Here is a 57,671-nt window from a genome sequence, read left to right on the forward strand (position 1 = left end):
GCGCCGCCCACGTCCTGACCGACGACCAGGCCACCCGACGCTTTCGCAAAGGCCACCGCACGGGCGAAGGCCCGGTGCTGGCCGTGGTGCGCCCCGGCACGCTGCTGGAGCAGTGGAAGGTGCTGCAGGCCGCCGTGGCGGCCGACCGCATCGTCATCATGCAGGCGGCCAACACCGGCCTCACCGGTGGCTCCACGCCTGACGGCAACCAGTACGACCGCGAGATCGTGCTCATCAACACGCTGCGCATTGCAGGTGTGCAGGTGGTGCGCGGCGGCGAGCAGGTGGTGTGCCTGCCCGGCGCCACACTCGACCGGCTGGAACAGACACTGATCCCCTTCAACCGCGAGCCGCACTCGGTCATTGGTTCGTCGTGCATCGGCGCCTCGGTGCTGGGCGGCATCTGCAACAACTCGGGCGGCGCGCTGGTGCGACGCGGCCCGGCCTACACAGAACTGGCGCTGTACGCCCGCGTGCGTGACGACGGCACGCTGGAGCTGGTGAACCACCTGGGCATCGAGCTGGGCCAGACGCCCGAAGACATCCTGACCCGCCTGCAAAACGGCAGCTACACCGAAGCCGACGTGCGCCACGAGCCCGAGCGCGCCGCATCCGACGCCCGCTATGCGCAGGACGTGCGCGCCGTGGACGCAGACAGCCCCGCCCGCTTCAATGCCGACCCTTCGCGCCTGTTTGAGGCCTCGGGCTCTGCGGGCAAGGTGTGCCTGTTTGCCGTGCGGCTGGACACCTTCCCCAAAGAACCCAGCACGGTGTTCTACATCGGCAGCAACGCGCCCGAAGACCTCACCGCCGTGCGCCGCCACCTGCTCACCGCCCTGCCCCGCCCGCCCATTGCGGGTGAATACATCCACCGCACGGCGTTCGACATTGGCGAGAAGTACGGTAAGGACACCTTTTTGCTCATCGACCGCTTTGGCACTGCCCGCGTGCCTGCGGCCTTTGCGCTCAAAAGCCGGTTCGACGGCTTCTTTGAACGCATCGGCCTGCGCGGTTTTGTGGACCACGCCATCCAGGCCGTGACCCGCCTGCTGCCCAGCCACCTGCCCCGGCGTGTGCGGCAGTGGCGCGATCTGTACGAGCACCATCTGCTGGTGCGCGTATCGAACGACCAGGTGGAAGCCACCCGGGCATTCCTGACAGAGCACTTTGCCCACAGCACCCAGGGCGGCTGGTTTGAGTGCGATGCCGACGAAGGGCGCAAGGCCTTCCTGCACCGCTTTGCGATTGCAGGCGCAGCCATCCGCTACCGCGAGGTGCACCGCAGCGAGGTCGAAGACATCGTGGCGCTCGATATTGCGCTGCGCCGCAACGACCGCGCATGGGTGGAACAACTGCCGCAGGACGTGGAGCGCAATGTGGTGCACAAGCTGTACTACGGCCACTTCTTCTGCCATGTGTTCCACCAGGACTACATCGTGAAGAAGGGCGTGGACCCGCTGGCCATGGAGCACCGCATGTGGGAGCTGCTGGACGAGCGCCGCGCCGAGTACCCCGCCGAACACAACGTGGGCCACCTCTACGTGGCAAAACCTGCGCTGGCGGGCTTCTACCAATCGCTGGACCCGACCAACACCTTCAACCCCGGCATCGGCCACACCCCGCGCGGGCGCGATTGGCAGGAGTGCAACCACGCCAGCAACAGCTGGCCCAAGGGGTACTCAGAGAACGCCTGAGTGCGGGCGCTGCCCGGCGGGGCTCAATCGACCGAAGCCGGGCCAGCGGGCGGTGCGGGGTGCTTGATCGCGTTCTTCACCAGCTTGCGCTCGACCGCATCGCGCAGGTCCACGCCGGTGTGGTCGGCCAGTTGCAGCAGATACAGCAGCACATCGGCCATCTCCTCACCCACGCGCTCTTTCTGCGTGGGGTCGGCGGTGAGGTGTTGCGACTGCTCGGGCGTGAGCCACTGAAACAGCTCCTGCAGCTCGGCCGCCTCCACCATCAGCGCCATGGCCAGGTTCTTGGGCGTGTGGTACGGCTGCCATTGGCGGGCGGCGGCAAAGGCGCGCAGGCGCTGCTGCAGGTCAGCAAGGTCCAGCGTCATGCCACGCCCCTGGCGCCGCCAGCGAACTGCAGAACGTAAACACTATGCATTTCATAGCTGCTTGCACTTGATTCACTAGCACTACAGGGCATTTTTATGCTCATAGCGGCGTCACGGGCGCCTCGCCCGCCAGGTGGCGGCGGGCGTTTTCCATGAAGCGGTCCACCGAGTTCTGCACCGCCTCGGGTGACCAGCCTGCCACATGGGGCGTGAGTACTACGTTGTCCAGGCCCAGCAGCTCGGCCGGGGGCAAGGGTTCGCTCTCGTACACATCCAGGCCCGCAGCGGCAAGGCGGCCTTCGCGCAGCGCGGCGGCCAAGGCGGCGGTGTCGATGACGCTGCCGCGTGCGATGTTGACCACCACGCCACGCGGGCCCAGCGCGTTGAGCACCGTAGCGTTGACCAAGTGCTTGGTGCCCGCGCCGCCGGGCGTGGCGACGACGAGAAAGTCCGCCCACTCGGCCAGCGCCGTCACATCGGCAAAGTAGCGGTATGGCACATCGGTGCGGGCGCTGCGGTTGTGATAGCCCACCTCGATCTCGAAGCCCAGCGCGCGCTGCGCAATCTTCTTGCCGATGGTGCCCAGGCCGATGATGCCCAGGCGCTTGTGCGAGACGTTGGGGGGCAGCGGCAGGGCCGTGCGCCACACACCTGCGCGCGTGGCCTTGTCCAGCGGCAGGATGCGGCGCTGCGCGGCGATCAGCAGGCCCCAGGTGTGGTCGGCCACGCAGTCGTCGTTGGTGCCAGCACCCGTAGCCACCACGATGCCACGGGCCTTGGCGTAGTCCACCGCCACGCTCTCGTAACCGGCGCCGAGCGCGCAGATGAGCGTGAGCGCAGGCAAGGTATCGATCTGCGCAGGGCTCAGGCCCACGGCACCGATGGTGAGCACCACCCGCACACGGCCGCCGTGCTGCGCAATGGCGGTTGCTGCCTGGGCGGCGTCGGGGGCGTAGATCACCTCGAAGGTCTGCGCCATTTGGGCGATGTGCTCTTCAGACAGGAACATGAGGGCGAGGAGGACAGGCTTCATGGGTCAAATATCGAGATAGAAAAAGAGAGAAATGCGGGTACGCCTCAAGCGGCCGCGTCGCTTTGCTGGAGGGACCACATGCTCGCGTAGCGCCCCCCCAGGGCCAGCAACTGTGCGTGCGTCCCGCGCTCGATGATGCGGCCGGCGTCCATGACCAGGATCTCGTGCGCGTCCACCACCGTGGACAGGCGGTGCGCGATCACCAGCGTGGTCTTGTTCTGCGCCACCCCCTGCAGCTCGGCCTGGATGGCGCGTTCGTTGGCGGAGTCCAGCGCGCTGGTAGCCTCGTCAAAGATCAGGATGGGCGGGTTCTTGAGCAACGTGCGCGCAATCGCCACGCGCTGCTTTTCGCCGCCCGAGAGCTTGAGCCCCCGCTCGCCCACCATGGTGGCGTAGCCCTTGGGGGTGCTCGCGATGAAGTCGTGGATGCGCGCGGCGCGGGCGGCAGATTCGATCTCATCCTGGCTGGCGCCGGGGCGGCCATAGGCGATGTTGTAGGCCACGGTGTCGTTGAACAGCACGGTGTCCTGCGGCACGATGCCAATGGCCTGGCGCACGCTGGCCTGCGTCACGCTGCGGATCTCCTGCCCCGCGATGGTGATGCGGCCCTGCTGGATGTCGTAGAAGCGGAACAGCAGCCGTGCCAGAGTGCTCTTGCCCGAGCCCGAGGGCCCGACCACCGCCACCGTCTTGCCTGCCGGAATCTCGAAACTGATGCCTTGCAGGATGGTGCGCCCGCCTTTGGGGTCATAGGCAAACACCACATCCTCGAAGCGCACGGTGGGCTGGTCCAGCCCGGCCAGAGGCTGCGCGCCGGGGGCGTCGGCCACCTCGCGCTCTTTGTCCATCAGCGTGAACATCTTGTCCAGGTCGGTCAGGCTCTGCTTGATCTCGCGGTAGATCACGCCAAGAAAGTTGAGCGGGATGTAGAGCTGGATCATGAACGCGTTGACCATGACCAGGTCGCCCAGCGTCATGCGCCCATCGACCACGCCCTGCGTGGCGCGCCAGAGCATGGCCACCAGGCCCACGGCGATGATGAGCTGCTGGCCGGTGTTGAGCATGGACAGCGTGGTCTGGCTCTTCAGCCGCGCGCGGCGCAGGCGCTCCAGGCTCTCGTCGTAGCGGCGCGCCTCGAAGCTTTCGTTGTTGAAGTATTTGACGGTTTCGTAGTTGAGCAGCGAATCCACGGCCTTGGAGTGCGCCGCCGAGTCGAACTCGTTGGCCTCACGGCGGAACTTGGTGCGCCACTCGGTCACCAGCACGGTGTAGGCGATATACAGCACCAGCGCGGTGAGTGTGATCCAGGCAAACCACGCGTCGAACTTCACGGCCAGCACGCTCAACACCAAAATCACTTCGATGAGCGTGGCAAACACGTTGAACAGCGAGAACGAAATCAGCGACTCGATGCCGCGCACCCCGCGCTCGATGTCGCGCGTCATGCCACCGGTCTGGCGCTCCAGGTGAAAGCGCAGGCTCAGCGCGTGCAGGTGCTCAAAGGTCTGCAGCGCAATCGAGCGCGCCGCGCCCTGCGTGGCCTTGGCGAACACCAGTTCGCGCAGCTCGGTGAACAGCGACGTGGACAGCCGCAGCGCGCCATAGGCCACCAGAAGCCCCACCGGCACCACCAGCAGCGCGGCAGGGTCGCCCGGCTTCAGGCTCATGGCATCGACCAGCGTCTTGAGCAGGATGGGCACGCCCACATTGGCAAGCTTGGCGCCCACCATGAAGACGATGGCGGCAATCACGCGCCATTTGTATTGCCACAGATAGGGCAGAAGCCGGTGCAGGGTGGCCCAGTCCGATTGGACGGGCACGGGGCTGGCGGCCGCGCCATGGGGGGTGGCACCGGGCGCAGTAGGGGCGGTTTCGCCGTGGTGGCGCATGGGGGACAATTCCGGTTGCTGTTGTTTTTACCGACCCGGCTGATGCCAAGGTGGTTTTTGCGGGCGAGCCGCTTGTGAAACCCCAGGTTCCTCCAAGAATTGGCTCAGCCCCAACCGAGATTGTGCCCATGTCTGCCGTTTTCAGCCCACCACCCGCCGCATTACCCAACGACAAGGAACTGGTGCTCAAGGTCATCCCCATGCCTGCGGATACCAATGGCAACGGCGATATTTTTGGGGGCTGGGTGATGGCGCAGGTGGACTTGGCGGGCTCCGTGCTGCCAGCGCGCTACATGCAGGGCCGCATGGCCACGGTGGCGGTCAATGAGTTCATCTTCAAGCAGCCTGTGCGCGTGGGCGACATCCTGTCGTTCTTCTCGGCCATCACGCGGGTGGGCAACACCTCGGTCACGGTGGAGGTGGAGGTGTATGCCGAGCGTTTTGCCGACCAGGGCCGCTATGTCAAGGTGACAGAGGCGCGCCTGACTTACGTGGCCATCGACGACCAGGGCAGGCCGCGCCCGGTGCCCAAGCACGACGCGCCGGCGTAATCAAATGAGCGGGCGAGCGGGAATGCCCGGCCGCGCCTGCCCGCGCGCCCTCCGGCGCGCGTTTTGTCACACCGTCTCAGGCGACCAGCGCAGCCGGCTCAGCCCTCAAGGGCGCTGCGGCCCGCTGCGTGCTGCTGGACGACGACCCGGAGAACCCGGCCTCGATCTCTCCGGCCAGCTGACCGCCCTCTTCCACCACCAGCTTGCCGTATCGGATCTTGCCGTTGACCTTGCCCGAGCTGTAGATCACGAGCTTCTGGCGCACGGTGAGAGAGCCGTTGAATTCGCCGTGGATCTCGGCAATGTCGATCTCGGCCGAGCCCTTGAAGGCACCATGCTCCGATATCTGGATCACGCGCGAATCCATGGTGGCTTCGACCGTGCCTTCCACCACGAGGGTGTCGCAATCGGTGATCTCTACGCCCTTGAGCTTGATGTTCGGCCCCACCGTGAGCTTGCTGCCCGAGCTGTCGCCGGCACTGCTCGACTTGGGGGCCGCCGCAGCAGGCACCGGCTGCACGGGGGCCACGCTGTTGGTCGCAGAGCCCCCCAATACGGAGCCTGAGCTGGTGCTGCTGCGGGGTTGGAACGACTCGGGTTCACGCTTGCCAAAGAAGGGGTTTTGCACGGCCATCAGATCTCCTTGAAAAGAGAGTCATCGTAGGTTTCGTGCCTTGTGAAAGATGCCTTCGTTACGCAAGAACGGTAACCAAACGGTTCGATGGTTGCATGCGCTTGCAGGGCTTGCGGGATCACACATCCCGCCGTTACATCCTGCGGCGCACGCCTCAAGACACGATGTACGCAGCGGCCCCCGCCGACATGATCTGGCCATCCGGCCCGAGAAATTCCATGCGCGTCGTGGCGACACGGGAGCCCAGCCGCAGCACCTGCGCGCGCAGCTCGAAGTGGCTGCCAATGCCCGGGCGCAGGTAGTCGATGCGCAGGTCGATGGTGCCCAGCTTGGCAAAGCGGTGCAGGCGCTGCTCGGGCAGCTCGTCCAGGTGCTTGGCGCCGATCGCGGCCATCACCGCCAGGCCGCCCATGGCGTCGAGCCCCGCGCTGATCACACCTCCGTGGATGCGGTTGTAGGCGTAGTGGCCCACCAGGTCGGGCTTCATGTCGATGCGGCCCGCCACGCCATCGGGCGCCAGGGACGTGATCTTCAGGCCCAGCACCTGATTGAACACAATTTTTTCTTCAAAGATGGACTTGAGCCCGGCAATGAACTCGGGCTCAAAGGCCTGCGGCTGTGAGGGGATGGTTTTGCTCATGGTGTGCGGTGTACGACCCTGCGGGGCACTGCGCCCGCCCGGCCGATGACTCCTGTTTTTATAGCTATCAGTGCTTGATACACCGGCGCCTTCAGGCATTCTGACCTAAAAATGGCCATGGCGCCCTTGCCCCGCGCTGAAACGCACGGCGCCACACAAGGCCTCTGCCAGGCATTCGCGGCCGCCCGTCCACTCCTGCAACAAAGCCTGCTGCAAGGGCAGCCCCTCTGCCGCGAGCGCACTGGCGCGGTCAGCGCGCAGGGTGGCCTGCGGAAAGGCAGCCAGCTGGCGGGCCAGCACCAGTGCTGCCTCCAGCGCCTGCCCGCAAGGCACCACGCGGTTGCACAACCCCAGGCGCAGGGCCTCGGCCGACTCCACCTTGCGCCCCGTCAGGATCAGGTCCAGCGCGTGCGACAGCCCGATGAGGCGCGGCAGGCGCACCGTGCCGCCGTCGATGAGCGGCACGCCAAACCGGCGGCAGAACACGCCCATGTAGGCGTCCTCGGCCATCACGCGCAGGTCGCACCACAACGCCAGCTCCATGCCGCCAGCCACGGCAGCGCCCTCAATGGCTGCGATCACGGGCTTGGAGAGTTGCAAGCGGCTGGGGCCCATGGGACCAAGAGGCTGGGCCTCGCCCGGCGAAAAATCCAACCCCTCGGCCAAAGCCTCGGGCGACACGCCCTGCGCCTGCAGGCGCGCGCCCGACTGCAGATCCCACCCCGCACAAAAATGCCCGCCCGCGCCGTGGAATACAGCCACGTCCGCGTTGTCATCCTGGTCGAACGCGACGAACGCAGCGTGCAAGGTCTGCGCTGTGGCGGCATCCACCGCGTTGCGCACATCGGGGCGGTGCAATGTCACCAGCGTGACACGACCCTGGGTCTCTACCTGTATGGACATGGGTTCTCCTCGTGCGCTGAATCCGGGTGGATAGGACGCAACCCTTATTGCGCCCCACCACGCACTGCGTCAATATGCGCCGCTGCCGACCGGCAGTCGCTCATCAGGGTTAGCCCCGAGTGCGGTATGCGCCGGGCACGTGCACCATTATTTATGCAAAGCAATCGCTTTGTAAAAATATTCTGCAGGTCTTGTGCCCCCAGGGTTTCACAAAGTGCGTGCTGCCAGTCACCACACGCTTTGCGCCCACCGGCTCAGGTCTCAATCTGGAGAGCCAGTGTGCAATTTGTGCAACTGTTGATCAGCGGTGTCTCCCAGGGGTGCATCTACGGCCTGATCGCTCTGGGCTTTGTGCTCATCTACAAGGCCACGGAGACCGTGAGCTTCGCCCAGGGCGAACTCATGATGCTCGGCGCCTTCTGCGGGCTGGCACTCATGACGGTGCTGGGCTTTCCCTTCTGGGTGGCGGTGCTCGCCAGCATCCTGGCCATGGGCTGCTTTGGCGTAGTGCTGGAGCGCGCCGTGATCCGCCCCATCCTCGGCCAGCCCGCGTTTTCCATCGTCATGCTCACCATCGGCATCGGCTACGTGCTGCGCGGGCTGGTGACCATGATCCCCAACATCGGCACCGAGACGCACACGCTGCCCGTGCCCTACAAGGACCTGTCGTTTCGCCTCGGTGCGCTGGTGCTCAACGCCGAGCAGCTGGTGGTGATTGGCGCCACGGGCGTGCTGTGCGTGCTGCTGTTCGCCATGTTCCGCTACAGCAAGCTGGGCATTGCCATGCAGGCGTCGTCGCAGAACCAGCTGGCCGCCTATTACATGGGCATTCCGGTGCAGCGGCTCAACGGCCTGGCCTGGGGCCTGGCCGCTGCGGTGGCGGCGGTGGCGGGCCTGCTGCTGGCGCCCATCACCTTCGTGCACGCCAACATGGGGCTGATCGGCCTCAAGGCCTTCCCGGCCGCCGTGGTGGGCGGCTTTGGCAGCCTGCCCGGCGCCATCGTCGGCGGACTGGTGATCGGCATCGTCGAATCGCTCTCGGGCTTCTACCTGCCCGATGGGTTCAAGGACACGGCCGCGTACATCGTGGTGCTGATCATGCTGATGGTCAAACCCAACGGGCTATTCGGCGAAAAGCTACGGAAGAAGGTCTGAAGGACAAACATGCGTTTCATCTTCAAGACCTCGTACGCGCAAGACATCCGCCTCGCCAAGCATGGCGGACATGTGTTCTGGTACAGCCTGCTGTGCCTGGCCCTCGTCGCCGCACCCTGGGTGGCGCCCGAATACTGGCTGGCTCAGCTCACCTTTGTGCTCATCTACGCCATCGTGGGCCTGGGACTGATGCTGCTGGCGGGCTTCACCGGCTTGTTCTCGCTGGGGCACGCTGCATTCCTCGGCGTGGGGGCGTATACACAGGCCGTGCTCACGGGCATGGGCTGGCCGTTTGCGCTGTCGCTGGCCTGCGCAGCGGGGCTGTCTGCCGCTGTGGGCGTGGTGGTGGGTCTGCCCGCGCTGCGCGTGAAGGGCATCTACCTGGGCATGGCCACGCTTTCGTTCGGCTTCATTGTGGAAGAGGTGTTTGCGCGCTGGGAGTCGGTCACGGGCGGCAACTCCGGCAAGCACCTGGTGCCGCCGCAGATTGGGGGCTATTCGTTCGAATCCACCGAGTCGTTCTACTTCTTGTGCCTGGTGATTGCAGTGGTCAGCACCCTCGCCATCCTGAACCTGCTGCGCTCGCCCACGGGCCGCGCGTTTGTCGCTATCCGTGATTCAGAGATTTCGGCACAGAGCATGGGTATCCACCTCGCGCGCTACAAAACGCTGTCGTTCTCCATATCAGCCGCGCTCGCAGGCATCGGCGGGGCGTTGTACGCGCACAAGCTGCAGTTCATCTCACCCGATCAGTTCAACATCCTGCAGTCCATCGACCTGCTGCTGATGATCGTGATCGGCGGGCTGGGCTCAGTGCACGGCGCCTTCCTGGGCGCGATCTTCCTGATCGCCATGCCGCAGCTCATCTCCCTGGGCAAGGACTGGTTGCCAGACTCCATCGGCCAGTCGCCTGGCCTGCAGGCTGTGGTGTACGGCGTCGTTCTGATTGCGTTTGTGCTGTTCGAGCCCATGGGCTTGTACGGCCGCTGGCTCAAGGTGCGCACCTGGCTGCAGATGTTCCCGTTCTACCGCAAGGGCCTGTTCAAGCGGCAGAAGTCCTTTCAAAAATCCGACAGGTTGAAATGACAGCGATGACCAACGAAGTCCTGCTTTCGGCCCAGAACCTCAGCGTGCGCTTTGGCGGCGTGCTGGCGGTCAACAACGTGAGCTTTGACGTGCGGCGCGGCGAGGTGTTCACCCTCATCGGGCCCAATGGCGCGGGCAAGACCACGGTGTTCAACCTCATCAGCCGCATCTACACGCCCACCACCGGCACCATTGCCTATGCGGGCCCCGGCGGCGCCATGCTGCCGCTCACTGACCAGCCGCCCCACAAGGTGGCGGGCCTGAGCATTGCGCGTACCTTCCAGAACATCGAGCTGTTTGAGCACGCGAGCGTCCTGCACAACCTGCTGATCGGCCGCCATACGCGGCAGCACAGCAGCCTGTGGGCCGAGATGTTCTTTACCCGTAAGGTGCGCGAAGGCGAGATCCTGGCGCGCGAAAAGGCCGAGCAAATCATCGACTTTCTCGACCTGCAGCACTACCGTGACACCATGGTGGCCGGCCTGCCCTACGGCGTGCGCAAGGTGGTGGAGCTCGCGCGCGCGCTGTGCACCGAGCCGCAGCTGCTGCTGCTCGACGAGCCCTCTTCGGGCCTGAACGTGGAAGAGACCGACGACATGGCCTTCTGGATCCAGGACATCCAGCACGAGCTGGGCATCACGGTGCTGATGGTGGAACACGACATGTCGCTGGTCTCCAAGGTATCCGACCGCGTGCTGGCCATGAACCAGGGCGAGGTGGTGGCTATGGGCACGCCGCGCGAGGTGCAAACGCACCCAGGGGTGATCGAGGCCTATCTGGGCACCATCGACGATGTGAGCAACCTGCGCCGCCCAGCGGGTTCCAGCATGGGAGTCCGCACATGAGCGCCGTGCTGTCCACCCCCGCCACCAGCCCGGCAGCCAGCGCCGCCGACCAGCCCCTGCTGCGCCTGCAGAACGTGGAGAGCGCATATGGCCCCATCAAGGCCATCCGGGGCGTGAGCCTGCAGGTGCGGCGCGGCGAGATCGCCGCCGTGCTGGGCAGCAACGGCGCGGGCAAGACCACCATCCTGAAGACCATCAGCGGCATCATCGACCCGCGCAAGGGCTCCATCGAATTCGCGGGCGCCGACATCACTGCCAACGACCCGGCAGCCATCGTGCGCCGGGGCCTGATGCACGTGCCCGAGGGGCGCGAGGTGTTCCCGCTGCTGTCGGTGCGCGACAACCTGCTAATGGGAGCCTATACGCGCGCCGACAAGGACGCGGTGGCGCGCGACATCGAAACCGTGTTCGGCTACTTCCCCATCCTGAAGGAGCGCGCCGCGCAGGACGCGGGCCTGCTCTCGGGAGGGCAGCAGCAGATGCTCGCGATCTCGCGTGCGCTCATGGCCAACCCCGAACTCATCCTGCTCGACGAGCCCAGCCTGGGCCTGTCCCCCAAGCTCACCAAGGAGATCTTCGAGATCGTGGTGCGCATCAACCGTGAGCGCGGCACCACCATCCTGCTGGTGGAGCAGAACGCCAACATGGCGCTCAACGCATCGGACTACGGCTATGTGCTGGAGAACGGCCGCATCGTGATGGAAGACAGCTGCGAGCGCCTGCGCGAGAAGGACGACATCAAGGAGTTCTACCTTGGGATGAAAGATGTCGGCGTGCGCGGAGAGCGGCGCTGGAAGAAAAAGAAGACCTGGAGATAAGCGCAAATGTCTAACCTCTGGGACCTCAATCACATCCAGCCCGCAGGCACCGACGTGCTGGCGGGCGACACCATCGCCGCCATGTTCTGGAACGCCGTGGCCGAGCGTGGCCCGCGCGTGTGGATGCGCCAGAAGGAGCTGGGCATCTGGAAGAGCTGGACCTGGGACCAGACGGCCGAAGCCGTGCGGGAGATTGCGGGCGGCCTGATGTCGCTGGGGTTTGCGCCGGGCGAATGCGCATCCATCCTGTCCAACACCAACATCGAATGGGTGCTGGCCGACCTGGCCGTGCTGAGTTGTGGCGGCGTGGCCAATGGCATCTACCCCACTGACGCGGCGGCGCAGGTGCACTACCTGAGCGAAGACTCTCGCACCACCGTGCTGTTCGTGGAAGACGATGAACAGCTCGACAAGGCCTTGGAAGTGCGCAGCAGCCTGCCCCTGCTGCGCAAGGTGGTGGTGTTCGACATGGAAGGCCTGCGCAGCCTGAACGACCCCGATGTGCTGAGCCTTGCGGGCCTGCGCGAGCTGGGCAGGGCCTGGAATACACAACACCCCGACGCGCTGATGCAGCGCGTCAAGGCCTGCCGACCCGAAGACCTGGCCATCCTGGTCTACACCTCGGGCACCACCGGCAAGCCCAAGGGTGCCATGCACACGCACGCCGCGCTTACCTACACCGTGCGCGGCTACAACACGCTGATCTCGCGCAGTGAGGCCGACGAGACCATGTGTTTTCTGCCGCTGTGTCACATCGCCGAGCGCATGGGGGGCGAATACTTCTCGCTCTACACCGGCGCGCGCCTGAACTTTGTGGAGAACCCCGACACCGTGCCCGAGAACGTGCGAGAGATCGCACCCACGGTGTTCACCGCCGTCCCCCGGGTGTGGGAGAAGTTCTATTCGGGCGTGATGATCGCGCTCAAGGAATCCACGCGCATGCAGCAGGCGGCCTATGCCTGGTCGATTGGCGTGGGCACCCGCATCGCTGACTTGGTGCTGGCCGGACAGCCGGTGGGCGGTTTGCTGAAGGCGCAGTTCATGCTGGCGCGCTTTCTGGCGCTCAACAATGTGCGCAAGCTCATCGGCATCCACCGTGCGCGCTTTCTGGTCACAGGCGCAGCGCCCATTTCGCCCGATCTGGTGAAGTGGTACCTGGCGCTGGGTGTGCCCATGCTGGAGGTGTGGGGCATGACCGAGACCTGCGGAGCCTCCACCGGTGTGCCGGCCAGCCGCATCAAACCCGGCTCCATCGGCCCCGCGGCCAGCTACAACGAGGTGCGCATCGACCCCGCCACGGGAGAAATCCTGGTGCGTGGCCCCAATGTGTTCAAGGGCTACCTCAACCAGCCCGAGAAAACCGCCGAAACCATCGACCCCGAAGGTTGGCTGCACACGGGCGATGTGGGCCTGATCGACGCTGATGGCTACCTGCGCATCACCGACCGCATGAAGGACATCATCATCACGGCGGGCGGCAAGAACATCACGCCGAGCGAGCTGGAGAACGAACTCAAGTTCAGCCCCTACATCACCGATGCGGTGGTGATTGGCGACAAGCTGCCCTACCTCACGGTGATCATCATGATCGACCAGGAGAACGTGGAGAAGTACGCACAGGACAACGACGTGCCGTTCTCCAACTACGCCAGCCTAACCCGCACGCGCGAGGTGCAGGAGCTGATCCAGGCCGAGATTGACCGCGTCAATGCCAAGTTCGCCCGCGTGGAGCAGATCAAGAAGTTCTTCCTGCTCGACACCCAGCTCACAGCCGAGGATGAAGAGCTGACACCCACCATGAAGCTCAAGCGCAAGCTGGTGCAGCAGAAGTACGCACCGCAGATTGAGGCGATGTACCGGTAGGTGCGCACGTCACGCAACCACAGGCCACGCCCATCAGGATAGGGAAAGTGCTGGTGCCCCACCCCGGGCATCGTTCTATAACGAGCGATCGTTTTTGTTTCGATCCAACCGAAGGAGACGTGCCATGAAGTTTCATCACATCGCCGCGCTGGCCCTCGTGGCCATGGCCGGTGCCTCCGCCCAGGCGCAGCCCAGCCAGGGCGTGAGCAAGGACACCATCACGCTGGGCTCCATCCAGGATCTGTCGGGCCCGCTGGCGGGGTTTGGCAAGCAGGTGCGGCTGGGCATGATGCTGCGCGTGGACGAGGCCAACGAGCAAGGCGGCGTGAATGGCCGCAAGCTGGACCTGAAGGTGGAAGACTCGGGCTACGACCCCAAGAAAGCCGTGCTGGCTGCGCAAAAGCTCGTGAACCAGGACAAGATCTTCATGATGATTGCGCACATCGGCACGGCGCAGAACCTGGCCGCCATGCCCGTGCAGTTCAGCAAGAACGTGATCAACTTCTTCCCCGTCACCGCTGCACGGGAAATGTACGAACCCTTCCACAAGCTCAAGTATTCGTTTGCCGCCACGTACTACGACCAGATCCGCCTGGCCGCGCCTAAGCTCATCAAGGAAAAAGGCGCCAAGAAGGTCTGCACCATCTACCAGGACGATGAGTTTGGTCTGGAAGTGATGCGCGGCGGCGAGGCGGCACTCAAGTCCATGGGCATGGACTTCACCGAGAAGACCTCGTACAAGCGCGGCGCCACCGACTTCTCTTCACAGGTCGCCAAGATGAAGTCGTCCGAATGCGACTTCGTGATCCTGGGCACCATCATCCGCGAGACCATCGGCACGATTGGCGAGGCGCGCAAGACGGGCTTCAACCCCACCTTCCTGGGCTCCAGCGCCGCCTACACCGACCTCATCCACAAGCTGGGCGGCAGGCCCATGGATGGGCTGTACGCCACCATGACGGTGCAACACCCCTACCTGGATGAAGCCAGCCAGCCCATCCGTTTCTGGGCCAACAAGTACAAGACCAAGTTCAACGAAGACCCCACCGTGTTCTCGGTCTACGGCTACAACGCCATCGACGCCTTCATCAAGGCCGCGCAGAAGGCGGGCCCCAACCTGAGCACCGACAGCTTCATCAAGGCCATGGACACCATGGTGATCCCGCCCGACATGTTCGGCAGCGCCGAGGGCACCTTTGGCCCGCAAAAGCGCCTGGGCAGCGACCTCTCGCGCCTGTCGCAGATCCAGGACGGCAAATGGAAGGTGGTCTCCGACTACGTCAAGCCATGAGCGCCTGAACCACCTCCATCAAGCCGCCTTCGGGCGGCTTTTGCGTTTCAGGGGGTGCATCCGGGCTCAGTCAGTGGCAGAATTTAACCAAGCAGTAACTTTGCATAAATAACCTGGTTGCCCCACCATGATCGAACGCACCCTCTTCCAGCCCGACCACCAGGCCTTTGCTGACAGCTTTCGCCGCTTTATCGAGAAGGAAGTAACGCCCCACCATGCCGACTGGGAAGACCAGGGCTACGTGGCCCGCGAGGTGTGGAGCCAGGCAGGCGCTCATGGCTTTCTGTGCATGAGCCTTCCCGAGGAATACGGCGGCGCCGGGGCCGACAAGCTGTACTCGGTGGCGCAGATGGAAGAACTGGCGCGCGCCGGCACCACGGGCATCGGCTTTGGCCTGCACAGCGAGATCGTGGCGCCGTACATCCTGCACTACGGCACCGAGACGCAAAAGCAAAAGTACCTGCCGCAGATGGCCAGCGGCGCTGTGGTGGGCGCCATCGCCATGAGCGAGCCCGCTGCAGGCAGCGATCTGCAAGGCATCAAGACCACCGCCATCAAGAGCGCCGACGGCAGCCACTATGTGCTGAACGGCAGCAAGACCTTCATCACCAACGGCTGGCATGCCGACCTGGTGATCGTCGTCGCCAAGACCGACCCGGCTGCGGGCGCCAAGGGCACCAGCCTGTTGCTGGTGGAACGCGGCATGCCGGGCTTTGAAAAAGGCCAGCGCCTCAAGAAGATGGGCATGAAAGCGCAAGACACGTCCGAACTGTTCTTCAACGACGTGAAGGTGCCCACCGAGAATCTGCTGGGCGGCCCCGCCATGGAAGGGCGCGGCTTTATCTGCCTGATGGAGCAGCTGCCCTGGGAGCGCCTGCAGATCGCCATCACCGCCGTGGCCGCAGCCCAGGCTGCCATCGACTGGACGCTGGACTACGTCAAGCAGCGCAAGGTGTTTGGCCAGAGCGTGGCGTCGTTCCAGAACACCCGCCACACCCTGGCCGAGCTGCAAACGCAGGTGCAGGTGGCCCGCGTGTTTGTGGACAAATGCTGTGAGTTGATCGCGCGCGACCAGCTCGACACCGAGACGGCCAGCATGGCCAAGTACTGGACGACCGACCTGCAGTGCAAGGTCATGGACGAATGCGTACAGCTGTTCGGCGGATACGGCTACATGTGGGAATACCCCATCACCCGCGCCTATGCCGACGCCCGCGTGCAGCGCATTTACGGCGGCACCAACGAGATCATGAAAGAGGTGATCGCGCGTGCCATGGGCTTGGGCAAATAGCCGCATGCACCGCGCCATGAGCCACGCAGTGCACAACGCCCGTCACAACGCCCCAGTGGGCGCCGAATGCCGTTACAGATACCAGGCGGCGCGCGCTTCCTCAGGACTGAGGGGTGCACCGGGGCGGCGATCAGTCACATTCAGCCAGGAGCGCACACCCTGGCTGCCGCTCAGCGCGCGCATCAGCAGCAAGCCTGCGCCAATGCCGCGAATGGCTGCCGAGCTGCGGCTGGGCGCCATGAAGGCCGCCACCGCCAGCGCGCTGGATGCGGCGAGAACCACATGGTGCTCCAGCGCAAACCCGTCGCGCGTGTCGTCGTATTCGATGGCGCTGCGCGCGATGCGCTGCAATGCAGGGGATGTATTTCGTTCCATAGCCAGAAATGTAGATAGCAACCGCCGAAAGATAGTGCAAAAACCACTGCACCCGCGTCAGAAAGCACCTTGTAGCGGCGTGGGCCAGCCCAGCTGCCTCACCACGATACCCGTTTGAAGTTTAGAGAAACCACCGGAGACCATTCATGACCGAAGCCTATGTATTCGATGCGCTGCGCACCCCGCGCGGCAAGGGCAAGAAGGACGGCACCCTGCACGAGGTCAAGCCCATCGACCTGCTGGTGGGCCTGCTGACCGAGCTGCAAGCGCGCCACCGCTTTGACACGGCGGCGGTGGACGACGTAGTCATGGGTATCGTCTCGCCCGTGGGCGAACAGGGCTCGGTGCTGCCGAAGGTGGCCGCCCTCAAGGCCGGGTGGGACTTTCGCTGTGCGGGTGTGCAGGTCAACCGTTTCTGCGCCTCGGGCCTGGAGGCGGTGAACCTGGCCGCGCAGAAGGTGCGAAGCGGCTGGGAGGACCTGGTGGTGGCCGGTGGCGTGGAGAGCATGAGCCGCGTGCCCATCGGCTCCGACGGCGGCGCCTGGGCGCAAGACCCTGCTACCAACTCCGCCACGCTGTTCGTGCCGCAGGGCATCGGTGCCGACCTCATCGCCACGCTGGACGGCTACACCCGCGCCGATGTGGACGCCTTCGCCCTCGAATCGCAGCGCCGCGCCACCGCCGCGCGCGCAGCGGGTTACTTCAAGAATTCGGTCGTGCCCGTGCGCGACTTCATCGGCCAGACCATCCTGGCCGAAGACGAATTCATCAAGCCCAAGACCACGCTCGAAGGCCTGGGTGCGCTCAAGGCATCGTTCGAGCAATTGGGCGGCATGGGCTTTGATGCCGTGGCGCTGCAGCGCTACCCGCAGGTGGAGCGCATCCACCACGTGCACCACGCGGGCAACTCATCGGGCATTGTGGACGGCGCTGCCGCTGTGCTCATAGGCAACGAGGCCGCCGCCAAGGCCCACGGCCTCACGCCCCGCGCGCGCATCGTGGCCACGGCACTGAGCGGTGCCGACCCCACCATCATGCTCACAGGCCCCGTGCCCGCCGCCAAGAAGGCACTGGCCCGTGCGGGCATGACCATCGACCAGATCGATCTGTTTGAAGTGAACGAGGCCTTTGCTGCCGTGCCCATGCGCTTCATGCGCGAGCTGGGCGTGCCCCACGACAAGGTCAACGTGAACGGCGGCGCCATTGCCATGGGCCACCCGCTGGGCGCCACGGGCGCCATGATCCTCGGCACCCTGATTGACGAACTGCACCGCCGGGGCCAGCGCTACGGCCTGGCCACGCTGTGCGTGGGCGGCGGCATGGGCATCGCCACCATCGTTGAACGCATCTGAACGGGCAGGAGACAAGAACATCATGCAAACCATCCGCTACGAACTCATCCCCGCCCAAGGCACCGACGGCGAAGTTGTCGTCATCACGTTTGACGAAACCAACTCCCCCGTCAACACCATGTGCCGCCAGTGGCAGCAAGAGCTGGGCGAGATCACCGCCCAAGTGCTGGGCGACCGCGAACGCCTGGGCACGGCCCTCAAAGGCATCGTGCTGGCATCGGCCAAGACCAGCTTCTTTGCCGGCGCCGACCTCAAGGCCACCATGCGCCTCACGCCCGCCGATGCGCCCAGCGCGTTCGGCGAAATCGAGCGCATGAAGAAGCACTTTCGCACGCTCGAAACCCTGGGCATCCCCGTGGTGGCCTGCCTGAATGGCGCGGCCCTGGGCGGCGGCTGGGAGGTGGCCCTGGTCGCCCACTACCGCATCGCCGTGGCCGACCCCAAGATCCAGTTCGGCCTGCCCGAGGTCACGCTGGGCCTGATGCCCGGCGCCACCGGCGTGACCAAGATGACGCGCCTGCTGGGCCTGATGGGTGCGCAGCCCTACATCCTGGAAGGCAAGCTCTTCAACCCCGCCGAGGCGCTGGAGCTGCAACTGGTGCACGAGCTGGTCGCTACGCGAGAGCAACTACTGCCCGCAGCCCTGGCCCACATCGCCACGCATCCGCACGCGGTGCAGCCGTGGGACGACAAGAACTACAAAATGCCCGGCGGCACACCCGCCAACCCCAAGATTGCAGGCGCCCTCACCGTCGCACCCGCCATGCTCAAGAAGACCACCCGAGGCCGCTACCCAGCGCCCGAGGCGGCGCTGGCCGCCATGGTCGAAGGCGCCATGGTGGACTACGACACCGCCCTGCGCATCGAAAGCCGCTACCTCGCCCGCCTGATGACCGGCCCCGTCGCGTGCAACATGATCAACACGTTCTTCTTCGACATGAACGCGATCAAGAGCGGCAAGTCACGCCCTGGCTCGGCCCCGCGCTACAAGCCGCAGAAGGTCGGCATCCTGGGCGCGGGCATGATGGGCGCAGGCATCGCCTGGGCCCAGGCCAGCCGGGGCATCACCACCGTGCTCAAGGACGTGAGCGCGGAGAAGGCCGAGGCCGGCAAGGCCTACAGCGCCAAGCTCACCCAAGCCCGCGTGGACAAGGGCCGCATGACGGCCGAGGCCCAGCAAGCGCTGCTGGCCCGCATCACGCCCACCGCCAGCGCGGCCGACCTGGCGGGCTGCGAACTCATCATCGAAGCCGTGTTCGAAAGCCGCGACCTCAAAGCCAAGGTCACGCAAGAGGCCGAGCCGCACTTGGCCCCCGGCGGCTTCTTTGCCAGCAACACCTCCACCCTGCCCATCAGCGGCCTGGCCACGGCCAGCCGCCGGCCCGAGAAGTTTGTCGGCATCCACTTCTTCAGCCCCGTGGACAAGATGAAGCTGGTCGAGATCATCCGAGGCAAGCAGACCGATGACGAGACCGTGGCCCGCGCGTTCGACTACGTGCAGACCCTGGGCAAGGTGCCCATCGTCGTCAACGACTCACGCGGCTTCTACACCAGCCGCACCTTCGGCACCTTCGTGATGGAAGGCGCCGCCATGCTGGGCGAAGGCATCCCCGCCGCCGCGATTGAAAACGCCGCCATGCAAGCGGGCCTGCCCGTGGGCCCGCTGGCTGTGCTGGACGAAACCGCACTGACCCTGAGCGTGCATGTGCTGGACCAGACCCGTGCCGACTTCGCCGCCGAAGGCAAGACCTACACCGCCACGCCCGGCGAGCTGCTGGTGGAGCGCATGGTCAAGGAACTGAAGCGCCCCGGCCGCGCGGGCGGCGGCGGCTTTTACGACTACCCCGCAGGCGCGAAGAAGCACCTGTGGCCGGAGTTGAAGGGCTTGTTCGAGAAACCCGGCGTGGAATGGAGCGTCCAGGAGATCCAGGACCGCCTGCTCTACCGCCAGGCCATCGAGACCGCGCGCTGCCTGGCCGAGGGCGTGCTGACCAGCGTGCATGACGCGAACATCGGGTCGATTTTTGGGATTGGGTTTCCGGCGTGGACTGGGGGGGCGATGCAGTTCATATATGGGACGGGGATCGAGACATTCCTTCAGCGTGCTGATGAGTTAGCGAGAAGGTATGGCGCTGGTTTCGTGACAGAAACGAGGGTGCGCGAGAGCATTGAAGAATTTCAACCTGCGTACTTTGAACAGAATGCACTTTGAATCCGACTACCTAGACACAATCGATCTCAACCTTGTCAAGCATCCGTTTTCTGACGGCCTCAGGGAAGTTTTAGGATTTCTTACATCCGTCTCACAACGCGTTAAAACATTGGAAAGGACACAAAAAGCATGGGTGAAGGACTGACCGAAGACCAAAACCCAAGAGACGCCCCCAACAGCCTTGATGAATTTCTCGCCGATTTGCTACCCGGGATTGACGAGTTCCTCGCAACTCAAGGTACACCACTGTCACAGCGCCCCATGCGAGCCGCGTCTTTCGTCGTAGAGCGTTGCATAGTGAGCGTAGACGGAGAGTCCACCGATGGATTTCTGGTGAAGGGATGGTTTGGAGTGCTGCTGTCGCTCGTAATCGAATGGTACGAGCGCCTCTATGGTGATGCGATAAGCGCGCAACCAAAGAAAACACATACGGCAGCTCTATTGATTCGAAACACGCCTACGGCGCTAGAAATACCGCTATCTTTTTTCTCGCCCTTGGCAGAAGACAATACCCGCTGGTTCACGTTTGCAAGTGACGTCCTTCCTCACGAGGAGCCACTCAGTTGGCTTGTCCGACCCCCAACGCTTTCGCTGTTGACAGAGGCCCAGGCAAAGGAGATTTCTGCTGAGGTTACGGAGACGGTTGCAAACATTCGGCGCTGTTCGATTGGAGTCCTCTCAATTTCAAAGGACCATCCGCTTTCGATGCGCCACGGAAGCCTGGTATTGCAGTATTTGGAACGAGCCGCCCAGAACATTTTGAGCAATGAAAGGCACAATCTCTCCACTGCTGTATGGGATACGAACTTCGCCGCAGAACAAGCCGTGAAGTGCTACCTCCATCAAGCCCAAACTGTCGATGTCCCGAACAAACATGATGTTCGAAAGTTGGCAATGCTGGCAGCAGCTGACCAAACTCCACAAGACGTCACTGTCGCTCTGGAAACAATGCCTTCAGGTGCGGATGCCATTGGCTACCGCTACGGGGAAATCTCAACTCCATCTCTATCGATGGTTATGAGCATTTATCGCGCTGCCTTGGTTATCTGCCGGTACTACCTAAATGCCTATCCGCGCAGCATCCGACTCGATAACGCAAGGTTCCAGCTGAAGTTCCCCCCCATGCCGTCAAATATCACGCGCTCCAAATCAGATTAGCGCAGCGTAGACCGCTGCTGCAGTAGCGCACTTGACATGAGTCGGCGTGCTGCGCTGTCGTACGCTAAACGGGCCGTCGCGCAAAACAAAAGGCCCAATGCGTGATCCTTGCAAACTGATCATCGTATGATCAATTTGCAAGGATCACGACTCGATTGAACGAGCAACCTGCCACGGTTACGCCGTGCACGCACCCGTTAACCCCAACACCCCCCGCGCCTCCTGCGGCGAAGCCACGTCCCGCCCCGCATTGCGCGCGTACTTTGCGAGCTGCTCAATCAACGGCCCATTCGAATCCGCCTTGGTCCCGTCCGGCAGATAGAACGTGTCCTCCAGTCCCGTGCGCAGGTGCCCGCCCAGCTCGGCCACGCGCTGGTGTACGGGCCAGATCTCGCTGCGGCCGATGACGGTGGCTTGCCAGGGGGCGTCTTTGATTTTCAGCTTGAGCAAGATGGGCAGCAGGTCCGGGTCCGCAGGCATGCCGGACTCGACGCCCATCACAAAGTTGTATTCGGGCAGGCGCTCGGTGTACATGCCGGTCTGCACATACATCTCCACGCAGCGCACGATGCCCACGTCAAAGCATTCGAACTCGGGCAGCGTGCCGGTCTCCAGCATCACGTCGATGAAGTCCTTGACCTTGGCGGGCTGGTTGTCGAACAGCATGGGCGACCAGGCCCAGGTGCCGTTGCTGCGCACCTTCAGGTAGTTGAGCGATCCGGCATTGCACGCGGCCATCTCGGGGCGGGTGGCGCGCAGGCAGTCGAGCGGGCCTTGGTAGTGGGGGCCGACCACGCCGGTGGTCTGGTTGATGATCAAACCCGGGCAGGCCTCGCGCATGGCTTGCACGCAGTCGCGCGCCACCTGCGGGTCCCAGCTGGGCAGGTGGCCTTTGCCGGGCTCCTGGTTGCGAAAGTGCACGTGGACCACGGCAGCGCCTGCGTCGTAGGCGCGGCGGGCTTCTTTTGCCAGTTGCTCGGGCGTGACGGGCACGTGGTGCTGGCCGGGGTCGGTCAGCACGCCGGTGATGGCGCAGGTGATGATGGCTTTGTTGCCGTGGTCGGTGCTGTGCATGGGGCCTGTCTCCTTCAATTCCTCAGATGCCTAGCTGACGCGCAGCCAGGTCTTTCATGATTTCTTCCGCACCGCCGCCGATCATCATGACCTTGACCTCGCGGTAGATGCGCTCGCTGACGGTGCCGCGCATGTAGCCCATGCCGCCCAATATCTGCACGGCCTGATCGGCGCAGAACTGCATGGTTTGGGTGGCGTGGTTTTTGAGCAGGCAGACCTGCGCCACCCAATCGGGTCCGGTGCGCCCAGCGTCGGCCTGCGCGGCCACGGATTCGCACCACGCGGCGGTGGACTGGATGCGCATCTGCATGTCCACCAGCTTGTGGCGGATGACCTGGTGCTCCACCAGCGCGGCGCCAAAGGTCTTGCGCTGGCGGGCCCAGGCCAGGGCCTCGTCGTAGCAGGCCTCGGCGAAGCCCAGGGCCGACGCGGCGAGGCCAAAGCGCTCGCCGTTGAAGTTGGCCATGATGATGCGAAAGCCCGCACCCTCTTCGCCCAGCAGGTAGCGGGCGGGCACGCGCACGTTGTCAAAGCGCAGATGGGCCGTGTCGGAGCAGAGCCAGCCCATCTTGTCGAGCTTGCTGCGCGACAGGCCTGCGCTGTGGCCGGGGATGAGCAGCATGGAGATGCCTGCGCTGCCCTTGCTTCCGGCCTCCCCGGTCCTCACCGCCACGGTGATCCAGTCCGCACGCATGCCGGAGGTGATGAACACCTTTTCGCCATTGACGATGTAGTCATCACCCTCGCGCCGTGCGGTGGTCTTGAGCTGGGCCACGTCGGACCCGCCTCCGGGCTCGGTGATCGCCAGCGCGGCGATCTGCTCGCCTGCCAGCACGGGCGGGATGACCTCGGCACGCACCGCGTCGCTGCCATGCGCCAGCACGGGCGGCAGGCCGATGTTGTGCGACAGCAGGCTGGCCAGCACGCCGCCGCTGGCGCCATGGCGGCTGAGCGCGCGCCACAGCGGCAGGCGCAGCTGGTAGCTGGCGGGCGTGCCGCCGTAGGCCTCGGGGTAGCCCAGGCCCAGCAGGCCCAAGTCGGCCGCACGGCAGTACAGGCTGCGGGGGAATTCGCCCGCAGCGTCCCACGCGTCCACATGCGGGGCGATCTCGGTGCGGGCAAAGCGGGTGACGGTGTCGGCGAGGGCGGTGCGGTCTTCGTCGCTCACAGAGGTCGCTGCGGATGGGGTGCTCATGCGGGCGCTCCTTGCGTGGCGGGTGCAAAGCGGGCCAGCACCTGGCCGGGCGAGACCTGCTGGCCGGGCGCTACCAACAGCTCGGCCACGGTGGCGGCTGCGGGGCTGGCCAGGCTGTGTTCGAGCTTCATGGATTCGATGACCACCACGGTGTCGCCCGCTACCAGCGCCTGGCCTGCAGCCACGGGCAGCGCCACCACCTTGCCGTTGAAGGGGGCGCGCAGCTCGGTGGCGCCGCCGGCGGCATCGGCACGTGCGGCAGGCTCCCAGGAGGCGTCTTCCACCCAGCCGTCCACGCCGCCGGCTTGCCAGTGCCAGCGCCGGGGGGCCACCGCCACGCAGTGCACGCCGCGCTGGGGCAGTTGCAAAGTCACGGGCTCTACCCCGGCCTGCTCCACCTGCAGGCGCCCGCCGCCCAGCTCGCGCACGGCGATGGAGTGCACCTCGCCCTGGTGGCGCAGCCGCAGGGGCCTGGCCATGGCACAAGGCAGGTCCGAGATCGGATTTGAAGCAAAAATGGCCGATAGCGCCGAAGGAATATGCGCTGACAGCTCATTATTTGATAGCAATTGCTGCAATTCCTGGGCGTGCTCCGCCAGGAACGGCACCAGCGCCCGGCCGCTGGCAAACACGGGGTGCTGCAAGCAGGCCGCCAGAAACGCGCGGTTGGTGGGGAGGCCCAGCACACGGGTGCTGTGCAGCGCACGCACCAGGGCGTCGATGGCCTCGGCCCGCGTGGGTGCATGCACGATGAGCTTGCCCAGCATGGCGTCGTAGTGGGGGGTGACCTCTGCCCCCTCCTCCAGCGCATGGTCAAAACGCAGCGCGCCCGGTGCGGCCCGCTTGAACGCAGTGGCTGGTGGCGCGCTGAACTGCAGCACACGACCGGTGTGGGGGCGGAGGTGCGCGTCTTCGGCACACAGGCGTACTTCGATGGCGTGGCCTTGCAGGTGCACCTGGTCTTGCACGAGCGGCAGCGGCTCGCCCCGCGCCACGCGGATTTGCCACTCCACCAGGTCCAGCCCCGTGAGCGCTTCGGTCACCGGGTGTTCCACTTGCAGACGGGTGTTCATCTCCATGAGGTGGAAGTCACTGCCGTCGAGCAAGAACTCCACCGTGCCCGCCCCCACATAGCCAGCAGCCTGGGCCAGCGCCACGGCGCAGGCGCCCATGCGTTCGCGCAATGCGGCATCCACCGCTGGGCTGGGTGCCTCTTCAACGATCTTCTGGTGACGGCGCTGCACCGAACAATCGCGCTCGCCCAGGTGGATGCACGCACCGTGGGCGTCAGCGAAGACTTGCACCTCCACATGGCGCGGCTGCAGCAGCGCACGCTCGATGAGCAGGTCGCCACAGCCAAAACCCGCCAGCGCTTCGGACCGGGCACTCGCCAGCGCAGCGGGCAACTGCGCGAGGTCGATGACCAGGCGCATGCCCCGCCCTCCCCCACCCGCCACGGCCTTGACCATGAGGGGCGTGCCGATGCGTGCAGCCTCGGCGGCAAAGCGCTCGTCGCTCTGGTCGTCGCCCGCATAGCCGGGCAGGCAGGGCACGCCGTGTGCCTGGGCCAGCGCCTTGGCACCTGCCTTGCTGCCCAGCGAGCGGATGGCGGCGGGCGGCGGGCCGATCCAGGTCAGGCCCGCATCCAACACAGCCTGAGCAAAGTCGGCGTTCTCGCTGAGGAAGCCATAGCCGGGGTGCACGGCATCGGCCCCGGTGGCGCGGGCGGCGGCGAGCAGCTTGTCGGTGCGCAGGTAGGTGTCGGCGCTGGCGGCGCCGCCCAAGGCCACGGCCTGGGTGGCTTCGCGCACATGCAAGGCGTTGGCGTCGGGGTCGGAGTAGACGGCTACCGTTTCAATGCCCATGCGGTGGGCGGTGTGAATCACCCGGCGGGCGATTTCGCCGCGATTGGCGATGAGGATCTTTTTCATAGGCTGTGCCCTCGCGGCTCCATCGCCCGCCTGCACGCTGCGCGTGCGCGGGCAATTTGCTTCGCCATGCCTTCGGCATGCACAGCCCGATTGGCGATCAGTATCTTTTTCATGGCTTCGCACTCCACGGCGGTGCCTTGCGCGCAGCAAACGCCGCCAGCCCTTGCGGAGCCTCGGACCCGCGCAGCGCTTGCGCAAAAGCCATCGCCGCCTCATCCAGCAGCGCGGACAACGACGTATCAGTCTGGGCCAGCAACAAACGTTTGGTGGCGGCCACGGCCCGCGGCGCTGCGGCGGCATGGCGCGCGATGGCGGCTTGCACAGCAGCCTCCATGTCGCCAGCCACCACCTCATCCACCAGCCCCGCACGTTGAGCAATCGCAGCATCCCAACGCTCGCCCGTCAGCAAACACCGCCGCGCCGCCGCAGGGCCGAGGCGCCTCACGACAAATGGTGCAATCTGCGCGGGCACGATGCCCAGCGTGACCTCGGGCGTGGCGAACTGCGCGTTGGCGTGGGCCAGCACCTGATCGGCGCAGCACACCAGGCCGAAGCCGCCGCCCATCGCGGCGCCCTCCACCGCCACGATGAGCCACTGCGGCAGCGCGCACAGGGCCTGCAGCAGCGCGCCAAAGCGGCGGTTCAGCGGTACTAGCGGGTCAGCCTCGCCCGCAGCCAGGGGCTGGCCGATGGTCTTGGCAAAACCGCCCAGGCTGCCACCCGCGCAGAAGTGCCCACCGGCACCGCGCAACACCACACCGCGCAGCTCGGTATCGGCCGCAGCTCGCTCACACGTGGCCATCAAACCGTCAACCATCGCCTCGGACAGCGCATTGCGGCTGGCCGGGTCGTTGAGCGTCCAGGTTTCCACACAGCCGCTGGCCAGCGGCGCGCGGTCGATCAGCAGCGAATCAGCCATGTCAGTGGACGGGTCGCTTGGCAATGCCCATGAGCTTGGCGAGGATGCCCAGCATCACTTCGTCGGCCCCGCCACCAATCGACGCCAGCCGCCCGTCGCGGTACATGCGGGAGACCTTGTTCTCCAGCGTGAAACCCATGCCGCCCCAGAACTGCAGACAGGTGTCGGGCACCTCGCGGTTCAGGCGGCCGGCCTTGAGCTTGGCCATGCTGGCCAGCTCCAGCACGTCCTGCCCGTTCACGTACAGGTCACAGGCGCGGTAGGTGAGTGCGCGCAGGGCCTCGACCTCGGTCTTGAGCTCGGCCAGCTTGAACTGCACCCACTGCTGGTCGGCCAGCGTGCTGCCAAACAGCTTGCGTTCCTGCGCATAGTCGATGGTCCACTGGATGCAGTGATTCAGCGATTCGAGCGTGCTGGCGGCGCACCACAGGCGCTCTTCCTGGAACTGCTGCATCTGGTAGATGAAGCCCTGGCCTTCGGCACCGATGCGGTAGCTTTGTGGCACCCGCACTTCGTCGAAGTAAATCAACCCGGTGTCGCTGCTGTGCATGCCGATCTTGCGAATCTTCTGCGCCACCTCGATGCCCTTGGTGAGCTTGCCGCCCGGGCCATCGCGCATGGGCACCATCACCAGGCTTTTGTTCTTGTGCACGGGGCCTTCACCCGTGTTCACCAGCATGCACATCCAGTCGGCCTGCAGGCTGTTGGTGATCCACATCTTCTGGCCGGTGATCACGTAGTCGTCGCCGTCCTTGCGCGCCACGCTTTTGATGCCTGACACGTCGCTGCCCGCCGCCGGTTCGCTCACGCCGATGCAGCCCACCATGTCGCCCGTAATCGCAGGGGCGAGAAAGTTGCGTTTGAGTTCTTCGCTGCCGTAGCGCGCCAGCGCAGGCGTGCACATGTCGGTCTGCACGCCAATCGCCATAGGCACGCCGCCACAGTGGATGTGGCCCAGCGTCTCAGCCATGGCCAGGCTGTACGAGTAGTCCAGCCCCTGCCCGCCATACTCTTCGGGCTTGCACAGGCCCAGAAGGCCCAGGTTGCCCATCTTCTTGAAGACCTCGTGCGCGGGGAAGATCTCGGCCGCCTCCCACTCATCCACGTGGGGGTTGATCTCTTCGTCGATAAAACGCTTGAGGGTCTTCTGGATCTCGCGGTGCTCGTGCGTGAACTGCATGGTGCTTGTCTCCGTGATGGTTTTTGTGAGCGAGAGGGCCGGGGTAATGCGCTAGCTACATGCGCGCCACCCCGAATTGCATGGGCCGGAGCGTGCGCGCTGCGCCTTCGGCCACGGTGTCAAGGCAAAACGCCAACACGGCGCGCGTGTCGCGCGGGTCGATCACGCCGTCGTCCAGCAGCAGACCGCTGGTTACGAGCGCATCGGCCTGGGTCTCGAACATGGCGACGATCTTGTCAAACTGGGCTTGCGACTCGGCCGGGTCGGGGGTGATGCCTTTGCGCGCCAGCGCTGCCTCGGTCACGATCTGCATGGTGCGCGCTGCCTGCTCGCCGCCCATTACGGCCGTCTTGGCGCCCGGCCAGCTGAACAGAAAGCGCGGCGCATAGCCCCGCCCGCACATGCCATAGTTGCCCGCGCCAAAACTGGCGCCGCACTGGATGGTGATCTGCGGCACGGTGGCGTTGGTCACCGCCTGGATCATCTTGCTGCCGTGCTTGATCATGCCGCCCTGCTCGCTGTCCTTGCCCACCATGTAGCCCGTGGTGTTCTGCAGATAGATGATGGGGTGGCCCAGCTGGCACATCCACTGGATGAAGTGCGTGGCCTTGTTCGCGCCCGCCACGTCGATGGGGCCGTTGTTGCTGATGAAGCCGACGGCATGGCCCTGGATGCGCCCTTGCGCGCAGAGGGTGGCGGCACCGTAGCGGGCCTTGAACTCCAGCAGATCCGATCCATCCACCAGCCGCGCGATGACCTCGCGCATGTCCACGGGTTGGCGCAGGTCGGCGGACATCAGGGACAGCAGGTCGTCTGCGGGCAAGGTGGGGCTGGGTGCGCTGGGTCGCGGCGCTACGCCCCACCCCAGATGCGCCACCACATCGCGCGCCAGACCAATCGCCTCGCGGTCGTCCTGCGCCAGGTATTCGCCCAGGCCGGAGATGGCGGTGTGCATCTCGGCGCCACCCAGTTCTTCTTCCGTCGCAATCTCACCCGTGGCGGCCTTGAGCAGCGGCGGCCCGGCCAGAAAGGCGCGCGAGCGGCCCTGCACCATGATCACCACATCCGACAAACCAGGCATGTAAGCGCCGCCTGCAGTGCCAGAGCCGTGCTGCACGGTGATGACCGGGATGCCCGCCGCCGACAGCCGCGCGAGGTTGCGGAACAGTGTGCCGCCGTGCACGAAGCCCTCCACCCGGTAGCGCATGAGGTTAGCGCCCGCACTCTCCACCAGATGGATGAACGGCAAGCGGTTTTGCAGCGCGATCTCCTGCACCCGCAGGATCTTCTCCAGGCCCATGGGCTGGATGGCACCGGCCTCGATGCCCGAGTCGCTGGCCACCACCATGCAACGCACACCGCTGACAAAACCAATGCCCGCAACCATCCCGCCACCGGGCACGGACTTCTCGGGGTCTTTCACGTCCTGCAGGTATCCCGCCAGCGTGCACAGCGGCAACCAGGGCGCACCGGCATCCAGCAGCAGCGCCACGCGCTGGCGCGGCAGCAGCTGGCCGCGCTTTTCAAACTGGGGGAGCGACCGGGCCGAGGCGGCGGCGGCACGCTCTTCCAGCGCGCGCAGAGCATGAAGGCGGGCCTGCAGCGCTGCGCGGCGCTGCGTGGCCTCGGCGCTGCCTGGGTTGAATCGGGAGGTGAAGACGGCAGTCATGCGGCCTCGGGCTTGGGGGGATGGGAAGGTGCAAACACCCGCGGCACCTGCGCACGGTGAAAGCCGTCAAACGGCCGCACGGCCGGGTGTGCTGCGGCGGTGGCACGGGGCGGGCGCTGCGGCCAGCCCATGCGCACCTGGGGTCGGGCGCCGTCCACCCGCAGCGTGGTGCCGCTGATGAAGCTGGCTGCGGGGCTGAGCATAAAGGCAATGGACGCCGACACCTCGGCTTCGTTGCCAAAGCGGCCGAGCGGCACCGTGCGCGGCATGGCGCGCAACATGTCGCCCGCCTCGGGCGGGTAATTGTCCATACCGCTGGACGCGATGTAGCCCGGCGCAACCGCATTCACGCGCACGCCGCTGTGGGCCCATTCGAGCGCGGCGGTTTCGGTGAAGCTGACCATGCCAGCGCGCGCCGCGCCGCTGTGCCCCATGCCCGGCATGGAGCCCCACATATCGGCCACGATGTTGACGATGGAGCCGCCCTGCTGCGCCATCCACTGCCGGTAGCACTCACGCGCCATCAGAAAGCCGCCCGTGAGGTTGGTGTGCAACACGGCCTCCCAGCCCTTGGCGCTGATGGATTCGAGCGGTGCCATGAACTGCCCTCCTGCGTTGTTGACCAGCGCATCGATGCGGCCCTGCGTAGCAAGGATCTGCTGCACCAGCGCGACCACGCCTTCTTCAGATCGGATGTCGCACACCTGGCACGACACGCGGCCACCATCGGCGGTGATCTCTTCGGCCACGGCCAGCAGTTTTTCAGGCTTGCGCCCCACCAGCACCACATGCGCGCCCAGGTGCGCCAACTCGTGCGCCGTGCACCGGCCAATGCCGGAGCCGCCACCGGTGACCACCACCACCTGCCCCTGGAACAGGCCCGGAGCAAACACAGACTGGTAGGCGTTACGCGCTGTGGGGGCCATGGTGACTCTGCCTTGATGGGGTGGTTATGAACGGATGAATAAGGCGAGTGCCTCGTCGGTGAGCGCGTCGAGCGACTTGCCCTTTTTGGGAGAGAACCACTGCACCGCCCAGTTGAGCGCCCCGAAGATGAACAGCCGCGCCACACCCGGCTCTGCCTGCAGCGCGCCCTGCTGTGCCAGCGCTTCCAACACGGGCATCCAGGTGGCCTCGTAGCTGTCCTTGATGCGGGCAATGCCCTTGCGCTGCGCAGGTGTGAGTGAGCGCCATTCGTACAGCATCACCGGGATGAAGCTGCTGCGCGGGCCCAGCAGGACTTCGAAGTGGTGGCGAATGAGTGTGTGCAACTGCTCGCGCGGCGCGGCCTTGGCGGACAACGCATCCAGCGCCTGTTGCTGGCTTTGCGTGGCCATGGTCATGCCCTCACTCATCACTGCGTAGAGCAGCGCATTTTTGCTTTCGAAGTGATAGAAGGGCGAGCCGCTGTGCATGCCTGCGGCCGCTGCAATGTCGCGCGTGCTGGTGGCTGCAAAGCCCTGGGTGCGGAACAGCTTAGCCGCGCCGTCCATGAGCTTGCGGCGGCGGTTGCCGTCGTCGAGTTCTTCGGCAGTTTTTCGGGGGCGACCGCGGGGGCGACGTGTGGCGGCTGCTTCCGATGGGGTTTCTGCGGGGACTGGGTTGGCGCTGGCGGGCACTGCGGCCTTGCTACGGGGGCGGGCCGGAAGTTTCTTGGGAGCGGGGGCAATGGCGCTGGGGCGCGGCACGGGTGAATCCATGCAGGCACGATAGCAAAACTGTTTATTTTTAGCAAGCAAGTGCTTTGTATAAATAAATGACTTGCCTGATCGTGACTACCAAAGGGTGCTGTTTGCTGCCAGGTGCTTGCATGTCTTGCTTGGCTCGCTACTCTTTTGGAAGCTGATGGCGTGCCTGAGCGAAGGGCAGAGGCCGGGAGTCGCCCGGCGAGCGAGTAACTTTCTCTCGCTTGCTCGACAAGAAAGTCACCAAAGAAAGGGCGACCCTACTGCGCGCGTCCCTTCGCTTCGCTACGGGCAACCTGCGATGCTCGGACAGGGGGTGCGCCGCAGAACTCACTGCGCGCTACGCGCTCCGTTCAAACAACTGCGGAAAGTCAGTGCACGAAGTGCGTGTGTCCTTTGGCACACGCACGCCCCCCCCTGTCCTGCGCTTCTCGGCACGCGCAGAAGGGGACCCAAAAACGGACACCCACACGGGCCATTGCTTCGCTGCGCTGCGCTCGGCCCCGTCTCGCGGGCGCAAGCGCCACGCGCTGCGCAAACTGGGCCGAGCGCAGCGATGACCCGTGTGGCTGTTCGGCTGTTGGATGTTTGGCTCCCCACCCCTGCTGGCTGCGCCTGCGGCGGGGCGGTTGTGGGGTGGCACGCGCGTCGCAGCGCGCCTGCTTCGCCAACTGACTCGCCGCAGTTGTTTGAACGGAGCGCTGCAGGCGCGCAGTGAGTTCTGCGGCGCACCCCTCAACCGCCCCGCCGCAGGTTTGCCCCTTCGCACCGCGAAGGGGTCGCAGACTGGTGGTCGCCTTTACTTTGGTGACTTTCTTTTGGCGAAGCAAAAGAAAGTTACTCGCTCGCCGGGCGACTCCCGGCTCCCGCACTCCACACAGGCATGCAGTAACCACCGCCAAAACGTCGACAGGCTCAACCCGAACATATCGGGCAAGAACCAACTATAAAAACAATAGCTGCCAGCGCTTTATTTACAAGCACCAGCAGCCAATAAACCTCAAAACCAACAACTCAAACCGCGCTGAAATCCGGTTTGCGTTTTGCCATAAACGCCGAGAACGCCTCCCGCGCCGCGGGCTCGCGCAACATGCGCCCAAAGCTCTCGCCCTCTTCCGCCATCACCTCCAACACCTTCGCCGTCTGCCCACCCTTCATCAACCGCTTGGTTTCGATGAGCGACGACAACGGTTTGGCCGCCAGTTTCTTCGCCTGCGCCTGCGCCACCCCATTGCACTCAGTCGGCGGCACCACACGGTTCACCAGCCCCACCTCCAACGCCGCCTCGGCCATGAAGGGCTCGCCCAGCAGCAGCGCCTCGGCAGCGCGGTGATAGCCCAGCATCTGCGGCACGAGCAGACTCGATGCCGCTTCGGGGCACAGGCCCAGATTGACGAACGGCATGGAGAACGCTGCGTTGTCGCCCGCATAGACCAGATCGCAATGGAACAGCATCGTGGTGCCGATGCCCACGGCCGGGCCGCACACCGACGCGATCACGGGCTTGGGGAAGGTGGCGATGCCGCGCAGAAAACGGAACACGGGCGAGTCCTGCGTGGCAGGCGGCTGCTGCAAGAAGTCGCCAATGTCATTGCCCGCACTGAAGATCGCCACATCGCCCTGGAACACCACCACGCGCACGCTGGCGTCGGCCTTGGCGGCGTCGAGCGCGTCGGCCATGGCAGCGTACATGTCGCGCGTGATCGAGTTCTTCTTGTCCACGCGGTTGAACGTGATGGTGGTCACACCGGCTTCGGTGTGGGCGAGGATGTCTTGGGTCGTCGTGCTCATGGTGCTGTTATTCCTTGTAGTAAACGATCTGGTGGCTGGTGGCCAGCATGGTGCCTGCTTCATTCCAAAGCTGCACGGTCTGGTCGAAGAAACCGTTGCGGAACTCCTGCCCGCGTGCCTGGCCGAGCAGGAAGCCCGTGCCCGTGGCCTGCAGCTGCTCGACCGTGGCGTGGAAGTACACGGTGATGGACACCGTACCCGCAGGCACCTGGCGCGCACGGCGCAGCCACACGCGGGGGAAGAACACATCGGCCAATGCAGACAGCGCGACAAAGTCGAGCGGCCGGGGTGGTGTGTCGCGCATCCACAGCTGCGTCAGGCTGTGGTCGCCACTGCCGTCCCACGTGCGCGGGATGAATCCGGCAATGGGGCGCATCTCATAGCGGTTGAGCCACTCCACAGCACCCAGCGGCGCGATGATGGCCTTTTGTTCTGCGGGGGGCGGCACTTGCGGCATGGGCACATCGCCCACGCTCCAGGTCTCGCGGCGCACAGCGGTGACGGCGGTGGCCGTGGTGGTGACCACCTGCGCACCATCGGCGCCGGCCTGCAGGATCGACAGCGTCCAGTGCTGGGTGGATCGGTTGGTGCGCACGGGCGTGGCCTGCACGGTGAAGGCTCCGGCTGTCAGTGCGCCAGCGTAGTTGACCGTGAGCGACAGAGGATCGCCCAGACGGTCGGGGTGCTGCAAGATAGCCTGCAGCAGCGTGGCGGCGGTGATGCCACCAAACGGGCCCACCATGTTCCAGTAGCCGGGGTGGGTCTGCCCTTCGTACTGACCCGTCGCAGTGGACGAGGCCGTCAGTTGCAGCGCTTCATCCAGCGGGTGCCGGGCCGAGGACGAAGACGAAGAAGTGGATGAAGAGGAAGTCATGCTGCGAGTGTGCCGCGAAACGACTGCTCAGGCCGTCGTACCGGAGACTTCGCCGTGGGGAACGCTACCACCCAGGGCAACCAGCGCAGCCGCTGCGCGCGGCCACAGGCTTTGGCGGAACTGGTCGTGAAAGAAACCAAAGTGCCCGATGCGCCGCACCTGCAGGTCGGCCGGGGTGATGCTCTCCACGCGGCGTTCGGTGTTGGCGTACAGGTTGACGAGGTTGTGCGTGCCGCGCAAGGTCATCAGCTCGTCGTCGGACATGGACAGCGCCAGCACCGGGAACCGCACAGCACCATAGCTCTGCGCCACCGCAGGCCCCTCGGCGCCCACGCTGTATGCAGGGTCGAGGCACCAGCGCCGCCACTGCAGGATCACGCCTGCCGGCAGGTCACCCACCTTCTTGAGCGTGCGCCCCGGAAAGTACCCGCACAGCCGCGTGGCCAATGGCACCAGCACCCACCAGAAATACGGAACGATGCGCTTGAGCTGCGGCGCGTTGTCACGCCAGTAGCCGCTGCCTGCGGCCACGCTAAGCAAACCTGCCACCTGCTCGGGCTTTTTCAGTAACCCCGGCAGCTGCGCACCCAGGCTGTGCCCCAGCAGGTACAGCGGCTGCGACGGCAGCACAGCCTTGGCGGCGGAGATGACGGCCTCGTAGTCCTCCGCCCAGTCGAACAGATCCGCCTTCACATCGCGCATGGCGCCCTGCAGCGAATCGCCATGGCCCCGGTAGTCAAACGTGATGACCCGGAACCCCTGCTGCGCCATCCACAGAGCAAAGGCCTCGTAGTACGACTGCCGCACCCCCATCGCGCCGCCGATCACGACGCTGGCGCGCGGAGCGCCCTCGGGTTCGTAGACACGCAGTGCCAAAGACACCGCCCCGTTGACCTGCAAGGTTTGCTTGTTCATGTCTGTCTCCTTGGTTCGAAACCGATCTGCGCCGGCTTGAATGGAAAACAAAAACAGGCAGTGCATTGCCCCCTGCCTTCACACCCCACCCTCCAGGGCGTAGCGAGCGGGATCAGCTGCTAGGCGGCCGGAGCGCAGGAACCGGAACGTACTTGCGGTACGTGAGGATTCCGAGCACCGCCCAACGACGCAGATGGCCCGCGCAGTAGCCAGCTAACTCACAGCGCTTCGATGATGCCGGCGGCGCCTTGGCCTGTTCCTACGCACATCGTGACCATGCCGTACTTCAGCTTGTGGCGACGCAGCGCATGCACCACCGTCGCCGCACGGATCGCACCGGTCGCCCCCAGCGGATGCCCCAATGCAATCGCGCCGCCCATGGGGTTCACGTTCGCAGGGTTCAGCCCCAGCGTATTGATCACGGCGAGAGACTGCGCTGCAAACGCTTCGTTCAGCTCGTACCAGCCAATGTCGTCGCTCTTGAGACCGGCATAACGCAGCGCCGCAGGAATCGCCTCGATGGGGCCGATGCCCATGATTTCGGGCGGCACGCCACGCGCTGCGTAGCTCACAAAACGCGCCAGGGGCGTCAGGCCAAACTGCTTCACGGCCTTTTCGCTGGCGACGATGAGCGCACCCGCGCCGTCGCTGGTCTGCGAGCTGTTGCCCGCTGTGACGCTGCCGCGCGCGGCAAACACGGGCTTGAGCTTGGCCAGGCCTTCCAGGGACGTGTCGGGGCGTGGGCCTTCGTCCAGGCTCACGGTGCGACGCTTTTCCACCACCTCGCCGGTGGCCAGATTGGGCGAGCGCTCCACGATCTCGAAGGGCGTGATTTCGTCGGTGAACTCACCCGCCTTTTGGGCCTTGATGGCACGCAGGTGCGATTCGAGAGCGAACGCATCCTGCATTTCGCGGCTCACCTTCCACTGCTGGGCGACCTTTTCTGCGGTGAGGCCCATGCCGTAGGCGATGCCCACGTTCTCGTCCTTCGCAAAGATCTCGGCGTTGAACGAGGGCTTGTTGCCGCCCATGGGCACCAGGCTCATGGATTCTGCGCCACCGGCGATCAGCACGTCGGCCTCGCCCACGCGGATGCGGTCGGCGGCCATCTGCAGCGCGGTGATGCCCGATGCGCAGAAGCGGTTGACCGTCACGCCGCCCACGGGGTGGTCGAACGCCAGGCCCACAGCGATGCGGGCCATGTTCATGCCCTGCTCGCCTTCGGGGAACGAGCAGCCGATGATGGCGTCTTCAATCGCCTTGGGGTCCAGCGTGGGCACCTGCAGCATGGCGCTCTTGATGGCGGCGACCAGCAGGTCGTCGGGGCGGGTGTTCTTGAAATAGCCGCGGCCCGAGCGCCCGATGGGCGTGCGCGTGGCGGCGACGATGTAGGCGTCCTGGACTTGTTTTTGAGCCATGGTGATGAAACTCCTTCAATTCTTGGGGGGGCGGCTGGAAGGAACCCAGGCCCACGTAAATACACATTCGACCGGCTCTACACCGGCTTCGTCGGTCACAGTGACTTGCACCTGCACCTCGCCCCTGTCGCTGGCCAACATGGCGGCGCGCTGCTCAGCGGTGAGCGTGGCCACGGCCTTGAGGCCACCCGTGGCGCGCTTCTTGAACGCCATGCTCAGCTCCTTGGCCAGCGGCAGGCAGTCATCGCGCACGTTCATGCCCACCACCATGCCGGTGGCCGTTTCGGCCAGCAGGTTCATGGCCGAGGCGTGCACGCCACCGATGTGGTTTTGCACGCGGTGGTTGTTGGCCAGGTGCACCTCGACACGCTCGGGCGTGAGCGATACGAACTTCACCCCGGCCGTGCCGGTGAAAGGCACGGCCCGGCGCAGGATGATGTTCTGCACGAAGCCGCGCATGAAGGCGGGTGCCTCGTCCAGGCGCATCAGCGAGCGCTGGAGTTTGTTGGGGGCGTGCAATTCGGTCATGCCCAAACTCCAGCACGCAGCCCGCTACCCAGTGCGAATAACACAGGCACAGCACAGGCCAGTGCACCCGTGGAACTGGCTTTGCCAGGCCACCGGGTGCGTCCCCCTCCCGCAGGAGAGGGGGAAGGCGCGAAGCGACTCAGGGGGTGCATCATCAATTCCGGACCGGCTTGCCGGTGGACAGCATGCCCAGGATGCGCTCGTGCGTCTTGGGCTGTGCAATCAGGTGGCAGAACACCTTGCGCTCCAGCGTGAGCAGGTATTCCTCGCTCACCAGGGCACCGGCATCCACGTTACCGCCGCAGACCACCTCGGCGATCATGGTGCTGACCTTGAAGTCATAGGCGCTGATGAAGCCGCCGTCGCGCATGTTCACCAGCTGCGCCTTGATGGTGGCCAGGCCACTGCGGCCCGCCACGGGGAACAGGCGCTTGTGCGGTGCACGCCAGCCACTGGCAGCCATGGACTTGGCTTCGTTGATGGCCACGAACAGCAACTCGTCCTTGTGCGGAACGATGACGTCGGACTCCAGCAGGTAGCCCAGCTTGCGCGATTCGAGCGCGCTGGTGCCCACCTTGGCCATGGCAGCAGCGGTGAAGCCTTCGGTCAGGAAGGGCAGGATGTCCTTGCCGGTAGATGCCGCCATGTTCTCGGCCGCGCGGCGGGCGATGTAGGTCAGGCCGCCAGCGCCGGGCACCAGGCCCACACCCACCTCCACCAGGCCGATGTAGCTTTCTATGTGCGCCACGCGCTTGGCCGAATACACGGCCAGCTCGCAGCCACCGCCCAGCGCCATGCCGTGAATGGCAGCGACGACGGGCACCTGCGCGTAGCGGATGCGCAGCATCAGGTTCTGCAGCTCTTGCTCGATGCTTTCCACCGCATCGGCGCCGCCGACCATGAAGGCGGGCATCGTGGCTTCCAGGTCAGCGCCCACGCTGAAAGGCGCGTCACCGGACCAGATGACCATGCCCTGGTATTCAGACTCGGCCAGCTCCAAGGCTTCCATCAGGCCCTCCATCACTTCGGGGCTGATGGCGTGCATCTTGTTCTTGATGCTGGCGATGATCACTTGGCCATCCAGCGTCCAGGTGCGCAGGGCTTTCGATTCAGCAATGGTCGTACCAGCGGTGCGCCAGTCGGGCAGGTTGGATTCGCCCAACAGAGCCTCGGGGAAGATCTGGCGCTGGTACACGGGCAGCTGGCGACGGGGCACAAACTTGTTCTGCGAAGCGCTCCACGAGCCTTGCGCGGTGTGCACGCCACCGGCTTCGGCAACGGGCCCCTTGAACACCCACTCGGGCAGCGGTGCCTTGCACAGGGCTTTGCCGGCGTCGATGTCTTCCTGAATCATCTTGGCGACTTCGAGCCAGCCTGCTTCTTGCCACAGCTCGAAGGGGCCTTGCTTCATGCCGAAGCCCCAGCGCATGGCCTGGTCCACGTCGCGCGCGTTATCGGCGATGGTGCCCAGGTGCACGGCGGCGTAGTGGAAGCTGTTGCGCAGAATGGCCCACAGGAACTGGCCGGGCGCGCCTTCGGCGTTGCGCAGCAGGCGCAGGCGTTCGGCGGCGGGCTTCTTGAGCATGCGCGCGTACACCTCGTCGGCCTTCTGGCCGGCGGGCACGTACTCTTCGCTCTCCAGCTCGAAGCGCATCACATCACGGCCAACCTTCTTGAAGAAACCTGCCTTGGCCTTCTGGCCCAGGTTGCCCAGTTCCAGCAGCTTTTTCAGCACGGCGGGCGTGCCAAAGCTTTCGTAAAAGGGGTCAGTCTCGATGCTCAGGTTGTCCTGCAGCGTCTTGATCACGTGGGCCATGGTGTCCAGGCCCACCACGTCGGCGGTGCGGAAGGTGCCGCTGGATGCACGACCGAGCTTCTTGCCGGTGAGGTCGTCCACCACGTCGTAGGTCAGGCCGAAGTTCTCGACCTCTTTCATGGTGGCCAGCATGCCGGCGATGCCGACGCGGTTGGCCACGAAGTTGGGCGTGTCGTGCGCGCGCACCACGCCCTTGCCCAGGCCGCTGGTGACGAAGGCTTCGAGCTGGTCGAGCACTTCAGGCTGGGTGGTGGGGGTGTTGATCAGCTCCACCAGCGTCATGTAGCGCGGTGGGTTGAAGAAGTGGATCCCGCAAAAGCGCGGCTTGATGCTCTCGGGCAGCACTTCGGAGAGCTTGGTGATCGACAGGCCCGAGGTGTTGGACGCCAGGATGGCGTGCTTGGCCACGTGGGGCGCGATCTTCGTGTACAGATCGAGCTTCCAGTCCATGCGCTCGGCAATGGCCTCGATCACGAGGTCGCATTCCTTGAGCAGGTGCATGTGCTCTTCGTAGTTGGCCTGCTGGATCAGCGCTGCGTCGTCGGCCACGCCCAGGGGCGAGGGCTTGAGCTTCTTCAGGCCTTCGACGGCCTTGGTGACGATGCCGTTCTTCGGGCCTTCTTTGGCGGGAAGGTCGAACAGCACCACGGGCACCTTCACGTTGACGAGGTGGGCGGCGATCTGCGCGCCCATCACGCCTGCGCCGAGCACGGCGACTTTTTTCACTTGGAATCGGGACATGGGTTGGGTTCCTGGTTGGGGCGTTGCGCAACACCGCAGGGGGCGCGCAAGGCCACGGGAATGGGGTTTACTGGATGCGGATCCAGGTTTGCGTGCGGCCGAACGGGCCGATCGAGCCGCGCACTTCGAGCTTCTTGCCGCCTTCGATGGGGGTCATGCGCAGGGTGTAGTTGCGGCCGTTCTCGGGGTCGAGGATCTTGCCGCCCTCCCACACTTCCTTGTCATCGGCCTTCTTGGCGCCGCGGATGATCTCCAAGCCCACCAAGGGCTTGCCCTTGCGGTCGTCGGAGCACTCCTCGCAGACATCATTGGGCTTGGCGTCCTTGGACAGACGCTTTTCCAGCGCCCCGTTCAGCACGCCGCTGCCGGTGTCACGGATGCGGATCTCGGCCTTGGCTTCGCCGGTCTTGTCGTCGATGTTGCGCCACAGGCCTTCGGGTGTCATCTGCGCCCAGACGGGCAGCGCACCCGCTACCAAAACAATAGCCACTACCGCTTTGAACATGTGCACTCCCGGGCCAGAAGGCTTGAAATCTGCATCCGGCACCGATCAGGCCAGGGCCAGGTCGGTGTCCATCAGCACCTTGCTGCCGGCGCGGGCCGTGCGCATCAGCGTCGCCGTTTCGGGGAACAGCTTGGCGAAGTAGAAACGTGCGGTCTGCAGCTTGGCGCCGTAGAACGGGTCGGTGTTGCCAGCCGCGATCTCGCGCAGGGCCACCTGGGCCATGCGGGCAAACAGGTAGCCGAACACCAGGTGGCCAGCCACGCGCAGGTAGTCCACGGCAGCGGCGCCCACTTCGTCGGGGTTCTGCATGCCCTTGAAACCGATCTCGGTGGTGAACTTGGTCATCTGGTCGCCCAGCATCGCGATGGGGTTGATGAACTCGGCCATCTTCTCGTTCACGCCTTCTTCTTCCACCAGCTTGCCGATCAGCTTGCCCAGCTTTTTCAGCGTGGCGCCGTTGTTGCCCAGGATCTTGCGGCCCAGCAGGTCCAGCGACTGGATGGTGTTGGTGCCTTCATAGATCATGTTGATGCGGTTGTCGCGCACGTACTGCTCCATGCCCCATTCCTTGATGAAGCCGTGGCCGCCGAAGACCTGCATGCAGGCGTTGGTGGAAATGTGGCCGTTGTCGGTGATGAAGGCCTTCACGATGGGGGTGAGCAGCGCCACCATCTCTTCGGATTCGGCACGCACCTTTTCGTCGGGGTGGCTGTGCACTTTGTCCAGCAGCAGCGTGCAGAAGATCTGCAGCGCGCGGCCGCCCTCGGCGTACGCCTTGGCCGTGAGCAGCATCTTGCGCACATCGGGGTGCACGATGATGGGGTCGGCGTCCTTGTCCTTGGCCTTGGTGCCCGACAGGCTGCGCATCTGGATGCGGTCCTTGGCGTAGGCCAGGGCGTTCTGGTAAGCCACTTCGGTCAGGCCCAGCGACTGGTTGCCCACGCCCAGGCGGGCGGCGTTCATCATCACGAACATGGCGGCCAGGCCCTTGTTGGGCTGGCCCACCATGGTGCCGATGGCGCCGTCGATGGCGATCTGCGCGGTGGCGTTGCCGTGGATGCCCATCTTGTGCTCCAGGCCCGTACAGAAGATCGGGTTGCGCTCGCCCAGGCTGCCATCAGCCTTCACGTTGAACTTGGGCACGACGAACAGGCTGATGCCCTTGCTGCCCTTGGGCGCATCGGGCAGGCGGGCCAGCACCAGGTGCACGATGTTGGCGGTCATGTCGTGCTCGCCGGCGCTGATGAAGATCTTGTTGCCGGTGATCTTGTAGGTGCCGTCGGCTTGGGGTTCGGCCTTGGTGCGCAGGAGGCCCAGGTCGGTGCCGCAATGGGGTTCGGTCAGGCACATGGTGCCGGTCCACTCGCCGCTGGTCAGCTTGGGCAGGTAGATCTTCTTTTGTTCTTCGGTGCCGTGGGCGTGCAGGGCTTCATACGCGCCGTGCGACAGGCCGGGGTACATGGTCCAGGCCTGGTTGGCCGAGTTCATCATTTCGTACAGGCACTGATTCAGCACGAAGGGCAGGCCCTGGCCACCGTAAGCGGGGTCGCACGACAGCGCCGCCCATCCGCCTTCGACGTACTTGGCGTAGGCGTCCTTGAAGCCCGACGGGGGCTTCACTTCGTGCGTCGTCTTGTCCAGCACGCAGCCTTCGGTGTCGCCGCTGATGTTCAATGGGAAGGTCACCTCGGCAGCGAATTTGCCGGCTTCTTCGAGCACGGCATTGATCGTGTCCACATCCACCTCGGCATGGGGCGGCATTGCCTTGAATTCATCGCTGACCTTGAGCACTTCGTGCATGACGAATTGCATGTCGCGCAGGGGCGGCGTATAGCTAGGCATGGGTTTACTCCTTGGATGGGGTGGTTTGGTTGGAAACTTTGCGGCGCGCCACGGTGGGTGCCTTGGCGGCCGATGCGGGCGCGCTGTAGCGCGCCAGGATGTTGTGAAAGCCCATGACGGCACGGTCGATGGAGCCCGGGGTCTGCAGGAACCGCGCCTCGTAGTGCAGCGCCAGGATGAGACCGTGGATCTCGAAGAGCATCTGCTCTTCCTTGGTGTCGGCACGCAGCTCGCCCAGCTCCTTGCACTGCTCGATGGCGCGGCGCATGGCGGCGTGCCAGGTCAGCACCGAACTGGCCAGCGCGTCGCGCACGGGCCCGGTGCGGTCGTCGAACTCGACCGCACCGCTGATATAGATGCAGCCCGAGTCGATTTCGATGGAGGTGCGCTTCATCCAGTTGTCGAACAGCGCAGACAGGCGGCCGACGCCGCGCGGGGCCGACATGGCGGGGTAGAACACTTCCTGCTCGAAGCGGGTGTGGTATTCGCGGATGACGGAGATCTGCAGCTCTTCACGGGAGCCAAAGTGGGCGAATACGCCCGACTTGCTCATGCCTGTGACGTCGGCCAGCGCCCCGATGGACAGGCCCTCCAGCCCGATGTGCGTGGCCAGGCCCAGCGCCGCCTCGACGATCGCCGCCTTGGTCTGCTGGCCTTTTTGCAGGGCGCGGCCGGTACCGCTGCGAGCGCGCGGGATGCGGGTGACCTGGCGGGATTCGGGGGTGGATGACATGGGCATGAATAAAAACGAACGTTCGTTCTATTCTGCAGCAAATTCCCCGCAGCCCCCAAGCCCCCGAAAAAAATAGGGAGACCCACCCAAACCACCCGTTGCAGCCGCGCCACCTCTTACGGAATGCGCAGCCTCAACGGCGCGGGCGCTACAACATCAACGCCAGGCTGGCTTCCAGGTGCTCGGTGGGCAGGCGCCGGAACCCCGAGCGGGCATAGCCCTGCAGCCGCCCGACCACAAAGGCCGTCAGCACGCTGGCTGCCACCTGGGCATCGACCGTGGGCGTGCTCGATGCGGCCGTGCTCGCGCGCAGGCACTGGCGCAGGGTGGATTCGATGCGGTCAAAAAACTGGTTCATGCGCTGCTGCAGGCGTTCGTGCTCGAACACCAGCGCGTCGCCCACCATCACCCGCACCATGCCCGGGTTGCGTTCGCCAAACTGCAGCACCAGGGCCACGATGCGCGCGGCCTGGCGGGCGCCTGCATCGGCAGGCTTCGCGGGGTCGGGCACGTCGCGCCCAGTTATCTGCTGCACCAGTGTGAACACCGATTGCTCGATGAAATCGATCAGCCCCTCGAACATCTGCGCCTTGCTGGCGAAGTGGCGGTACAGCGCCGCCTCGCTGACCGACAGGCGCGCGGCCAGCGCGGCGGTGGTAATGCGCTCGGCCCCCGGCTGCTCCAACATGGCAGCCAAGGCCTGAAGGATCTGAATGCGCCGCTCTCCGGGCTTGGGCCGCTTGCGGGCAGCCGCAACATCACCCGCTTCAGCGGTACTGGCAGGCTCGGGCAGGGGCGAGATTTCAGACATGCAGGACAGGGGCTCCGATGGGGCCCTGCTTCCGGTGCACATGCCACCGGGCATGGTCTGGTCACGGCAGGGCATGAATCACGATGTCACGTCTTGGACCAGTCAGCGGGGGCTTCGCCGCCACCTGTTTGCACAAGTCAATCGTGTGTGGAAATGATTCTCGCACAGGCACCAGACCGGCCTGGTGGGACGGCTTGCGGGGCGCGCTACAGCGGAAACACCACCGTCACCAAGAGCCCGCGCCCCTGGGGGCCCGTGCCCAGCGTCAGCGTGGCGCGGTGCACGCGGGCAATCTCATCGGCAATAGCCAAGCCCAGGCCCGTGCCCTCGCCACCTGCGCCCGGCACACGGTAGAACCTTTGCAGCACGCGGGTGCGCTCGGCCTCGGGCACGCCCGGGCCGTCGTCCTCCACCGCCACATAGGGCCGGGGCGGGCCCGCACGTCCCTGGCGCATCCCGCAGCGGATGGTGACCACCCCACCGGGCGGGGTGTATTTGATGGCGTTGTCCACCAGGTTGGACAGCAGCTCGCGCAGCAGCCAGCCGTGCCCCGTGACATGGACCGGCTGCACATCCAGCCCCAGGTCCAGGCCCTTGCCGGTGGCTGCGTCCAGAAAGGTCTCCAGCAGCGATTCGCACAGGTCCTTGAGGTCCACCCGCTGTGGCGGCTGCGCATCCAGGCTGCGGGCATCCGCACGGGACAGCGCCAGCAACTGGTGCGCCAACTGCGAAGTGCGGCGCGTGGCGTTGCGCAGCTTCTCGATCTGATCAGCTCCCAAAACAATAGCGCCCTGCGCACGATCTTCATGCGCTAGCGGCATTTTTCGGTCGAAATCCGGGAAAGACGTGCGTGGAGGCGCCGCCGCCTTGGCCATCATGGCCCAGGCCTCGACCTGGGCCTGCAAGCCTGCCAGCGGCGTGCGCAGCTGGTGCGCCGCGTCGGCCACAAAGCGGCGCTGCCCCTCCGCCTGCGCGTTGACCAGCGCAAACAGGCGGTTGAGCGAGTGCACCAGGGGGCGCACCTCGTCGGGCGATGCAGCTTCATCAATGGGGCTGAGGTCGCGTGGCGAGCGGCGCTCCACCGCCTCGGCCAGCCCCACCAGGGGCTTGAAGGCCTGCCGCACCGCCCAGTGGATCGCAAAGCCCGCCGCAATCAACAGCACCAGATTGGGCAGCAACACCCGCAGCAGCAGTTGCTGCGCCCATTTCTGGCGCGGGTCGGACCCGTCGGCGAGCGCCACCACCAGTTCGCCCGCCCCCGTGCGCCCGCGCTGCGCCGCCACTCGGTAGGTCACCCCGCCAAACTCCACACTGTGGAACTCAGGGGCCTGGGTGGTGGGTACACCGCTGTGCACCCAGTCCTCGCCCAGCAGCAGGCGCCCCGAGGTGTCCCGCACGCTGTAGGCAGCAAAGCCTGCGTTCTGGCGCAAAAAATCTTCGATGGGGGGGGCCAGCAGCAGCAGGGGTGGATCGTTGTCGTGGATGGGGGGGGCCAGCACCGAATCGGCCAGCGCGGGCAGCAGCCGCACCAGCCGCTGGTCGTGCTGGCCGGCCGCCTCGTCGGCCGACCGGTAGTCCAGCCACACGCCCACCAGCGCCAGCACGCACAGGGGTAACACCAGCATCAGCAAGAGCCGGGTGCGCAAATCCGACGTCATCGCGCGCAAGCCGGGCCGCCGGGAGGAGTTCTTCTTCCAAAGCATGGCGAGGCGGCGAAGAAAGGGGCGAGTTTCCGCTCAGGTAGCCTGCAATTCGAGGCGGTAGCCAAAGCCGCGGATCGACCGCAGGGCCACCCCATGGGGCTCCAGCTTGCCCCGCAGGCGCGAGACATAGACCTCTACCGCGTTGGGGGTGATCTCCTTGTCCCAGCCCGTCAGCGCCTGAAGCAGCTTGTCTTTGCTCGCGGGCTTGGGGGCGTTGATGAGCAGGTATTCGAGCACCGTCCACTCGCGCGGCCCCAGTTCGATGACCTGTTCACCTGCCGGCGTGCGCATGCTGGCCCGGCGCCCCGCGGTGTCCAGCTCCAGCGGGCCAAAACTCAGCACCGCCGTGGTCGCGGCCTGTGACCGGCGCAACAGCGCCCGCAGGCGCGCCAGCAGCTCGGGCAGCTCAAACGGCTTGACCATGTAATCGTCCGCCCCCAGATCCAGCCCCTGTACCCGGTCGTGCAGGGCATCGCGCGCGGTCAGGATCAGCACGGGCATGGACGGGCTTGCCATGTCGGGGCGGCGCAGGCGGCGCGTCAGCTCCAGGCCGTCCATGGCGGGCAGCCCGATATCGATGATGGCCGCATCGAATGACTCGGCGCGCAGGACCTCCTCAGCCCGCTCGCCACTGCCCACCCAGTCCACTGCATAGCCTGCATCGGTCAGCCCCAGCTTGATGCCGCTGGCCACCATCACATCGTCTTCGACCAAGAGCAGGCGCATGGAGCCCTCTTGCGGGTCAGTGGGACCGGATCATCGTGCCGTACGCCTGCTCGGTCAGAATCTCGAGCAGCATGGCGTGTGGCACGCGGCCATCAATGATGTGCACCGCGTTGACGCCGGCCTTGGCTGCGTCCAGCGCGCCAGCAATCTTGGGCAGCATGCCGCCCGAAATGGTGCCGTCGGCAAACAGCTCGTCAATGCGGCGGGCCGTCAGGTCGGTCAGAAGGTTACCAGCCTTGTCGAGCACGCCAGGGGTGTTGGTCAAGAGCATGAGCTTTTCGGCCTTGAGCACCTCGGCCAGCTTGCTGGCCACCACATCGGCGTTGATGTTGTAGCTCTCGTTGTTCTCGCCAAAGCCGATGGGGCTGATGACGGGGATGAACGCATCGTCCTGCAGCGCCTTGACCACACTGGGGTCGATGGAGACGATATCGCCCACCTGGCCCACGTCGTGTTCGATGCTGGGGTCCTTGCTGTCCACCATCTTGAGCTTTTGGGCCCGGATCATGCCGCCATCACGGCCCGTCAGGCCCACGGCCTTGCCGCCGGCCTGGTTGATCAGGCCCACGATGTCCTGCTGCACCTCGCCAGCCAACACCCATTCGACCACTTCCATGGTTTCGGCATCCGTCACGCGCATGCCCTGAATGAATTCGCCCTTCTTGCCAAGGCGGTTCAGGGCCGTTTCGATCTGCGGGCCGCCGCCGTGCACCACGACGGGGTTCATGCCCACCAGCTTGAGCAGCACAACGTCTTCGGCAAAGTCAGCCTGCAAGGCCGGGTCGGTCATGGCGTTGCCGCCGTACTTGATCACCATGGTCTTGCCATGGAACTTGCGGATGTAGGGCAGCGCCTGGGCCAGGATTTCAGCCTTGTCGCGCGGTGCAATCGAAAGAAGGTCGGTCATGGAGGCGTGCCATCCGGAGAAAACTGTGAGGCGCAAATTGTGCCGCATTCGCCAGGCTGCGGGCGCCAAACTGCCTCAGTGGCGCAGCCAGTTCGGTACTTTGAACCGCACGATGGCCAGGTAAGCCATCACATAGCTGACCACGAACAGCCCACAAAACGCCATGAGCAGGGGCGTGTTGTTCCAAAACAGTACGGCAGGCACCACCGTCAACAACGTAAAGCCCCACAGATAGGGCGACGTGCGGTTGTTGCGCATCAGCACGCGGCGCGACTCGTCGTCGTGAAACACCCCACGCACGATGCGGCGGTAGATGAGCTGGTGGAAATGCAGCGCATCGGCCACACCGGGCGAAACACCTCGCACCGCCTTGCGATAAATGGAAAAAACTGTCTCCCAGACTGGGTAGATCAGCAGCAGCATTGGGAACCAGGGCGAAACATCCGCATTGCGCTGCACCAGCGAAATACTGGCGATGGCTATCACCACGCCCCACACGTAGGCGCCCCCATCGCCGGCAAACAACATGCCGCGCGGGTAGTTCCAGACCAAAAAACCTCCGGTGGCCGCGGCGGTGGACACCAGCAGCGCCGCCAGCGCACGGTCCCCGACCTGCAACGCCACGTGGGCCAGGGCCAGACACACGATCAAGGCGACCATCCCCGCCAACCCGTTGTAGCCGTCGATGATGTTGAAGGCGTGGGGCAGCCCTGCGACTGCCAGGACGACAATGGCCAGTCCCAGCCAAGGCGCCGCAACCAGGACGGCATCGAGCCACGGCCAACCCATGCGCGGCAGGTTGAGACCCAAAAGCCACACCGCCAACGCGCCGGATGCTCCCGTCAAAGTGAGGCGGTAGCGCACCGACAGGCGCTGGGTAAGGTCTTCTGCAATCCCGCCCAGCGCGGCGGGGAGCACTGCGACCAGCCACGCGCCCACCCACACATCAAGCCTGAGGGAGCCGGGGTCGCCCCAGTAGACAGACTGCAGCACGCCCAACGCCCATCCGATGGACGTACCCACTAACAAAGCCGCACCACCCAACCGTGGAACATGCCCCAGGTGAAATCGCTGGGGCATGGAGTCGCCGTACAACTCCGCATGCTTCCGCCCCCATCTCACAATGAGCCCTGCAGCCAGCGCCGCCACCAAAAAACCAACCACAGACAACCAAATCATGGAGCGCCGATGGTACCGTTGTCAGCGGACTGCGCGGTTAGCAACTGTAGCGCCCGGGTGTAGACCGGTGAGCGCCACAGCCGCCAAAGGCTCTGGAGGTGCCAGCCCAAATGTTTCAGGCTGCGCGAACTGGCACGCTGCCCCGCATGAATGACCCGCACCGGCGCCTTCGCCAGATGCAGGCCGCGCAACCGCAGCCGCAGGCAAAGGTCCACATCCTCGCAGTACATGAAATAGCGTTCATCAAACCCGTTCAACGCATGCCAGACCACAGATGGCAGGACCAGACACGCAGCATTCACCCAATCCACCCGCATCTCCTGACGGCCCAAAAGTCTGCGGCGCAAAAGCGCCATGGGAGAAGGGACTTCGCGCTCACTCCCCTGCACACGGCCGGCTGGATCGATCTGGACAGGATAGGCACAACCAATGTTTGGCGCACCACACGCAGAAATCAGCGCCTTGAAAGGGTCGCTATTGCCCACCAACGCCACATCGGGGTTGAGAACACACACAAACGCCTCGGTGGCATGGGCTAGCGCGCGGTTGTGATTGGTGCCAAACCCGAGGGGAACCACATTGACTACCCGTAACAACTCAAATGGCCAGCCACTGGCGGGGGGAACAGGCTCCGGCTCTGGCAGGTTCTGGGTCAGCACCACGCGAGATACCGACGTAGAGGAAACATGGGCCAGCTGCAGCAGCAGCGCCTGCACCATGTCACCGTGCCCATGACTAACCACGGAGACCACCAAACCAGGCTGAAACAAAGGCTGAATGACTGACATTGGCCCGTATTGTCCCCTGCGCGGCACACAAAGGCGCCGGATCTGGCCCGTCATAATCGCCGGATGACGAATTCTATTGACGACCTGCACGTGTATTTGCGCTCCATTGCAGAAGGAGAACGCACTTCTCTGTCGGTCCTTGCCAGCCTGATCAATCGCGGCGCTAGCGTGCTGGACCTGGGGTGTGGCAGCGGCGCCCTGGGACAGTATCTGAAAGAGACCCGCGATTGCACGACGGACGGTGTCACCCTGAGCCAGGCAGAAGCGGTGCACGCCCAGCCCCACTACCGGCAGGTCGAAGTAGCGGACCTGGAAACAGCCGATCTGCTCCGCATGTTCGGGACCAACCAGTACGACTACATCGTATGTGCGGATGTCCTGGAGCATTTGAAGCGCCCAGAATCCGTTTTGCAGGTGTGCCGAGAGCTACTCGCAGCCGACGGCCGGCTGCTGATTTCAGTGCCCAATGCCGCGTACTCCGGGCTTTTGGCTGAGTTGCTCGAAGGAGAGTTCCGCTACCGCGAGGAAGGTCTGCTCGATAACACCCACCTGCGATTCTTCACACGTCGATCGCTCGTGAGGTTCCTGTCCGAGCAGCGCTGGGACCTCGATGCGGTCGACACCATCACCCGGCAATTGCCAGACTCGGAATTTCAGGCGGCATTCGACCGGCTCCCCCCTCCCGTTGCCCGCTACCTGCTGGGCATCCCCGACGCCCTCACCTACCAGTTCATTGGCATTGCACGGCCGGTGGCCTACGTGCCCAGCGCGGTGCACGCACCCACTGACCTCGGCACGGCGCAGGCGCTCTTTACGGCACAGCTCTATATGGGTCGGCATGGAGGCTATGCGGAAGACGACAAACTCAGTGCCACCGGCGCCATCGGCTCTGAGCACCAAACGGTAAGCTTTCAAATACCTGCAGCCAGTGCCCCCGTCACCCGGCTCCGCTTCGATCCCGCAGACCGCGCCGGCTTCTTGCACCTGTACAGCATCACCCTGCGCAGCGACCGGGGCGATGCACTGTGGCAGTGGTCGGCCAACACGGCCAGTCGCACCTTGCTGGCATCCACCCCCCACAGCCAGATTGCCTGGCAAGCCCCCATGCCCCCGGCGTCCGGCGCCAGTCTGCTGCTGCTCACGGGTACCGACCCCTGGCTGGAGCTCCCTATCCCCGCCGAGGTGCTTGCGGCCGCCAGCCCTTCAGGCTCAAGACTGGATATTGAACTGGGCTGGCCCATGTCTGCCGACTATCTGGCGCTGTCCAACACCGTCAAGCCTCTCGGTGACCGCATCGACCAACTGGAGAGCAACGCCCGCGATGCGCAAAGCCGCATAGACCAGCAGCAAAGCCAACTACAGGTGGTGGGAGGCAGAGCCAGCCTCCTCGAAGAAAGCAACAAGGCACTTGCACAGCAACGCGCCATGTGGCAACAAGAAGCCACGCGTCTAGACAAGGACTACCAGGCGCTCGCCGACCACCTCAAGACCATAGAAAACTCCACCGTGTTCAGAGCCACCCGCCCCCTGGTGCACGCCAAGATGCGCATTGATCGACTGCTGGGCCGCAGCCCGGCGACCGTGCAGCCCGCCCAGCCAGCCCCCGTGCCCCTGGCGCCGCCACCCCACCCGGTGGACGTCATCGTGCCCGTATACCGGGGTCTGGCAGACACGCAACTGTGTATCAACTCCGCACTGGCAAGCCAGTGCGAAACGCCCTGGCGTCTGATCGTCATCAACGATGCAAGTCCGGAACCCGAAGTCACCGACTGGCTGCGCGAGCGCGCACGCCAGGACAGTCGCATCACGCTGCTCGAGAACGCGGAGAACCTGGGCTTTGTCGGCACCGTGAACCGCGGCATGGCGCTGAACAGCAGCCACGACGTGCTGCTGCTCAACAGCGATACCGAGGTGGCCAATGACTGGCTCGACCGCATTCGCCGCGCCGCCTACAGCGACCAGAAGGTCGGATCGGTCACGCCGTTCTCCAACAACGCCACCATTTGCAGCTACCCCCGTTTTTGCAAGGACAACGCTTTGCCCACGGGATACGACACAGCGCGACTGGACGCACTGTGCGCACAAACCAATCCTGGCGCCGCGGTGGACGTACCGACCGGTGTGGGGTTTTGCATGTATATCCGCCGTGACTGCCTGCAGCAGGTCGGCCTGTTTGATACGGAGAACTTTGGGAAAGGCTACGGCGAAGAAAACGATTTTTGCCAACGCGCCGCCGAGTCGGGTTGGCGCAATCTCCATCTGCTGGACACCTTTGTGCTGCATACCGGTGGCGTGAGCTTTGGGGACAGCAAGAGCCCGCGCGAGCGCGCGGCCATGGAAACTTTGCGACGCCTGCACCCCCGCTACGAGCGCGATGTCATGGCGTTTGTGCAAGCAGACCCTGCGCAGCCTTATCGGCTCGCGTTGGACGTGGCTCGCATTCAGCGCGCTCAACTGCCCACTGTGCTGGCCGTGTTGCATGACCGCGCAGGCGGCACGCTGCGCCATGTGCGCGAACTGGCCCAACACCTGGGGGCCCAGGCCATCTTCCTCACGCTGACGCCCGCACCGGACCAGTGCGTGCGCCTGGAGCTGGCCGGCAAGGAGGAGGGCTTTGAGCTCGTCTTCCGGCTCTCCGACCAATTCACCGACCTCATAGTGGTACTGAAAAGCCTGGGGGTACGACACATCCACTACCACCACCTCGTCGGCCATGATCCGCTGGTTCTGGACCTGCCTGCACAGTTGGGGGTGGACTACGACTTCACTGCGCACGATTTCTACAGTTATTGCGCCCACATTTCCATGACGGGCAGCGACAACCGCTTTGCCGGTGAACCCGCCCCCGGGCAGTGTGCATGTTGCGCCCCTCAAGACCCCGCCCCCATGGGTACCGGCACGGTGTCTGATTGGCGCCATCGCAACCGCCACTTTCTGACGAGCGCTCGCCTCGTGATCGCCCCGAGCATCGACACTGCACGACGCATGACAGGTTTTGCCCCCGGTGCACGCGTGCGGGCCATTCCCCATACCGACATGGCCGCGCCCGGCAGCCCCGGAGCACCCGAGCCGCACGTCAAGCCGCTGGCCTCAGACGCACGCCTCAAAGTGGTGGTTCTCGGGGCGCTCAGTGCCATCAAGGGCGCGGACGTGCTCGAGGCGGCGGCCATAGAGGCATCCCGAGCGGGAGCCCCCGTAGAGTTCCACCTGCTCGGTTACGGCTACCGCCACCTGCAAACCCAGCCCCGCGCGCGGCTTACCGTGCATGGAGCCTATCAGGAGGAAGACCTGCCGGGCCTGCTGGCTTGGCTGCAGCCTGACGTCGTGTGGTTTCCCGCCCTCTGGCCCGAGACCTACAGCTACACGCTCAGCAGCGCGTTGCAGGCGGGCTTGCCGGTGGCCGTTCCAGACATTGGTGCATTTGCAGAGCGTGTGGCCGGCAGACCCTGGAGCTGGGTATGCCCGTGGGACCAGGATGGAAAGCAATGGGTGCACTTTTTCACCACCTTGCGCGCCGAGCATTTCGTTGCCGCGGTGCCACCCGAAACCCCTCCCGCTCCCCCCACATCAGGTACCCCGACGCCCTGGACGTACCAGAACGACTACCTGCAGGGCGTGTCGGCTACGGCAGACGCTCAGCCACCCATGGCAGCTGTATCGCTGGCCCCCTACCTGGCGCCCAAGGGCGCATCCGCTCGCTCAGAGGCACTGAACGCACTCGCTTACCTGCGTTCGCTCCCTCTGCTGCGCACTGCGGCCCGTCGCATCCCTGCGCATTGGCAGCGCAGAGTCAAGAATTGGCTGCAGAAGTAGGGCTTGCCCTCTCCGCAGCATTGCGGAGCAGGCGCTTGGATCTGGAACATCTTGAAGAATCCCTGAGGGGGTGGCGCCATCACCGCTCTGGCGAGGAAACTACTGCAACTCTCGAATTTGGTGAACCACGCGATTCCACCAGAATCTCTAGCGCACCCTGCACAGCCCTGGGCACGTTATAAACGTGGGCGACACGCGGGGTATCGCTGTAGTTTGCCTAAGCCAAAGACACGACTACACAACGCTGAACATTTGCCGCCATTCAATAATCAATCAACAGACGATCAACCCCTCGGTGTTGGGCCCTGTGGCACAGCCTCAAAGAAATCTACGAAGACGCCCCTGAACTCTTGTCCAGAGACCCAGCGCAGCGCTCCAACACATCGGCGTTTTACCAAGTCGAAATAAAGTCGATGCATCTGGTGCTGGAACAACACCACCTGTTCCCCGGCCGCCCAGGGGCGCTGACAAAGCGCATCCACGCCCTGCGGCACGTCGTCTTGGACTCCCACCGTTGTCAGGCTATACGGCCTACCCGCCTCGGCCATGAAACCCCGCAGATAGTAGTTGAAATAGATGGCATTGGGAGCCCAGGTAGCCACCACCGTAGGAGAGCCTTGGGCATACCGCGCAATGAAGCGCGATGCCTCACGGTACTCCTCCTTCCACGGTTTGTGGTAAGAGGTCAGCACAACCTGCAAGCTGGCAGCACATCCGAGCAGCACGACCAAACCAGACAACCCTCTGCGCGGCTCCGCCAGCGAGAACAGCAAAGCGAACAGTGCAATACCAACCGGGAGCATGGCTGAGAAATATCGCTCGTGCCACACCCTGGCATGAAATGCCGTGTAGATGCCATAGCCAAAATGCGCCACTACCATACCCGCGAACGCCGCCACCAACAACCATCGCGCATCCCGCCGACACGCATCCGACCGACGGCATTTCCACAACGCTCCCACAAATGCCAAGGCGAGAAGCCCCCACAGGGTATGCAGGCCCGGCATGAGAAATCCTGCTGCCTTGGGCAACATCAGTGACCACACATCCGGCCAGTCATAGTCACGCCAGCCAAAGCGCCCTGTACCTGTCGCTGCCATGGAGAACCAGTTCAGGTACATCCAAGGCGCCAACAACACCGGCACCGCCACAAACCATCCGAACTCGCGCAGAGGTTTATCCTGCCACCATGCCATCGCAAACCGTACCGCCACCAGGGCACACGCGAGCACCAGTCCAGTGTAATGCGTGTACGACAGCAACAAATACAGGGTCACATCCAGCCCGATGCGCTGTGGCTCCGCCTGCAAGGCATACCGCACCAACCGCACCACAGCACAGGTTGCCAGCAGCATCAGGAGTCCGTAGCCTCGCGCCTCCTGCGCGAGAGCCACTGCCGAAGGCGCCAGCGCCAGCAGCAGCCCAGCGGCACCAGCAGCAAAACCGCCCAAGGGGCGCCTTAGCCCGGCAAAAAGCACCAACGGCGCCAGACTTCCTGCCACGGCGCTGAGCGCACGTACGGCAAAATCCGATGTTCCAAATACCTGGGTCCACAGCCACAGCAGCAGTTCAAATAAGGGCGGCGAGTTTTCCCCAGCCTTCCAAGTCAAGGCGGAATCCTCGATCCGCAAATCTGGAAAGACCTTCTGTACATAGTCATACCAAGGGCGGCCTTCACCCACCTGGGTAACAATGGAAACGGAGAATAATTCATCCGACCAGAGGCCCTGGCTATCCAGCGCATGAAAGCGCAACCCCGCCGACAGCATTGCCAGCACAACCAGCCACGCAGCAGTACCTCGCCTCATGTGCGGTAGCCGGGCACCGTCCAATACCGCAGTTGTTGCATCAACTGGCGGCGCCAGCGTTGTGCCAAAGAGAGCGGCGGCTGGCGGAATACGCCCACAGTGTCGCCCCAGGGCGCGCTCTCAGGATCCGCGTGCGGCGCCCAATCCGTGCTGACCTGCAGCAACTCCATACTCGAGTATTTGGCAAGCGCGCGATAGGCATCGGGGTAAAAGCGCCAGCAATCCTGCGGGTAACGATGCTCTGGCCCTCTCGATGGCGCCAGCAGAAAGATGACCCCTCCTGGCTTGAGCACCCGCGTCATCTCCATCCAAGTCAGCCAGAAAAACTCTACGTGCTCGAATGCTTGGCCCGAGACAACCACATCTACCGAATGGCTGGTGAACGGGAGGCGGTAGGGCGACTGCAACACCACGTCCACATTCGGCCCTGCGGCCAAGTCCACCCCTGTGTATTTCCACGCGGGGTGCAAAAAGAACTGCTTGTAGCTGCCATTCACGTCATAGCTGCCTATGTCAATGATGTTAAGCGGCTTACCTGTGATGGCTGAGAGATATTTGTGAACCAGCCCCTGCACATGGGCTAGTGAACTTGCATGCATATATTGAAAATCTTCCTAATCGGCAAAAAAACGTTGCGCCTCACCCCACAGATGCCAAGATGCCGGTCGCAATAGCATCGCCCGCTCCAGTCGTTCAAACAGCGCCTTGGTCAACTCGTCCTCGTCATTTCCAGGCTCAAGAATTTCAAGATCTAGTAGGCGTCGTCCAGTTTGCATGTCCACGTTCATCAGCACAACAGTCACCGGCACTTTTTGCTGCACCGCCAAGGATGGCAATACCCTAGGAACACTCACCAACCGCCCCAACAGGCTCACCGTCCGTGTCTTGGCCACCTGATCGGAAGGCACATCCAACACCACCAGCACTTGCTCCTGCGCAGCCAAGGTATCAAGCACCTTTGGCAGACCGCCCTGCGCGTAGATTACGGGTCTGCCGCTGGCACGCTGCACAGTGTCCATGCGCGCCTTGATGTACCGATGCAGCAACCATCGTCCTTGAAATGGTGGTCCCTCCGTGGCCGCCACCAACATGTGGGGGTGCAGGCCCTCAGTCGCAGCGTGCCGGAGGCTCCACAGTCCCAGCCCCCAATGAAACGTCACCAGAAGTCCGGGCTTGCCTGCAGGCTGCCATTGGCCTGATACCTCCACGAATCTATGCATCCAACGATTCGTACGGCATCGGAATAGGTAATGGTCAGCGTGATCAATCAGGGTAATCAATCGACGTTCCTGCAACCAGGCCTTTTCGTCCCTGACCATTCCCATCCCACGTGCCAGTGTAAGTGCGCGCAAGCAAGGCTCTCGGTAGAGCCATCCGCAGCGGGCCAACGCTTTGAACAAACGGAATGCTGCAGGCCACGGCAGCACGGCCGCCAGACCCGGCAATAGCACCAACTCCAACGCATCGCGCGCTTCCACGCGCATCCGGCGCCAGCCCTTGGGTATCACGCCTCTCCCCAGTAGTGAGGCAATCGCACGAGCCCTGGCGTCAACTGTGGATTTACGTACCGGAATCGCGCATGCTGGTACCACTCGTCGTAGACCACGACGCCCGCGGTATCGAACAGGTACGCGCTGAGGACATATTCACCCGAGTGCAACGGAAGACCGGGGTACGTAAGAACCGCTTGCCAGTCCCCATTGGGCAGTCGCGTCAACTGTGCGCCATCAGCGCGTGATGAATCAGATGTAATGCCGTGCCCCTGGAACTGTTCCAACATCACAAGCACCTGGGGCATCTCATCAGTCCCCTCCAACTGCGCCGTAACGCGGATGCGAAGATCTGCGCCCTGCAAAAGCGGCGGCTCTGAAGCATCTGTTTGATCAATCGTCAGGGCTACGATACGGGCGCCCAAGCGTTGACTGGAGACTTGAGTTGCCGGCACATGTGCCGGCAACTCAAGCTGCTGCTTCTCCGCAGATTCGGGTATTTCTCGCAGCCGCGAGTGCACTTCGTAGGCCGAAACCACATCCTCTGTCGGGCCTTGCATCACCAATTCACCCTGCTTGAGCCATAGCGCGGCATCGCAAAGGCGGCGTATATGGTAGAAGCTGTGCGAACAGAACAAAATGGTGCAGCCATTCTCGCGAAACGCCATGATGCGCTCCACACATTTTTTTTGAAAATGCTGGTCACCAACGGCAAGCGCCTCGTCGATGATCAGTACATCCGGCTGCACCGCCGTCACCAACGCGAAGGCAAGGCGTACCGTCATGCCCGACGAATACGTCTTCACCGGCCGCTCCATCGCCTCGCCCAACTCGGAAAACTCCACGATGCCCGCTTCTAGGCGTGTCATCTCTTCATGACTGATGCCGATCAGGCTGCCACCAAAATACAAATTGTCACGCCCACTGAACTCTGGATGGAACCCCGCCCCCAACTCCAAAATAGCCGTCACTCGGCCCACACGCTCCAATGTGCCTGCGCTCGGCTGCATCGTGCCGGCCAACAGCTTAAGCAGCGAACTTTTGCCTGCGCCGTTGTCGCCGATCACGCCAATGCACTGACCGCGACGCAGCTCGAACGACACGTTGCGCAGAGCCCAGTGACTACGATGGCGGGTGCGCGTACTGAACAGCGCCTTGAAGCGTTCTCGGGGGCTGGTGTATAGCCGATATTCCTTGCCCAAACCTGATACGCGCAACACCACGTCAGTTGACATAGGCACCTGATTGCTGTTGCTGCTCATAGCCAATCCACTAGCTGATCGCGGCTACGAGCCACCACGCCATTCAGCACCAGTGTCAAACCAGCCAGCCACACAGCAGACACCCCCCATACGGTCAGTGGCGGCCATGCACCTTGAAGTAGCACCGCTTGCAAGCCCACGACAACCATCGTGATGGGATTGAGCCACAGCATCCATTGCCAACCTTGCGGAAACATAGACAGCGGAAAGAGGATGGGCGACAGATAGATGCCCACTGACAACAAAAAGCCCACCAGTTGCACCACGTCACGTAGCGCTGCCGCCAAAATGGCGAACAAATAAGCCAGTAGCCATGCCAGCACCACCAACAGCAGCAAGAGCACGGGTAACGCCAGCATTGACGCGCCGAAGTGATGCAAAGGTGCGTATGCCAGTGCAATGAGCAGCAGCAGCGGCCCATAGATAAGTGCGCTGGCCAACACCGCCCGCGTCACGAAGAGCACCGGCGGCAGTGAATTCTTTTGCAGCAATCCACCGGCTTCCAGCAGGCTGTTCATACCGCGCGAGACAGCATCGCAGAACGCCATCCACGGCAAGGCACCCACGATCAGGAAGGTACCAACCGCACGTGCGGGTGCCCCGTCCCCCAGACGCATCGAAAACACCACGTCAAAAACCAAGTAGTACGCAGCCACCGTGAGCAACGGCTGCAAATAGGGCCAGATGACGCCTGCGGCGGTACCAGCGTGTCTCGCCGCCACCTCACGACGCACAAGCACCCAAAGCAAGCTGCGCGCACGCCAGATGGCTAGCGCATCAACCGCAAGCGCTGGACGCGGTATGTAAGCCATTTCCCAAACGATAGGAGGTCTGCGTCAATGCACTGCCCCCTGCTCCCCAAAAAACAGGTGAACAGTGAAGCCGGTTCACGCAAAACAGAAATTTCAACGGATGGAATCCGAAGGTTTGAATTTCGAGGAGAACGTATTGACCGCCGCCTCATTCACTTTCATGCCCTCTTGCAAGCGCTGCGCTTCTTTTGCACGTGCTTCACGCAACAATGCCGTCCGCGCCTGCATCAACAATTGTTCGCGGACTTCATCGAAACCACGTTTGCCGGCAGAACGCCTCTCTTCCAGGCGAATAATGTGATAGCCGAACTGCGTCTCGACCACATCACTCAGGTCACCGGGCGTCTTGAGCCCCTTCATCGCCTCTTCAAACGGCACAACAGTGCTGCCCTCAGTGA

At 64.3% G+C, this 57,671-nt stretch carries 49 protein-coding genes (2 of these 49 running past the window's edge); 13 read left to right on the plus strand and 36 right to left on the minus strand.

The window, feature by feature from the left end:
* Positions 1-1,694, plus strand: partial view of a D-lactate dehydrogenase gene (gene dld, locus ASD94_RS20225; protein WP_056646863.1) — the 3' portion only. The gene continues 70 nt to the left of window position 1, outside the view; 1,694 of the gene's 1,764 nt are visible here — the last part of the coding sequence; its start codon lies off the left edge, out of view; it ends in the stop codon at positions 1,692-1,694.
* Between the two features lie 23 nt (positions 1,695-1,717).
* Here the strand turns inward: dld and ASD94_RS20230 are convergent, their stop codons facing one another.
* The 3 genes from ASD94_RS20230 to ASD94_RS20240 all read right to left on the minus strand — a co-directional run bounded on the left by ASD94_RS20230 (position 1,718) and on the right by ASD94_RS20240 (position 4,984).
* Positions 1,718-2,056, minus strand: coding sequence for a nucleotide pyrophosphohydrolase (locus ASD94_RS20230; RefSeq protein ID WP_056647634.1), 339 nt, complete (start codon positions 2,054-2,056; stop codon positions 1,718-1,720).
* Positions 2,057-2,162: 106 nt separating this feature from the next.
* Complete coding sequence (locus tag ASD94_RS20235) at positions 2,163-3,095, minus strand: 2-hydroxyacid dehydrogenase (protein WP_056646866.1); 933 nt, start codon at positions 3,093-3,095, stop codon at positions 2,163-2,165.
* A 44-nt stretch (positions 3,096-3,139) separates the two neighbouring features.
* Positions 3,140-4,984, minus strand: coding sequence for an ABC transporter ATP-binding protein/permease (locus ASD94_RS20240; protein WP_056646869.1), 1,845 nt, complete (start codon positions 4,982-4,984; stop codon positions 3,140-3,142).
* A gap of 128 nt (positions 4,985-5,112) precedes the next feature.
* Here ASD94_RS20240 and ASD94_RS20245 point away from each other — a divergent pair, with 128 nt between their 5' ends.
* Entirely contained in the window at positions 5,113-5,535 is a 423-nt protein-coding gene (locus tag ASD94_RS20245) for an acyl-CoA thioesterase (RefSeq protein ID WP_056646871.1), read from the plus strand.
* A gap of 76 nt (positions 5,536-5,611) precedes the next feature.
* Here ASD94_RS20245 and ASD94_RS20250 read toward each other — a convergent pair whose 3' ends face one another.
* The 3 genes from ASD94_RS20250 to ASD94_RS20260 form a co-directional block, all read right to left on the minus strand.
* Positions 5,612-6,169: a polymer-forming cytoskeletal protein gene (locus tag ASD94_RS20250; protein WP_056646874.1), complete on the minus strand. Its 558-nt coding sequence runs from the start codon at positions 6,167-6,169 to the stop codon at positions 5,612-5,614.
* A 154-nt stretch (positions 6,170-6,323) separates the two neighbouring features.
* Positions 6,324-6,809, minus strand: a complete 486-nt coding sequence (locus ASD94_RS20255; protein WP_056646876.1) for a thioesterase family protein — start codon at positions 6,807-6,809, stop codon at positions 6,324-6,326.
* 105 nt (positions 6,810-6,914) lie between these two features.
* Positions 6,915-7,712 (minus strand): crotonase/enoyl-CoA hydratase family protein, encoded by a 798-nt coding sequence (locus ASD94_RS20260; RefSeq protein ID WP_056646878.1) that lies wholly within the window; start codon positions 7,710-7,712, stop codon positions 6,915-6,917.
* Positions 7,713-7,991: 279 nt separating this feature from the next.
* On the opposite strand from ASD94_RS20260, the gene ASD94_RS20265 reads away from it, so the two are divergent.
* The 7 genes from ASD94_RS20265 (at position 7,992) to ASD94_RS20295 (ending at position 16,061) form a co-directional block, all read left to right on the plus strand.
* Positions 7,992-8,867: a branched-chain amino acid ABC transporter permease gene (locus tag ASD94_RS20265; protein ID WP_056059365.1), complete on the plus strand. Its 876-nt coding sequence runs from the start codon at positions 7,992-7,994 to the stop codon at positions 8,865-8,867.
* Positions 8,868-8,876: 9 nt separating this feature from the next.
* Positions 8,877-9,953 carry a branched-chain amino acid ABC transporter permease gene (locus tag ASD94_RS20270; protein ID WP_056646880.1) on the plus strand — a complete coding sequence of 359 codons (1,077 nt, stop codon included), beginning with the start codon at positions 8,877-8,879 and terminating at the stop codon, positions 9,951-9,953.
* 5 nt (positions 9,954-9,958) lie between these two features.
* Positions 9,959-10,798, plus strand: a complete 840-nt coding sequence (locus ASD94_RS20275) for an ABC transporter ATP-binding protein (RefSeq protein ID WP_056646884.1) — start codon at positions 9,959-9,961, stop codon at positions 10,796-10,798.
* Positions 10,795-11,616, plus strand: coding sequence for an ABC transporter ATP-binding protein (locus tag ASD94_RS20280; protein WP_056646887.1), 822 nt, complete (start codon positions 10,795-10,797; stop codon positions 11,614-11,616). The genes ASD94_RS20275 and ASD94_RS20280 overlap by 4 nt, the downstream gene beginning before the upstream one ends.
* A gap of 6 nt (positions 11,617-11,622) precedes the next feature.
* On the plus strand, positions 11,623-13,479 hold the full coding sequence (locus ASD94_RS20285; RefSeq protein ID WP_056646890.1) for a long-chain fatty acid--CoA ligase: 1,857 nt from the start codon (positions 11,623-11,625) through the stop codon (positions 13,477-13,479).
* Positions 13,480-13,603: 124 nt separating this feature from the next.
* A complete protein-coding gene (locus ASD94_RS20290; RefSeq protein WP_056646893.1) occupies positions 13,604-14,770 on the plus strand; it encodes an ABC transporter substrate-binding protein in 1,167 nt (388 codons plus the stop codon).
* A gap of 127 nt (positions 14,771-14,897) precedes the next feature.
* Positions 14,898-16,061: an acyl-CoA dehydrogenase family protein gene (locus tag ASD94_RS20295; protein ID WP_056646896.1), complete on the plus strand. Its 1,164-nt coding sequence runs from the start codon at positions 14,898-14,900 to the stop codon at positions 16,059-16,061.
* 72 nt (positions 16,062-16,133) lie between these two features.
* On the opposite strand, the gene ASD94_RS20300 is transcribed toward ASD94_RS20295, so the two are convergent.
* Complete coding sequence (locus tag ASD94_RS20300; RefSeq protein ID WP_233247264.1) at positions 16,134-16,436, minus strand: hypothetical protein; 303 nt, start codon at positions 16,434-16,436, stop codon at positions 16,134-16,136.
* Positions 16,437-16,582: 146 nt separating this feature from the next.
* Here ASD94_RS20300 and ASD94_RS20305 point away from each other — a divergent pair, with 146 nt between their 5' ends.
* From ASD94_RS20305 to ASD94_RS23745, 3 genes are all read left to right on the plus strand, one after another.
* Entirely contained in the window at positions 16,583-17,788 is a 1,206-nt protein-coding gene (locus tag ASD94_RS20305; RefSeq protein WP_056646902.1) for an acetyl-CoA C-acetyltransferase, read from the plus strand.
* 22 nt (positions 17,789-17,810) lie between these two features.
* Positions 17,811-20,000, plus strand: a complete 2,190-nt coding sequence (locus ASD94_RS20310; RefSeq protein WP_056646905.1) for a 3-hydroxyacyl-CoA dehydrogenase NAD-binding domain-containing protein — start codon at positions 17,811-17,813, stop codon at positions 19,998-20,000.
* 129 nt (positions 20,001-20,129) lie between these two features.
* Positions 20,130-21,158 carry a hypothetical protein gene (locus ASD94_RS23745; protein WP_146186032.1) on the plus strand — a complete coding sequence of 343 codons (1,029 nt, stop codon included), beginning with the start codon at positions 20,130-20,132 and terminating at the stop codon, positions 21,156-21,158.
* Between the two features lie 177 nt (positions 21,159-21,335).
* On the opposite strand, the gene ASD94_RS20320 is transcribed toward ASD94_RS23745, so the two are convergent.
* The 23 genes from ASD94_RS20320 to ASD94_RS20430 all read right to left on the minus strand — a co-directional run bounded on the left by ASD94_RS20320 (position 21,336) and on the right by ASD94_RS20430 (position 48,178).
* On the minus strand, positions 21,336-22,232 hold the full coding sequence (locus tag ASD94_RS20320; protein WP_056646911.1) for a 3-keto-5-aminohexanoate cleavage protein: 897 nt from the start codon (positions 22,230-22,232) through the stop codon (positions 21,336-21,338).
* Positions 22,233-22,254: 22 nt separating this feature from the next.
* Positions 22,255-23,427: an acyl-CoA dehydrogenase family protein gene (locus ASD94_RS20325; RefSeq protein ID WP_056646914.1), complete on the minus strand. Its 1,173-nt coding sequence runs from the start codon at positions 23,425-23,427 to the stop codon at positions 22,255-22,257.
* Entirely contained in the window at positions 23,424-25,358 is a 1,935-nt protein-coding gene (locus ASD94_RS20330; RefSeq protein ID WP_056646917.1) for a biotin carboxylase N-terminal domain-containing protein, read from the minus strand. The genes ASD94_RS20325 and ASD94_RS20330 overlap by 4 nt, the downstream gene beginning before the upstream one ends.
* A gap of 109 nt (positions 25,359-25,467) precedes the next feature.
* Positions 25,468-26,277, minus strand: coding sequence for an enoyl-CoA hydratase/isomerase family protein (locus ASD94_RS20335; protein ID WP_056646920.1), 810 nt, complete (start codon positions 26,275-26,277; stop codon positions 25,468-25,470).
* A gap of 1 nt (position 26,278) precedes the next feature.
* Positions 26,279-27,457, minus strand: coding sequence for an acyl-CoA dehydrogenase family protein (locus ASD94_RS20340; RefSeq protein ID WP_056646923.1), 1,179 nt, complete (start codon positions 27,455-27,457; stop codon positions 26,279-26,281).
* A gap of 55 nt (positions 27,458-27,512) precedes the next feature.
* Entirely contained in the window at positions 27,513-29,126 is a 1,614-nt protein-coding gene (locus ASD94_RS20345; RefSeq protein WP_056646926.1) for an acyl-CoA carboxylase subunit beta, read from the minus strand.
* Positions 29,123-30,052, minus strand: a complete 930-nt coding sequence (locus tag ASD94_RS20350) for an SDR family oxidoreductase (RefSeq protein ID WP_056646928.1) — start codon at positions 30,050-30,052, stop codon at positions 29,123-29,125. The genes ASD94_RS20345 and ASD94_RS20350 overlap by 4 nt, the downstream gene beginning before the upstream one ends.
* A 24-nt stretch (positions 30,053-30,076) precedes the next feature.
* On the minus strand, positions 30,077-30,826 hold the full coding sequence (locus ASD94_RS20355) for a TetR/AcrR family transcriptional regulator (RefSeq protein ID WP_056646931.1): 750 nt from the start codon (positions 30,824-30,826) through the stop codon (positions 30,077-30,079).
* Between the two features lie 999 nt (positions 30,827-31,825).
* Positions 31,826-32,602 carry an enoyl-CoA hydratase gene (locus ASD94_RS20360; protein ID WP_056646933.1) on the minus strand — a complete coding sequence of 259 codons (777 nt, stop codon included), beginning with the start codon at positions 32,600-32,602 and terminating at the stop codon, positions 31,826-31,828.
* 7 nt (positions 32,603-32,609) lie between these two features.
* Complete coding sequence (locus ASD94_RS20365; RefSeq protein WP_082576958.1) at positions 32,610-33,476, minus strand: acyl-CoA thioesterase II; 867 nt, start codon at positions 33,474-33,476, stop codon at positions 32,610-32,612.
* Between the two features lie 27 nt (positions 33,477-33,503).
* Positions 33,504-34,391 carry an alpha/beta fold hydrolase gene (locus ASD94_RS20370; RefSeq protein ID WP_056646940.1) on the minus strand — a complete coding sequence of 296 codons (888 nt, stop codon included), beginning with the start codon at positions 34,389-34,391 and terminating at the stop codon, positions 33,504-33,506.
* A gap of 218 nt (positions 34,392-34,609) precedes the next feature.
* Positions 34,610-35,809: an acetyl-CoA C-acyltransferase gene (locus tag ASD94_RS20375; protein ID WP_055400958.1), complete on the minus strand. Its 1,200-nt coding sequence runs from the start codon at positions 35,807-35,809 to the stop codon at positions 34,610-34,612.
* 15 nt (positions 35,810-35,824) lie between these two features.
* Positions 35,825-36,337, minus strand: a complete 513-nt coding sequence (locus ASD94_RS20380; protein ID WP_056646943.1) for a DUF4442 domain-containing protein — start codon at positions 36,335-36,337, stop codon at positions 35,825-35,827.
* 154 nt (positions 36,338-36,491) lie between these two features.
* A complete protein-coding gene (locus ASD94_RS20385) occupies positions 36,492-38,894 on the minus strand; it encodes a 3-hydroxyacyl-CoA dehydrogenase/enoyl-CoA hydratase family protein (RefSeq protein ID WP_056646944.1) in 2,403 nt (800 codons plus the stop codon).
* Positions 38,895-38,961: 67 nt separating this feature from the next.
* Positions 38,962-39,399: a DUF2147 domain-containing protein gene (locus tag ASD94_RS20390; protein ID WP_056646947.1), complete on the minus strand. Its 438-nt coding sequence runs from the start codon at positions 39,397-39,399 to the stop codon at positions 38,962-38,964.
* A 45-nt stretch (positions 39,400-39,444) separates the two neighbouring features.
* Positions 39,445-41,241 (minus strand): acyl-CoA dehydrogenase C-terminal domain-containing protein, encoded by a 1,797-nt coding sequence (locus ASD94_RS20395; RefSeq protein ID WP_056646950.1) that lies wholly within the window; start codon positions 41,239-41,241, stop codon positions 39,445-39,447.
* A 4-nt stretch (positions 41,242-41,245) separates the two neighbouring features.
* Positions 41,246-41,974, minus strand: coding sequence for a TetR/AcrR family transcriptional regulator (locus tag ASD94_RS20400; protein WP_082576969.1), 729 nt, complete (start codon positions 41,972-41,974; stop codon positions 41,246-41,248).
* Positions 41,975-42,122: 148 nt separating this feature from the next.
* A complete protein-coding gene (slmA, locus tag ASD94_RS20405; RefSeq protein ID WP_056646956.1) occupies positions 42,123-42,785 on the minus strand; it encodes a nucleoid occlusion factor SlmA in 663 nt (220 codons plus the stop codon).
* A 206-nt stretch (positions 42,786-42,991) separates the two neighbouring features.
* Complete coding sequence (locus tag ASD94_RS20410) at positions 42,992-44,443, minus strand: sensor histidine kinase (RefSeq protein ID WP_056646958.1); 1,452 nt, start codon at positions 44,441-44,443, stop codon at positions 42,992-42,994.
* Positions 44,444-44,521: 78 nt separating this feature from the next.
* The gene (locus tag ASD94_RS20415; RefSeq protein WP_056646961.1) at positions 44,522-45,214 is read right to left on the minus strand and encodes a response regulator transcription factor; all 693 of its coding nucleotides are present in this window, start codon (positions 45,212-45,214) and stop codon (positions 44,522-44,524) included.
* 16 nt (positions 45,215-45,230) lie between these two features.
* On the minus strand, positions 45,231-46,121 hold the full coding sequence (gene argB, locus ASD94_RS20420; RefSeq protein ID WP_056646965.1) for an acetylglutamate kinase: 891 nt from the start codon (positions 46,119-46,121) through the stop codon (positions 45,231-45,233).
* Between the two features lie 75 nt (positions 46,122-46,196).
* The gene (locus ASD94_RS20425) at positions 46,197-47,300 is read right to left on the minus strand and encodes a glycosyltransferase (protein WP_056646969.1); all 1,104 of its coding nucleotides are present in this window, start codon (positions 47,298-47,300) and stop codon (positions 46,197-46,199) included.
* Complete coding sequence (locus ASD94_RS20430) at positions 47,297-48,178, minus strand: glycosyltransferase family 2 protein (RefSeq protein WP_369818081.1); 882 nt, start codon at positions 48,176-48,178, stop codon at positions 47,297-47,299. Before ASD94_RS20430 ends, ASD94_RS20425 begins: the two co-directional genes overlap by 4 nt.
* On the opposite strand from ASD94_RS20430, the gene ASD94_RS20435 reads away from it, so the two are divergent.
* Positions 48,152-51,901, plus strand: a complete 3,750-nt coding sequence (locus ASD94_RS20435) for a methyltransferase domain-containing protein (protein ID WP_056646978.1) — start codon at positions 48,152-48,154, stop codon at positions 51,899-51,901. The genes ASD94_RS20430 and ASD94_RS20435 overlap by 27 nt on opposite strands.
* 284 nt (positions 51,902-52,185) lie before the next feature.
* Here the strand turns inward: ASD94_RS20435 and ASD94_RS20440 are convergent, their stop codons facing one another.
* The 6 genes from ASD94_RS20440 to ASD94_RS20465 form a co-directional block, all read right to left on the minus strand.
* Positions 52,186-53,709 (minus strand): glycosyltransferase family 39 protein, encoded by a 1,524-nt coding sequence (locus ASD94_RS20440; protein WP_056646982.1) that lies wholly within the window; start codon positions 53,707-53,709, stop codon positions 52,186-52,188.
* A complete protein-coding gene (locus tag ASD94_RS20445) occupies positions 53,706-54,308 on the minus strand; it encodes a class I SAM-dependent methyltransferase (protein ID WP_056646984.1) in 603 nt (200 codons plus the stop codon). Before ASD94_RS20445 ends, ASD94_RS20440 begins: the two co-directional genes overlap by 4 nt.
* A 15-nt stretch (positions 54,309-54,323) precedes the next feature.
* On the minus strand, positions 54,324-54,728 hold the full coding sequence (locus ASD94_RS24145) for a hypothetical protein (RefSeq protein ID WP_235510718.1): 405 nt from the start codon (positions 54,726-54,728) through the stop codon (positions 54,324-54,326).
* A 485-nt stretch (positions 54,729-55,213) separates the two neighbouring features.
* Positions 55,214-56,461: an ABC transporter ATP-binding protein gene (locus ASD94_RS20455; protein ID WP_056646992.1), complete on the minus strand. Its 1,248-nt coding sequence runs from the start codon at positions 56,459-56,461 to the stop codon at positions 55,214-55,216.
* On the minus strand, positions 56,458-57,273 hold the full coding sequence (locus ASD94_RS20460) for an ABC transporter permease (protein WP_056646995.1): 816 nt from the start codon (positions 57,271-57,273) through the stop codon (positions 56,458-56,460). The genes ASD94_RS20455 and ASD94_RS20460 overlap by 4 nt, the downstream gene beginning before the upstream one ends.
* A gap of 93 nt (positions 57,274-57,366) precedes the next feature.
* On the minus strand, positions 57,367-57,671 hold the final stretch of the coding sequence (locus ASD94_RS20465; protein WP_082576970.1) for a peptidylprolyl isomerase. The gene runs 601 nt beyond the window's last position; only the last 305 of its 906 coding nucleotides appear in the window; the start codon falls outside the window, past its right edge; the stop codon is at positions 57,367-57,369.

The sequence above is a fragment of the Acidovorax sp. Root70 genome, from assembly GCF_001428225.1.
Taxonomy (GTDB): Bacteria; Pseudomonadota; Gammaproteobacteria; order Burkholderiales; family Burkholderiaceae_C; genus Acidovorax.

Excerpts from the sequence above, each read along its gene's own strand:
- ASD94_RS20235 (WP_056646866.1), bottom strand. The coding sequence starts at position 3,095 with ATGAAGCCTGTCCTCCTCGCCCTCATGTTCCTGTCTGAAGAGCACATC.
- ASD94_RS20240 (WP_056646869.1), bottom strand. The coding sequence starts at position 4,984 with ATGCGCCACCACGGCGAAACCGCCCCTACTGCGCCCGGTGCCACCCCC.
- ASD94_RS20245 (WP_056646871.1), top strand. The coding sequence starts at position 5,113 with ATGTCTGCCGTTTTCAGCCCACCACCCGCCGCATTACCCAACGACAAG.
- ASD94_RS20250 (WP_056646874.1), bottom strand. The coding sequence starts at position 6,169 with ATGGCCGTGCAAAACCCCTTCTTTGGCAAGCGTGAACCCGAGTCGTTC.
- ASD94_RS20255 (WP_056646876.1), bottom strand. The coding sequence starts at position 6,809 with ATGAGCAAAACCATCCCCTCACAGCCGCAGGCCTTTGAGCCCGAGTTC.
- ASD94_RS20260 (WP_056646878.1), bottom strand. The coding sequence starts at position 7,712 with ATGTCCATACAGGTAGAGACCCAGGGTCGTGTCACGCTGGTGACATTG.
- ASD94_RS20270 (WP_056646880.1), top strand. The coding sequence starts at position 8,877 with ATGCGTTTCATCTTCAAGACCTCGTACGCGCAAGACATCCGCCTCGCC.
- ASD94_RS20275 (WP_056646884.1), top strand. The coding sequence starts at position 9,959 with ATGACCAACGAAGTCCTGCTTTCGGCCCAGAACCTCAGCGTGCGCTTT.
- ASD94_RS20280 (WP_056646887.1), top strand. The coding sequence starts at position 10,795 with ATGAGCGCCGTGCTGTCCACCCCCGCCACCAGCCCGGCAGCCAGCGCC.
- ASD94_RS20285 (WP_056646890.1), top strand. The coding sequence starts at position 11,623 with ATGTCTAACCTCTGGGACCTCAATCACATCCAGCCCGCAGGCACCGAC.
- ASD94_RS20290 (WP_056646893.1), top strand. The coding sequence starts at position 13,604 with ATGAAGTTTCATCACATCGCCGCGCTGGCCCTCGTGGCCATGGCCGGT.
- ASD94_RS20295 (WP_056646896.1), top strand. The coding sequence starts at position 14,898 with ATGATCGAACGCACCCTCTTCCAGCCCGACCACCAGGCCTTTGCTGAC.
- ASD94_RS20300 (WP_233247264.1), bottom strand. The coding sequence starts at position 16,436 with ATGGAACGAAATACATCCCCTGCATTGCAGCGCATCGCGCGCAGCGCC.
- ASD94_RS20305 (WP_056646902.1), top strand. The coding sequence starts at position 16,583 with ATGACCGAAGCCTATGTATTCGATGCGCTGCGCACCCCGCGCGGCAAG.
- ASD94_RS20310 (WP_056646905.1), top strand. The coding sequence starts at position 17,811 with ATGCAAACCATCCGCTACGAACTCATCCCCGCCCAAGGCACCGACGGC.
- ASD94_RS23745 (WP_146186032.1), top strand. The coding sequence starts at position 20,130 with ATGGGTGAAGGACTGACCGAAGACCAAAACCCAAGAGACGCCCCCAAC.
- ASD94_RS20320 (WP_056646911.1), bottom strand. The coding sequence starts at position 22,232 with ATGCACAGCACCGACCACGGCAACAAAGCCATCATCACCTGCGCCATC.
- ASD94_RS20325 (WP_056646914.1), bottom strand. The coding sequence starts at position 23,427 with ATGAGCACCCCATCCGCAGCGACCTCTGTGAGCGACGAAGACCGCACC.
- ASD94_RS20330 (WP_056646917.1), bottom strand. The coding sequence starts at position 25,358 with ATGAAAAAGATCCTCATCGCCAATCGCGGCGAAATCGCCCGCCGGGTG.
- ASD94_RS20335 (WP_056646920.1), bottom strand. The coding sequence starts at position 26,277 with ATGGCTGATTCGCTGCTGATCGACCGCGCGCCGCTGGCCAGCGGCTGT.
- ASD94_RS20340 (WP_056646923.1), bottom strand. The coding sequence starts at position 27,457 with ATGCAGTTCACGCACGAGCACCGCGAGATCCAGAAGACCCTCAAGCGT.
- ASD94_RS20345 (WP_056646926.1), bottom strand. The coding sequence starts at position 29,126 with ATGACTGCCGTCTTCACCTCCCGATTCAACCCAGGCAGCGCCGAGGCC.
- ASD94_RS20350 (WP_056646928.1), bottom strand. The coding sequence starts at position 30,052 with ATGGCCCCCACAGCGCGTAACGCCTACCAGTCTGTGTTTGCTCCGGGC.
- ASD94_RS20355 (WP_056646931.1), bottom strand. The coding sequence starts at position 30,826 with ATGGATTCACCCGTGCCGCGCCCCAGCGCCATTGCCCCCGCTCCCAAG.
- ASD94_RS20360 (WP_056646933.1), bottom strand. The coding sequence starts at position 32,602 with ATGAGCACGACGACCCAAGACATCCTCGCCCACACCGAAGCCGGTGTG.
- ASD94_RS20365 (WP_082576958.1), bottom strand. The coding sequence starts at position 33,476 with ATGACTTCCTCTTCATCCACTTCTTCGTCTTCGTCCTCGGCCCGGCAC.
- ASD94_RS20370 (WP_056646940.1), bottom strand. The coding sequence starts at position 34,391 with ATGAACAAGCAAACCTTGCAGGTCAACGGGGCGGTGTCTTTGGCACTG.
- ASD94_RS20375 (WP_055400958.1), bottom strand. The coding sequence starts at position 35,809 with ATGGCTCAAAAACAAGTCCAGGACGCCTACATCGTCGCCGCCACGCGC.
- ASD94_RS20380 (WP_056646943.1), bottom strand. The coding sequence starts at position 36,337 with ATGACCGAATTGCACGCCCCCAACAAACTCCAGCGCTCGCTGATGCGC.
- ASD94_RS20385 (WP_056646944.1), bottom strand. The coding sequence starts at position 38,894 with ATGTCCCGATTCCAAGTGAAAAAAGTCGCCGTGCTCGGCGCAGGCGTG.
- ASD94_RS20390 (WP_056646947.1), bottom strand. The coding sequence starts at position 39,399 with ATGTTCAAAGCGGTAGTGGCTATTGTTTTGGTAGCGGGTGCGCTGCCC.
- ASD94_RS20395 (WP_056646950.1), bottom strand. The coding sequence starts at position 41,241 with ATGCCTAGCTATACGCCGCCCCTGCGCGACATGCAATTCGTCATGCAC.
- ASD94_RS20400 (WP_082576969.1), bottom strand. The coding sequence starts at position 41,974 with ATGTCATCCACCCCCGAATCCCGCCAGGTCACCCGCATCCCGCGCGCT.
- slmA (WP_056646956.1), bottom strand. The coding sequence starts at position 42,785 with ATGTCTGAAATCTCGCCCCTGCCCGAGCCTGCCAGTACCGCTGAAGCG.
- ASD94_RS20410 (WP_056646958.1), bottom strand. The coding sequence starts at position 44,443 with ATGACGTCGGATTTGCGCACCCGGCTCTTGCTGATGCTGGTGTTACCC.
- ASD94_RS20415 (WP_056646961.1), bottom strand. The coding sequence starts at position 45,214 with ATGCGCCTGCTCTTGGTCGAAGACGATGTGATGGTGGCCAGCGGCATC.
- argB (WP_056646965.1), bottom strand. The coding sequence starts at position 46,121 with ATGACCGACCTTCTTTCGATTGCACCGCGCGACAAGGCTGAAATCCTG.
- ASD94_RS20425 (WP_056646969.1), bottom strand. The coding sequence starts at position 47,300 with ATGATTTGGTTGTCTGTGGTTGGTTTTTTGGTGGCGGCGCTGGCTGCA.
- ASD94_RS20435 (WP_056646978.1), top strand. The coding sequence starts at position 48,152 with ATGACGAATTCTATTGACGACCTGCACGTGTATTTGCGCTCCATTGCA.
- ASD94_RS20440 (WP_056646982.1), bottom strand. The coding sequence starts at position 53,709 with ATGAGGCGAGGTACTGCTGCGTGGCTGGTTGTGCTGGCAATGCTGTCG.
- ASD94_RS20445 (WP_056646984.1), bottom strand. The coding sequence starts at position 54,308 with ATGCATGCAAGTTCACTAGCCCATGTGCAGGGGCTGGTTCACAAATAT.
- ASD94_RS24145 (WP_235510718.1), bottom strand. The coding sequence starts at position 54,728 with ATGGACACTGTGCAGCGTGCCAGCGGCAGACCCGTAATCTACGCGCAG.
- ASD94_RS20455 (WP_056646992.1), bottom strand. The coding sequence starts at position 56,461 with ATGAGCAGCAACAGCAATCAGGTGCCTATGTCAACTGACGTGGTGTTG.
- ASD94_RS20460 (WP_056646995.1), bottom strand. The coding sequence starts at position 57,273 with ATGGCTTACATACCGCGTCCAGCGCTTGCGGTTGATGCGCTAGCCATC.